Source organism: Undibacterium sp. GW821-FHT11H02, assembly GCF_058808015.1.
The window spans coordinates 1-57,671 of sequence record NZ_JBXARG010000011.1; the positions used below are offsets into that span (position 1 = coordinate 1).

Annotated in this window: 46 protein-coding genes (1 of these 46 running past the window's edge); 34 read left to right on the forward strand and 12 right to left on the reverse strand. The window is 46.0% G+C overall.

The genetic code is table 11. The features are described from left to right. Positions 1-2,937: beta strand repeat-containing protein (locus AC1RR2_RS12215; RefSeq protein ID WP_493222539.1), on the forward strand; the 2,937-nt coding region annotated here is incomplete at its 5' end. Positions 2,938-3,094: 157 nt separating this feature from the next. Here AC1RR2_RS12215 and AC1RR2_RS12220 read toward each other — a convergent pair. From AC1RR2_RS12220 to hemL, 4 genes are all read right to left on the reverse strand, one after another. Next, positions 3,095-5,023, reverse strand: coding sequence for a bifunctional diguanylate cyclase/phosphodiesterase (locus AC1RR2_RS12220; RefSeq protein WP_493222540.1), 1,929 nt, complete (start codon positions 5,021-5,023; stop codon positions 3,095-3,097). A 91-nt stretch (positions 5,024-5,114) separates the two neighbouring features. Continuing rightward, the gene (locus AC1RR2_RS12225; RefSeq protein ID WP_493222541.1) at positions 5,115-5,807 is read right to left on the reverse strand and encodes a transglutaminase-like cysteine peptidase; all 693 of its coding nucleotides are present in this window, start codon (positions 5,805-5,807) and stop codon (positions 5,115-5,117) included. 220 nt (positions 5,808-6,027) lie between these two features. Next, positions 6,028-7,893, reverse strand: a complete 1,866-nt coding sequence (locus AC1RR2_RS12230) for a TolC family outer membrane protein (protein ID WP_493222542.1) — start codon at positions 7,891-7,893, stop codon at positions 6,028-6,030. A gap of 151 nt (positions 7,894-8,044) precedes the next feature. Next, positions 8,045-9,331, reverse strand: coding sequence for a glutamate-1-semialdehyde 2,1-aminomutase (hemL, locus tag AC1RR2_RS12235; protein WP_493222543.1), 1,287 nt, complete (start codon positions 9,329-9,331; stop codon positions 8,045-8,047). Positions 9,332-9,630: 299 nt separating this feature from the next. Between hemL and AC1RR2_RS12240 the strand changes: the two genes are divergently transcribed. The 6 genes from AC1RR2_RS12240 (at position 9,631) to AC1RR2_RS12265 (ending at position 20,747) form a co-directional block, all read left to right on the forward strand. Then, complete coding sequence (locus tag AC1RR2_RS12240) at positions 9,631-9,801, forward strand: rubredoxin (RefSeq protein WP_493222544.1); 171 nt, start codon at positions 9,631-9,633, stop codon at positions 9,799-9,801. 186 nt (positions 9,802-9,987) lie between these two features. Then, entirely contained in the window at positions 9,988-10,389 is a 402-nt protein-coding gene (locus AC1RR2_RS12245) for a response regulator (RefSeq protein ID WP_493222545.1), read from the forward strand. Positions 10,390-10,453: 64 nt separating this feature from the next. After that, the gene (locus tag AC1RR2_RS12250) at positions 10,454-10,819 is read left to right on the forward strand and encodes a response regulator transcription factor (protein ID WP_493222546.1); all 366 of its coding nucleotides are present in this window, start codon (positions 10,454-10,456) and stop codon (positions 10,817-10,819) included. A gap of 12 nt (positions 10,820-10,831) precedes the next feature. Beyond that, positions 10,832-11,431, forward strand: coding sequence for a chemotaxis protein CheW (locus AC1RR2_RS12255; protein ID WP_493222547.1), 600 nt, complete (start codon positions 10,832-10,834; stop codon positions 11,429-11,431). A 282-nt stretch (positions 11,432-11,713) separates the two neighbouring features. Further along, the gene (locus tag AC1RR2_RS12260) at positions 11,714-13,858 is read left to right on the forward strand and encodes a methyl-accepting chemotaxis protein (protein ID WP_493222669.1); all 2,145 of its coding nucleotides are present in this window, start codon (positions 11,714-11,716) and stop codon (positions 13,856-13,858) included. 91 nt (positions 13,859-13,949) lie between these two features. Further along, complete coding sequence (locus tag AC1RR2_RS12265; protein ID WP_493222548.1) at positions 13,950-20,747, forward strand: hybrid sensor histidine kinase/response regulator; 6,798 nt, start codon at positions 13,950-13,952, stop codon at positions 20,745-20,747. A 61-nt stretch (positions 20,748-20,808) separates the two neighbouring features. Here the strand turns inward: AC1RR2_RS12265 and AC1RR2_RS12270 are convergent, their stop codons facing one another. Then, positions 20,809-22,284: a cryptochrome/photolyase family protein gene (locus AC1RR2_RS12270; protein ID WP_493222549.1), complete on the reverse strand. Its 1,476-nt coding sequence runs from the start codon at positions 22,282-22,284 to the stop codon at positions 20,809-20,811. A gap of 243 nt (positions 22,285-22,527) precedes the next feature. Between AC1RR2_RS12270 and AC1RR2_RS12275 the strand changes: the two genes are divergently transcribed. The 5 genes from AC1RR2_RS12275 (at position 22,528) to AC1RR2_RS12295 (ending at position 26,948) form a co-directional block, all read left to right on the forward strand. Continuing rightward, positions 22,528-23,142 (forward strand): YqgE/AlgH family protein, encoded by a 615-nt coding sequence (locus tag AC1RR2_RS12275; protein WP_493222670.1) that lies wholly within the window; start codon positions 22,528-22,530, stop codon positions 23,140-23,142. Further along, entirely contained in the window at positions 23,142-23,558 is a 417-nt protein-coding gene (gene ruvX, locus AC1RR2_RS12280; RefSeq protein WP_493222550.1) for a Holliday junction resolvase RuvX, read from the forward strand. The genes AC1RR2_RS12275 and ruvX overlap by 1 nt, the downstream gene beginning before the upstream one ends. A gap of 126 nt (positions 23,559-23,684) precedes the next feature. Further along, complete coding sequence (locus AC1RR2_RS12285; RefSeq protein WP_493222671.1) at positions 23,685-24,650, forward strand: aspartate carbamoyltransferase catalytic subunit; 966 nt, start codon at positions 23,685-23,687, stop codon at positions 24,648-24,650. A 196-nt stretch (positions 24,651-24,846) separates the two neighbouring features. Then, complete coding sequence (locus AC1RR2_RS12290) at positions 24,847-26,130, forward strand: dihydroorotase (RefSeq protein WP_493222551.1); 1,284 nt, start codon at positions 24,847-24,849, stop codon at positions 26,128-26,130. A gap of 80 nt (positions 26,131-26,210) precedes the next feature. Beyond that, positions 26,211-26,948 carry a lysophospholipid acyltransferase family protein gene (locus AC1RR2_RS12295; RefSeq protein WP_493222552.1) on the forward strand — a complete coding sequence of 246 codons (738 nt, stop codon included), beginning with the start codon at positions 26,211-26,213 and terminating at the stop codon, positions 26,946-26,948. 3 nt (positions 26,949-26,951) lie between these two features. Here AC1RR2_RS12295 and AC1RR2_RS12300 read toward each other — a convergent pair whose 3' ends face one another. The 5 genes from AC1RR2_RS12300 to AC1RR2_RS12320 form a co-directional block, all read right to left on the reverse strand. Then, the gene (locus AC1RR2_RS12300) at positions 26,952-27,779 is read right to left on the reverse strand and encodes a symmetrical bis(5'-nucleosyl)-tetraphosphatase (protein WP_493222553.1); all 828 of its coding nucleotides are present in this window, start codon (positions 27,777-27,779) and stop codon (positions 26,952-26,954) included. Between the two features lies 1 nt (position 27,780). Beyond that, positions 27,781-28,887 carry a ferrochelatase gene (gene hemH, locus AC1RR2_RS12305; protein WP_493222554.1) on the reverse strand — a complete coding sequence of 369 codons (1,107 nt, stop codon included), beginning with the start codon at positions 28,885-28,887 and terminating at the stop codon, positions 27,781-27,783. 54 nt (positions 28,888-28,941) lie between these two features. After that, a complete protein-coding gene (recN, locus tag AC1RR2_RS12310) occupies positions 28,942-30,588 on the reverse strand; it encodes a DNA repair protein RecN (RefSeq protein ID WP_493222555.1) in 1,647 nt (548 codons plus the stop codon). Between the two features lie 142 nt (positions 30,589-30,730). Next, the gene (locus AC1RR2_RS12315) at positions 30,731-31,624 is read right to left on the reverse strand and encodes an NAD kinase (RefSeq protein ID WP_493222556.1); all 894 of its coding nucleotides are present in this window, start codon (positions 31,622-31,624) and stop codon (positions 30,731-30,733) included. A 135-nt stretch (positions 31,625-31,759) separates the two neighbouring features. After that, positions 31,760-32,221, reverse strand: coding sequence for a GNAT family N-acetyltransferase (locus AC1RR2_RS12320; protein ID WP_493222557.1), 462 nt, complete (start codon positions 32,219-32,221; stop codon positions 31,760-31,762). A 154-nt stretch (positions 32,222-32,375) separates the two neighbouring features. Here AC1RR2_RS12320 and AC1RR2_RS12325 point away from each other — a divergent pair, with 154 nt between their 5' ends. The 4 genes from AC1RR2_RS12325 to AC1RR2_RS12340 all read left to right on the forward strand — a co-directional run bounded on the left by AC1RR2_RS12325 (position 32,376) and on the right by AC1RR2_RS12340 (position 36,059). Beyond that, positions 32,376-33,635, forward strand: a complete 1,260-nt coding sequence (locus tag AC1RR2_RS12325; protein WP_493222558.1) for an FAD-dependent oxidoreductase — start codon at positions 32,376-32,378, stop codon at positions 33,633-33,635. 80 nt (positions 33,636-33,715) lie between these two features. Then, a complete protein-coding gene (locus AC1RR2_RS12330) occupies positions 33,716-34,402 on the forward strand; it encodes an HAD family hydrolase (RefSeq protein WP_493222559.1) in 687 nt (228 codons plus the stop codon). Positions 34,403-34,522: 120 nt separating this feature from the next. Next, entirely contained in the window at positions 34,523-35,554 is a 1,032-nt protein-coding gene (gene hrcA, locus AC1RR2_RS12335) for a heat-inducible transcriptional repressor HrcA (protein WP_493222560.1), read from the forward strand. An 88-nt stretch (positions 35,555-35,642) separates the two neighbouring features. Beyond that, positions 35,643-36,059: a response regulator gene (locus AC1RR2_RS12340; RefSeq protein ID WP_493222561.1), complete on the forward strand. Its 417-nt coding sequence runs from the start codon at positions 35,643-35,645 to the stop codon at positions 36,057-36,059. 142 nt (positions 36,060-36,201) lie between these two features. On the opposite strand, the gene fur is transcribed toward AC1RR2_RS12340, so the two are convergent. After that, positions 36,202-36,630 (reverse strand): ferric iron uptake transcriptional regulator, encoded by a 429-nt coding sequence (gene fur, locus AC1RR2_RS12345; protein WP_493222562.1) that lies wholly within the window; start codon positions 36,628-36,630, stop codon positions 36,202-36,204. Between the two features lie 124 nt (positions 36,631-36,754). On the opposite strand from fur, the gene AC1RR2_RS12350 reads away from it, so the two are divergent. The 11 genes from AC1RR2_RS12350 to AC1RR2_RS12400 all read left to right on the forward strand — a co-directional run bounded on the left by AC1RR2_RS12350 (position 36,755) and on the right by AC1RR2_RS12400 (position 48,068). Further along, the gene (locus tag AC1RR2_RS12350; RefSeq protein ID WP_493222563.1) at positions 36,755-37,282 is read left to right on the forward strand and encodes an outer membrane protein assembly factor BamE; all 528 of its coding nucleotides are present in this window, start codon (positions 36,755-36,757) and stop codon (positions 37,280-37,282) included. Positions 37,283-37,294: 12 nt separating this feature from the next. Then, positions 37,295-38,101: a 4-hydroxy-tetrahydrodipicolinate reductase gene (gene dapB, locus AC1RR2_RS12355; RefSeq protein WP_493222564.1), complete on the forward strand. Its 807-nt coding sequence runs from the start codon at positions 37,295-37,297 to the stop codon at positions 38,099-38,101. Positions 38,102-38,117: 16 nt separating this feature from the next. Next, positions 38,118-38,777, forward strand: a complete 660-nt coding sequence (locus AC1RR2_RS12360) for a MotA/TolQ/ExbB proton channel family protein (protein ID WP_493222565.1) — start codon at positions 38,118-38,120, stop codon at positions 38,775-38,777. A 25-nt stretch (positions 38,778-38,802) separates the two neighbouring features. Beyond that, entirely contained in the window at positions 38,803-39,288 is a 486-nt protein-coding gene (locus tag AC1RR2_RS12365; protein WP_493222566.1) for an ExbD/TolR family protein, read from the forward strand. Between the two features lie 120 nt (positions 39,289-39,408). After that, complete coding sequence (gene leuS, locus AC1RR2_RS12370; RefSeq protein WP_493222567.1) at positions 39,409-42,036, forward strand: leucine--tRNA ligase; 2,628 nt, start codon at positions 39,409-39,411, stop codon at positions 42,034-42,036. 246 nt (positions 42,037-42,282) lie between these two features. Beyond that, entirely contained in the window at positions 42,283-42,801 is a 519-nt protein-coding gene (locus AC1RR2_RS12375) for an LPS-assembly lipoprotein LptE (protein ID WP_493222568.1), read from the forward strand. 13 nt (positions 42,802-42,814) lie between these two features. Further along, positions 42,815-43,834: a DNA polymerase III subunit delta gene (gene holA, locus AC1RR2_RS12380; protein ID WP_493222569.1), complete on the forward strand. Its 1,020-nt coding sequence runs from the start codon at positions 42,815-42,817 to the stop codon at positions 43,832-43,834. 177 nt (positions 43,835-44,011) lie between these two features. Further along, positions 44,012-45,298, forward strand: coding sequence for a glutamate-5-semialdehyde dehydrogenase (locus AC1RR2_RS12385; RefSeq protein ID WP_493222570.1), 1,287 nt, complete (start codon positions 44,012-44,014; stop codon positions 45,296-45,298). A 26-nt stretch (positions 45,299-45,324) separates the two neighbouring features. Beyond that, positions 45,325-45,747 carry a CopD family protein gene (locus AC1RR2_RS12390; protein WP_493222571.1) on the forward strand — a complete coding sequence of 141 codons (423 nt, stop codon included), beginning with the start codon at positions 45,325-45,327 and terminating at the stop codon, positions 45,745-45,747. Between the two features lie 280 nt (positions 45,748-46,027). Further along, positions 46,028-46,633 carry a 2-hydroxychromene-2-carboxylate isomerase gene (locus AC1RR2_RS12395; protein WP_493222572.1) on the forward strand — a complete coding sequence of 202 codons (606 nt, stop codon included), beginning with the start codon at positions 46,028-46,030 and terminating at the stop codon, positions 46,631-46,633. Positions 46,634-46,847: 214 nt separating this feature from the next. Then, positions 46,848-48,068: a THUMP domain-containing class I SAM-dependent RNA methyltransferase gene (locus tag AC1RR2_RS12400; protein WP_493222573.1), complete on the forward strand. Its 1,221-nt coding sequence runs from the start codon at positions 46,848-46,850 to the stop codon at positions 48,066-48,068. Between the two features lie 141 nt (positions 48,069-48,209). Here the strand turns inward: AC1RR2_RS12400 and AC1RR2_RS12405 are convergent, their stop codons facing one another. Then, complete coding sequence (locus AC1RR2_RS12405) at positions 48,210-48,803, reverse strand: hypothetical protein (RefSeq protein ID WP_493222574.1); 594 nt, start codon at positions 48,801-48,803, stop codon at positions 48,210-48,212. Positions 48,804-49,116: 313 nt separating this feature from the next. Here AC1RR2_RS12405 and AC1RR2_RS12410 point away from each other — a divergent pair, with 313 nt between their 5' ends. The 7 genes from AC1RR2_RS12410 to AC1RR2_RS12440 form a co-directional block, all read left to right on the forward strand. After that, entirely contained in the window at positions 49,117-50,589 is a 1,473-nt protein-coding gene (locus tag AC1RR2_RS12410) for an NAD-dependent succinate-semialdehyde dehydrogenase (protein WP_493222575.1), read from the forward strand. Between the two features lie 557 nt (positions 50,590-51,146). Next, complete coding sequence (locus tag AC1RR2_RS12415) at positions 51,147-52,364, forward strand: multidrug effflux MFS transporter (protein WP_493222576.1); 1,218 nt, start codon at positions 51,147-51,149, stop codon at positions 52,362-52,364. 584 nt (positions 52,365-52,948) lie between these two features. Continuing rightward, positions 52,949-53,959 (forward strand): porin, encoded by a 1,011-nt coding sequence (locus tag AC1RR2_RS12420; protein WP_493222577.1) that lies wholly within the window; start codon positions 52,949-52,951, stop codon positions 53,957-53,959. Positions 53,960-54,170: 211 nt separating this feature from the next. Further along, the gene (locus AC1RR2_RS12425; RefSeq protein ID WP_493222578.1) at positions 54,171-54,710 is read left to right on the forward strand and encodes a DUF3016 domain-containing protein; all 540 of its coding nucleotides are present in this window, start codon (positions 54,171-54,173) and stop codon (positions 54,708-54,710) included. 389 nt (positions 54,711-55,099) lie between these two features. Then, positions 55,100-55,861: a tRNA (guanosine(46)-N7)-methyltransferase TrmB gene (gene trmB / locus AC1RR2_RS12430; protein ID WP_493222579.1), complete on the forward strand. Its 762-nt coding sequence runs from the start codon at positions 55,100-55,102 to the stop codon at positions 55,859-55,861. Positions 55,862-55,965: 104 nt separating this feature from the next. After that, positions 55,966-57,162 carry an MGDG synthase family glycosyltransferase gene (locus AC1RR2_RS12435; RefSeq protein WP_493222580.1) on the forward strand — a complete coding sequence of 399 codons (1,197 nt, stop codon included), beginning with the start codon at positions 55,966-55,968 and terminating at the stop codon, positions 57,160-57,162. 56 nt (positions 57,163-57,218) lie between these two features. Further along, positions 57,219-57,671, forward strand: the 5' portion of a protein-coding gene (locus AC1RR2_RS12440; RefSeq protein ID WP_493222581.1) for a hypothetical protein. Its footprint extends 39 nt past the window's final position; only the first 453 of its 492 coding nucleotides appear in the window; the start codon lies at positions 57,219-57,221; its stop codon lies beyond the right edge, outside the window.

Genomic DNA, 57,671 nt, shown 5'->3' on the forward strand with positions numbered 1-57,671 from the left:
ACGGACAATGACAAACCGACCGTAACGACCGTAGAACCAGGCGCACCAGGTGTAGGTGATAACAATGTGGTCGAAGGCACTAACTTGGTCTACACCGTGACCTTGTCGGGCACGACGTCGAATACCTCAACCTATGCTTACACCTTAGGTGGTGGTACTGCGACCGCAGGCAGTGATTACAACACGACCCCAACGTTCAGCAATGGCGTGACTTTAGTCGGTGGCAATCTGATCGTTCCAGCGGGTGTAGCGAGCTTCACGGTGACGGTAGCAACGATTGACGATGTGGCCTTGGAGTCAGTGACACCAGAAACTTTACCATTGGTGATTGCAGGCGTGACCGGCGCTGGTGGCATTACGGACAATGACAAACCGACCGTAACAACCGTAGAACCAGGTGCACCGGGCGCAGGTGACGACAATGTGGTCGAAGGCACTAACTTGGTCTACACCGTGACCTTGTCGGGTATGACGTCAAACACTTCAACCTATGCTTACACCTTAGGTGGTGGTACCGCGACCGCTGGTAGTGATTACAACACAACGCCAACGTTTAGCAATGGCGTGACTTTAGTCGGTGGTAACTTGATCGTTCCAGCGGGTGTAGCGAGCTTCACGGTCACGGTAGCCACAATCGATGATGCAGTGGCTGACTCTGCTACGACGGAAACATTGCCAATGGTCATTGGTGGCGTGACAGGTAATGGTGGTATTGTTGATAATGAGCCAGTGCCAACTGCTGCTGTATCGAATGTTACGGTTGCTGAAAGTGGTGGGTTTGCTCAGTTTACGTTAAGTTTAAGTGGATTGAGTAGTGTTGCAACCAGCTTTAATTTGGCCCTAACTAATGGATCTGCGAGCGGTGCAGGCGTAGATTATGGCTCAGCTGGCGCAAGTAATTTGCAAGTGTCCACAAATGGAGGTACTACATGGGTAAATGCAAATACTGTTACCATTCCTGCAGGTACATTGAACGTCTTAGTGCGTACGCCAATTCTTACTGATTCTTTAGTTGAGTCAGCAGAGAATTTCACTTTGACTGCAACTAGAACAGCAGGCGTAACAAGCAATGTGACGGCAGTAGGTACAGCAACAATTACTGATAATGTCTTACCAACAGTTGCAGCTCAGAGTGGTAATGTATCAGAGGAAGGGTTGAGTTCAGGTATAACAGATACAGTAGGTAATCCAAGTGATACGACAAACTCCACTACGACTTCCGGCACAATGACTGCAACAGATCCTGATGGTACGGTGAGTGCGTGGAGTTTGACTTCCGCCCCTGCAGGCATAACATCGAACGGTGTGGCAGTGACTTGGAATTTGGTGGGACAAACTTACACAGGTACTGCAGGCGCGACTCAGGTAGCAACATTAACCATCAATAACACAGGCGCATATACATTTAATTTGTTGGCACCTATAGATCATGTTACTGCTGGTGGTGAAAATATCCGGGCATTGAGTTTTGGAGTTGGTGCTAGTGACGGATTTGGTGTTGGTACTGGTACCTTAACGATTAATATTGAAGATGACTCACCTGTGACTACGGTGTTCTCGCATCAGTTATTTGTTGGTGTAGATAACATCAGTGTGAACGATCTGGATGCAGGTTTCGTCAATGCGGTCAATACAAGTGGCGGCGCAGTAACGAATGTCAATGTAGATTCAACTGATACATTATCTGATCGCTTGCTGTGGGGTACAGGCGGTACGCAGTCTGGTTATGATTTGGTCGATACAGTGGGATTTACAAGCTCTACAGGAACTACTGTGACTTTAGGTCAGCTTTTTGAGGTTGGTAAATTTACGCATAATAATTTCCCAGTGTCAGGTGCGTCGCTAGATAAAACTGATTTGACTATTTCATTTGATGTAGTTATCAATGGCGTATCAACTAATGTTCCATTTACGGTCGTTTTGGATCACACCGAAACAACTAACACCAGTGATCCTGAAGCATCTAAAGATATTATTCAGTTACCGGCCACGAGTTCAACGATCAATATTGCTGGACAAAATTATGTGGTTAATCTGAATGGCTTTAAAGATGCAGACGGCAATCTGGTAACGCAAATCCGAACACTTGAAAGCGCAGCGAGCACTTTCGGTATTTTTGCCTCAGTGACCACAGTCGAACCTTTGCCGGTAGCGTCAGGCAGAGTGCTTGCACAAGGTGGTGCTGATGGATTGACAAGTGCGGTTTCTTGGAGTGGCACAAGTACTTACGGCACCTTTGTCGGCAATGCGGATGGTACTTACACATTCACAATGAACGAAGCGACCAGAAGTTCGTTAGCGACGGGCACTCAGTTGACGGCATCGTTTAACTATACTTTCACCGACCGTGACGGCGACACATCGACCAATGTGTTGAACATTGAGATTGGTGGATATAGAAATATTGAAGGTACAGCAACAGCGAATACATTAACTGGACAAAATAGCGTCGCAGATATTTTGTTTGGTTATGCTGGTAATGACACGTTAAGTGGAAACAGTGGCGATGACGTTCTGATCGGTGGCGCTGGTAATGATAGTTTAACTGGCGGTGCTGGCGCAGACACATTTAAGTGGTCATTGAATGAAAATGGAACCACTGCAACACCTGCCGTAGATAGAATCACTGATTTTGCAACCGCTAATTATTCTACAGGTGGTGATCGTCTTGATTTACGTGATCTGTTGGTCGGCGAATCCAGTGCAACGCTGGATAAGTTCCTGCATTTCAATTTCGATGGTACAAACACTACTTTGTACATCAGTACATCGGGAGCATTTACTGCAGGTAATCCTGTGGCATCCAATCCAACGAATGTCACAAACAACGATGTGCAACAGATTATCTTTAATGGCGTGAATTTGACCAGTAGCTTCACTACCGACCTGCAAGTGATCAATGATTTGATTGCGAAAGGAAAGTTGATTACTGATTAACCCAAATCAGTAGATATGAAAAAGGGACTATGTTTTTTGCATAGTCCCTTTTTATTTTAAGTTGAGTTTTTGAGTTTTATTTCTAATTCAATTCACATTGATAAATCCACGAGCTCATTCAAGAGGCAGATCGCGGCCTAGCAATTGTCATTGCGATTTATTGATTCACCAGTGGAAAAAGTCTGCCTACTTCTGGGCCGGTTGCACCATCTAAACCCAAGTGATTAATCATTTCCAATTCCGCAGCACTAGTCACACCTTCCGCGAAAATTGACAGTGCAAGTCTATGCACGATAACGCAAATACCTTTAATAAACGCTTGATTAGCTTCATTGAGTTCAATATTTCTAACAAAACCACCATCGAGTTTGACGTAGTTTAGTTTTAAATCATGAATCAAATTGATTTTGTCGAATTGCCGGCCGAAGTGTTCCAAGCCTAGTTTGCAACCTGTACTTGAAATGTCTTTATGGAAGGCGCGGAAACCATCAATATTTGCAAATGCACCGTTTTCAGGGATCTCTAACCAGAGTCGTTTACTTGCCTCAGGCTTAGCCAGCATCATGCTTCTAATTTGCGTTCTGAATGAGGCACTTTGTGTCGATTGTGCCGAAATATTGACTGCGATATCCTCTTTCGATGAAGATTTTTGTAACTCGTCCAATGCCAGTTTAATCGCAATTAAATCGAGTTTTTCTGTCAGACCCAAGCGTTCTGCTATAGGGAGAAAGCGGCCGGCAGGGAACCATTCACCTCCAAACATCAAGCGTAAGGCAGACTCTTTGTGTAATAGCGTGCCATCAGTTGAGGTAACGGGGAAATAGGCGAGTTTTACCCAATTTTGTTCGATAGCGCGTAAGATTAATTTAGACCATTCTTCGGCACTGCGAGGTGCTTGTTCTATGTTCAAAGGGGTGGATTTGCAAATATTACTGATGCCATTTGCCTCTGCGCTGGCAAGAGCGGCATCAATTTGTGCCAATAAACTTCCCGTACTAATTCCGTATTCGTAGCCGCCGAAACCAATGAAAACCGCGCAAGTTTCGGGCATTGCGGAAAAGATGTTACCAATTTCGGCTAATAATTTTTGTGCGATGGGCTCGGCGTCGCTCTCGCGAAAAAGCAGCGCGAAATCAGTACCATTTAAACGTGCAGCAAACCCATCAGGTAATTGGGTTTGATAGCTACGCAAAAGTTTTCCTAAATCTTTGAGTAGTGCTTCGGTCTTATTTCTGCCCAAAGTCTTGTTGGCTAGCGCTAAGCCTTGTCCAGATAGTTTGATCATGAGCAAGCTACCTGCTGGCGCATTCTCTTCCTCTATCGCGACTTGAAGTTGGGCTAAGAAATGAGCCCGGTTTGCAAGGCCGGTTGCCGCATCAGAGTTGGCTTGCTGGCGCAGTGTTTCTAAGCGCTCAGCCTCCGCAGCGAACATCGATTGCAATAAGCCGACGGTGGAGTTCATCGCGGTTGATAATTGCTTGAGTTCGGGAACATTAGATTCTGGTGTAATAATAAATCGACGTTCGGTGATCCCTTGTGCTTGCGCAATAACTGCGTTTAAAGGTTTTTTCAAACGACGCAGAACCAAGGCGCCCAAATAGCATGCCACCAGGCCTGATAAGGCTAAAGCGGCGAACATTTCCTGCGCGGATTTCCACAGGGTGTAGTAGGCGTCACCACTTTGACTAACCAACGCAATCGTTCCCAATTGTTTCCAGCCATTGCTAATTTGTGCTTGGCCAGGCGTTGATTGAATAGGGAATAATGCCATAAACCACTCAGGAACCCGCGACAGTTCTAAGCCGGCTTTTTTTTCTATCAGAACTTTTCCCGCCGGATCAAGCATTTTGATTGATGCATAGTGCCCATTGTCAAATAAGGAGCTGAGAATCAATTCCAATTCAATCGGATCAACATTTTTTTGGCTCAAGGACAAAGCCAGAACTGTCGCATTGTCTGAATTTTTCATCCTTAATTGCTCATTTAAATAAGCACGAGAACTCATCGTTGAAGCGAATAAACTGCCGGCGAGTGCAATTAAGGTACTCAAGATAATGGCGAACCATAGTTGGCGATACATCGACATAGTCTTTCCTTTGAAAATTTTTAATTCTTGCTACTGTGTTTGTCCTCGAGTACTTCACTCAATGAGCAGACAAATGCATATGCTTCGATCATCACTCAAATCCTTCTTTATGAGCTCGTTCCAATAAATCTTGCCAGCGCGAAAGGCGGCTCGTACCACCGGGACCTAAGCTTGCATTGCTAGCCGAGCCTGCAAAAATACCTAAGCCATTAAAACTGAAAATCGGACTTAAATCGGTGCGGCGCGAGGCTGGCCGAATATCCGTAATCAGATTATCTAGAATTAAAGGTTCGCCATCGGCTGAAGGATAAAATGCGAGCACCATATGCGCTTGTGTCACACTACTATTCGGGCCGCCTATGCGTGCTTTGACATAAACTAAACGCAACTGCGAATCCGGAATATTTAAACTGCGCAAGCTAAAGTATTTGGCAATAACATAATCTTCACAATCCGCTTTGCCTTTGGATAAACTTTCTAAAGGTGTCGCCCAATAATCAGACTGACCCCATAGGTCGATATCGTCTGTGTAACTCAACTTTCGATTAAAGAACTGATTAACTTTTTGTAGTTTGGCATCCAAGCTTGCATCACTTAACCCAGAGAGAAGATTATTCCATTCATTGAATGTTTGTTCATTATTCGACAATGCACGATAACTTTGTCTCAGCTTATCCCAATTTAATCCATAAGAAAAAGGGACTAATGCCAAAGCAGCGACAAATAAAATTATCGATAGTGTAAAACGTCGACCATGTCGTTGATGGTTAGCGGATGTGAACAATTAGAAATCTACCCAGTGTGCAAATAAGCTATGTGAGACTATTTTCAAAGCTTAGCAAAAATCTTGATCCACGTTATAAGCTTCGATATTGTTCTACCCATTCTACAAGAAAAAATACTCACCTAGAGAAACATAAAGTTCTGTCCGGTATCGTCGAAGTTTTTTGTAAAAAAAGCCCGTAAAAGTTACGGGCTTTTTTAATTCTAACAGCGAAGCATAATTACCATTGTTTTGCTTTTGGCCCAAAAACCAATTCATTCACGATTTGCCATTTGCCATTTATTTCTTCCCAGTAGATGGTTTTTTGCAAATTGTCTTGATAGATTACCGAACGATAATCTTGCTGGAAACTAGTTGTCGCATGTTTTGCATCTTGCATGCTGAATTTTATGTCAGACAAATCTAGAGTGATTTTCTCTGCACTAAATAAACGCGCACGTCTCGCCGATTTCCAAGATTCACGAGAAGTATAATTTTTCGAGTAATAACTAAAATAGGCTTCTGGGTTACGACTTACCCATGCCTCGCGCCAGCCCTTAAGTGAATTCAATATCGAGCTGCGCGCCAGGCTCTTACTGTCAACAGGGACTGCAGGGCTCTCGTTCGTGGTTACTTTCGCTGCTGGTGGAACAAGTGCAGTTTGTTTAATGGGTTGTTCTGTAAACGAGATACCTTCAAGTGCTCTTTTATCTAATGCAGCTTTATTAATTACGTAGATATCAGGTGACTCGATAGGGCAGTTTGCCGATGCTTCATCCGCTTTGGCATCTAACATCTTTAAGGTGTTGTCGCCATCATCTCTACGTGCTAGGCCGATTGCAGCATGCAATTTGCCCATGCCTGCGTGGGTTCGGGCATAAGACATGAACAGATCGATCTCGGCGTTTGTAAATGAGCGCTTTGCTTGAAACAACTCGTTCTCAGTATCGAGTAAATCTAATAGTGAGCGTTGACCAATATCGAACTGTTGACGATAGGCATCGCGGGCTTTTTCGATAGAGAGTTGATGTTGGTCAAGGAAATTTAGCTGCTCAGTCAACTTGCGTGTGTCATTGTAAGCAATCGCCAAAGTTTGTCGTATATCTCTGCAAGCTTTGTCTCTTAAGTCTTTCGCAATATTGACTTGATTGGCTGCTTCTTGAACCCGGGCTTTATCACTGCCACCATTGAACAAATTCCACGTCATTACAATTTCTGCGGAGTTGTTGTTGGTGCGACCCGTCAAGTAGTTAATATTATTAGCGCGTTCGCTGCGAGCTTTGAAGTCAAGACGAGGTTGATAGGCAGAACGTCGGGAATCTAAACCACTATTGACCGAGGCAATATTTTCTATGCTTGCTAACAAAGCTGGATGGGTGGTGAAGGCAGTATGTAAGGCTGAGGTAATCGAATTTGGCATGCCACTTGAAAATACATTGAGATTTTCAAGATCTTTACCCGGCATTACGCCTACCAGTCTTTGGAAGCGGGCGCTAACATCATGTAGATTTGAAATCTCTGTGACCAGATTGGATTCTGCCAAGGCAAGCCTTCCCGAGATCTGTTCCAAATCGACACGGCGGCTGACTCCTGCTTTTGTTTTTGCTTGAATTTGTTCAAAGACGGCACGGTGACGGACATAATTGTCTTCTGATAAAGCAACTAACTTGCGGAAACGAACTACATCAGAATAAGCACGCACGACTTCAAGTGCGACTGCTTCCGAAGTGTCCTGCAGCTCAAAGAAACGTACACGTTTCAAGTGATCGAGCTGTTTAACCTGATTACTGGTAAGAAAACCATCAAACAACATTTGATTGAGGCTTATGGCTGCAGAACTGCGTGATAAATCAGACTTACCTAAGCGCGTCTCGTGATTATCTTTACCTGTGTCAAGGCTTAAGTTGATACTTGGCAAATAAGCACCAAACGCAGCGTCGCGGCCTGAACTGGTTGATTGGAAGCTATGCCACTTTGCTTGTACTTCAGGATTGCTCAAGATCGCTTGTTGTGCGGATTCCTTGAGCGTTTGAGTTTGCGCCTGAGCCCATAAAGTTGTCGAAATTAAGCCAATGGAGAGACTGAGTTTTCTTAGGTTTAGTTGCATTTTTTTCTCGAAAGATCAAAGTAAGTGCGGCGAAAGATATCAGAAGCTTATCGGTACGTATATTGAAAAATGTAGGTCTTAATGTCTATTTTTCAAAAATTAACAGATTGTGAGATTCCAGGTAAATTGGTAATTATTATTTACACGCCAATTATTTACATGTTAATTCGCCAAATGCCAAACGCGCCGCGTCAATTGTCGTTTCTATCACCTTATCATCGTGAGTAGCAGAGACAAATCCAGCTTCGAAGGCGGAAGGAGCAAGATATATGCCATGATCTAACATCTTATGAAAAAAGACGCTGAACTGCTTTGCATCAGACTTCATAACTTGTTCGAAACTGGACGGGATTGTTTCATTGAAATACAGGCCAAACATGCCACCAATTGCATCTGCGCAGAAGTTCAGTTTTGACTCTTGCGCGACTAAATTTAAACCATCAACCAATTTTTGCGTTTGCGCTGCTAATTTTTTGTAAAAGTCCGGTGTTTGAATTAATTTCAATGTCGTTAAGCCAGCGGCGACCGCGACAGGGTTGCCTGATAAGGTACCAGCTTGATAAACGCCACCCAAAGGTGCCAGATGTGCCATGATATCGGCTCTTCCACCAAAGGCAGCAACAGGTAGTCCCCCCCCAATCACTTTGCCTAAAGCAGTTAAGTCAGGCTTGATGTTGTATAAAGACTGCGCGCCACCAAGTGCGACACGGAAGCCACACATCACCTCATCGAAAATCAAAATACTGCCATGCTGTGTGCAGAGGCGTCGCATGGTGTGAAGAAATTCTTCAGTGGCTTTGATCAAGTTCATATTACCCGCGACTGGTTCAACGATGATACAAGCAATCTGATCACCAAACTGCTGAAATGCTGATTCAAGTTGATCGCAATTGTTGTAGTCCAGCACTAAAGTATGCTTGGTGAAATCTTCAGGTACGCCGGCCGAAGTAGGGTTGCCAAAGGTCAGTAGGCCGCTGCCCGCTTTGACTAGAAGTGAATCTGCATGGCCGTGATAGCAGCCCTCAAATTTAATTATTTTGTCACGCTTGGTTGCGCCCCGCGCGAGACGCAGAGCGCTCATGGTCGCTTCGGTGCCGCTTGAAACCAATCGTACTTGTTCAATAGAAGGAACCAATTTGCATATTTCTTCTGCCATTAAAATCTCGGCTTCGGTCGGCGCACCGAAACTTAAGCCCAGACTCGCAGCTTGCTGAACAGCTTGAATAACCTGAGGGTGAGCGTGCCCCAGAATGGCAGGCCCCCAAGATCCTATATAGTCGATATATTTCTTATCGTCCGCGTCCCAAAAGTACGGGCCTTCGGCTTTCTTGATAAAGCGAGGCGTACCGCCTACTGAACGGAAAGCACGTACTGGCGAATTAACGCCGCCCGGCGTGGTTACTTGTGCTCTTTGAAATAATGTTTCATTTAATGACATAAAAGTGCGCTCAAAAAATTATTAATAGAATTGTCTAATTGCAAAATCGGTGTTGCGCGTCGTTCTTGTGATGTCTTGTTATGACGCTACACCAAAATAAGTTAAGTGAAAAAATGATGAAAATAAAAATGACACTGCCAAATTTGCGAGGAAATTTGTGGAATAAAAAGCGAAGATTGATTATTCTTGCGTGTCCTATCTCCTAACAAGCTGGTTGTAAGTTAATATATTCAACACATTGTGCGGGTGATAATACCTCAAGCCAAAGTTTAAGTCGTTATCTAAAAGGAATTGATTGCGTGGAATATAAGACATTGATGTGTTTAATATGTGGTTGGATTTACGATGAGGAGCAAGGACTCCCGCAAGATGGCATACCAGCCGGAACCAAATGGGAAGATGTGCCGCTCAATTGGACTTGCCCAGAATGCGGCGCACGTAAAGACGATTTTGATATGGTAGCAATATAGAATTAGTTGACTAAATTAAATTGAATTAAGGGCATCTACATTAACTTGCTTAATATGGGTTTTTTTTCTGTGCGACGGCCTGAATTGTTGTTTCATGGTGAAGAATGGCCGAAAAATTGCTTCAAGCTAGTTAATTTTTGTTAAAGTGCGATGTAGTAATAACTCTTTCCACTCCGAGAACGTCTCATGTCAAGCACAACAGGCAATGAAAATTTAAGAATTTTAGTGATAGACGACAGTAGTACTATTCGTCGATCTGCGGAAATATTCTTGGGGCAAGTTGGCTATAAAGTGGTTTTAGCAGAGGATGGCTTTGATGCGCTTGCTAAGATTAACGATACCCACCCCCACCTAATTTTTTGTGATATTTTGATGCCCAGGCTTGATGGCTATCAAACTTGTGCCTTGATAAAAAAGAGCGCCAAATTTCGTGATACGCCTGTCATCATGTTGTCTTCCAAAGATGGCCTTTTTGATCGTGCTCGTGGCGCTATGGTGGGCTCAGAGGAGTATTTAACAAAGCCCTTTACTAAAGATAGCTTGCTGAAAACGGTGCGTAAATATACATCTGAAGCACATTCGAGTTGATGTTTTCAGACTATGTTTTCAATGAATTTTAAATAAGTTTCAAAAATATTTTTCGAGGTTGAAAATGGCAATACAGAAAATCCTTATCGTCGATGACTCTCCGACTGAGCGTTATTTTTTAACAGATATACTTGTAAAAAACGGTTTCTCCGTATCGACCGCTGAAAACGGCGAAGATGCTCTCACTAAGATTAAGGCAGATAAGCCGCAACTCATTTTGATGGACGTGGTAATGCCAGGTCAGAACGGATTTCAAATTACTCGTGCGATCTCACGAGACCCTGAAATGCAAGATGTTCCTGTGATTATTTGCACAAGTAAAAATCAAGAGACTGATCGTATTTGGGGTTTACGCCAGGGAGCGCGTGATTATTTGGTAAAGCCAATTGACCCACAAGAGTTGTTAGCAAAAATCGCTGCACTCGGTTAAATACAACTAGCTATGACAGAGAACGCCATCGATAAAGTCGCATTTGCGGAACCCGAAGTAACGCTATCTAAATCAGTCAGACGACGCGCTCGTTTGCGTGATTTTCAAGCTCAATTGATGGAGCGCATGCAAGCTGCAAAGGCTGGCTCCCACGTTCGTGCCAATCAACTTGGCGTTTTAATTGGACGTACGCGTTATCTTATTGATTTGCGCGAGGCAGGTGAGATAGTTTCATCTGGAAACTTGACTAAAGTTCCGCTGACCAAGGCATGGTACCTTGGACTTTCAAATGTGCGTGGTAGCTTGACCAGCGTAATTGATTACTCCCTATTCGAAGGTGGTGAACCGACCAATCAAGACTCTTCTTGTCGGGTTTTGGCTTTCTCGAATAGCTTATCGTTTAATAGTGGCTTATTAGTCTCAAAGGTCTTGGGCTTACGCAATGCTGATGAGATGCAGTTGATTGATGATAGCGAAGAACTCGCTACACAAGAAAAGAAAGCCAGATCGTGGGTTTTGAATAGATTTATCGATGCAGATGGCCAAATCTGGTCGCAATTAAGCCTCTCACTTTTAGTGCAAGATCAGGAATTTTTGCACATAGGTTTGTAAAAAAAGAAATAACGTGCAGGTAATATAAAGAAAGCCTAGCTTTTCAATCGTTTAGGAGATTTTGTAATGGCATTAAATACCCAACCACATTCGACTGAGGATCAGGAAGTCCAAGATCTAGACTTCGCGAATCAAGCTTCAGAGACACCGATGCGTTCTATCGAAAGTGAAATTGTGCCGGTTGCAGAGATTGAAGAAGCGCAAAATGTTCGAAGCGTGACAGAAGACTTGGCAGAACCCATCGTTGCAACCCCAGAAGAAGTTCCATTTGAAGAAAGAACGATGGATAGGGTTGATGCCACAATTATTGGCAATGCAATCGAAGGTGGGCGTGATGTGCGATTGCCATTAATTGGTCATTTGCCGCTGCAGAAGCAGATTCGTTATTTATTGATCGCAATGTCGGTGTCCTTGGTATTGAGTGCGATCTTTGTTTGGTTGAATGCGAGTCAATCTGCATTGATTTCTACGCAAGCACAGATTGCCGGCGAGGTCTTGATGCACTCGCAACGTATCGGTAAGGCAGCGCCAAACGCGATTTACGGCAAACCTGCAGCGTTTTCGCAATTGGAAGAGAGTCAGAAAGCAATTAATTCAAACTTGAATGTATTGATTAATGGCGGCGACTATAAAGGCCGTACAATTTCTAAACCAGGCTCAGCAGCTGAACCAGTTTTGGCTGCCACCAAACGTGCTTGGTCTAATTCGAATAATGCCGCAACCGTCGTTTTGAAAACCAAGAAAGAGTTGGCTGGATTTAGAGATGACTTGGAGAACATGAACTTGTTGTCTCCAACACTGGCAAGTTTATCTGATGAAATTTCCACGCAAAAAGTACAAAGCGGTGCGTCTGCACAAGCGATTTTCGCGTCCGGCCAATTAGTTATGTTGACGCAACGTCTGGCTCGAAGCGCGAGTGAATTCATGACACCAGAAGGTATTAATCCAGAAAAAGCATTCTTGTTAGGAAAAGATGCAAACACCTTCTATGAGTTGGTTGAAGGCTTTTTGAATGGTAGTGAGATCAATAAACTGGCTGCGACTAAAGAGCCTGCGATCCGCGCCAAATTAACTGAGTTGCAAAAAACGTTTGCTGAATACAGAACGCACGTCAACAATATTTTGGCAAAAAATAACGATTTTATTGAAGCGAAAAAATCGGAACAGTTAATTTTTAACGAAAACGAAGATTTAAAACAAAAAATTTCAGTATTGGAAAAAATTTACACTGCACAGCAAGATTCTACCAATCTGTCATTCTGGTTTTTGATTGTGACTGCCTTATTAGCTCTGGTTTCAGCGACAGGTATTGCGATCGTGTTGTTGCAAGATAGCCGTAATCGTACTAAAGAGGCGAATCAACGCCGCGTTGAGGCCGATGCCCAGATGCAATTGGCGCAAAAGCAAGAGGAGCAAGCGAACGCCGTAAATGAACAAAATCAGGCTGCGATTTTGCGTTTGATGAATGAGTTGCAGGAAGTGGCGGACGGTGACTTAACGGTTCAAGCGACGGTTTCTGAAGATATTACTGGTGCGATTGCCGACTCTGTTAATTACACGGTGGAAGAGTTGCGTGGTCTGGTAGGTCGCGTTACGAATACTGCGGTGCAAGTTACCTCTGCATCATCTCAAGCGCAAAATATTGCGGATGAATTGTTGGAAGCCTCACATCAACAAGCGCGTGAGATTGTTGATGCCGGTAAAGCGATTACTACGATGGCAAACGATATTACCGAAGTTTCCCGCTCTGCAAATGAATCTGCCGAGGTTGCGCGTCAATCAGTTGCTGCGGCGGAGCAAGGTGCCTTAGCGGTGGAAAATACGATCAAGGGCATGAACGAGATTCGTGAGCAGATCCAGGAAACTTCTAAACGTATTAAACGTCTTGGTGAATCTTCACAAGAGATTGGTGAGATCACAGAGTTGATTTCCGATATTACCGAACAGACCAACGTCTTGGCGTTGAATGCGGCGATTCAGGCAGCATCCGCGGGTGAAGCGGGTCGAGGTTTCTCTGTGGTTGCGGAAGAGGTTCAGCGATTAGCGGAACGTTCAGCTGAAGCGACCAAGCAGATTGGTGCTCTGGTTCGCACGATTCAAACGGATACGCACGATGCGGTTGCCGCGATGGAAAAATCAACTCAGGGTGTGGTTGAAGGAGCAAAACTTTCCGATGCGGCGGGTACGGCTTTGTCAGAAATTCGTAGCGTTTCTAACCGTCTTGCGGAGTTGATTCAAGGTATTTCACTGTCAACCGAGCAACAGGCGACATCAGCAAATGGCGTTGCGCAAAATATTGAACATATTTTGACGATTACTGAAAAAACACAAAACGGTACGCAACAAACCTCACTCTCCATTAAAGACTTGTCTAAGTTAGCGGAAGAATTGAAGAACTCAGTGTCTCGATTCCGGGTTACTGCCTGATTTTAGACAGCAAGTTAGATTGATTTAACTTGATCATGTATGCAACGCGAGAAACTAGCTTTCTCGCTTATAGAGTTTGCGGGGTTTAAGAATGACATCAGGTTCTTCTAAATCATCAGATTTAGGACAAGAGCAATTTGATATTGCGCCCTTGTCCTGGGTGATGACGGAGTTGCGAGAAGCGCTCTCCAGTGCGGGTAAATTGTTGGTTGCGGCTATTGGTCAAGACGCTGATGCACAGGCAACGTCTTTATTACAGGCTAAAAGTTATTTACATCAAGCCCATGGCGCCCTCCAAATTGTTGAAATTGAGGGTGTCGCAATCGTTACTGAGACGGTTGAAGAACTAATAGAAAAAATCCAGGCCGGCAAACTTGAGAATTCTCAAGATGTGGCAAACAAAATCACGGAAGCCTTTTATGCGGTGCTACGTTATTTGGAGGATTTGTTAGCTGGCAATGCGCAGCAGCCGGTAAGACTGTATCCTGAGTATCGGGCCTTGTTGGAATTGAAAGGTGCTGAGCGCATTCATCCTGCGGATTTATTTTTTCCATCTCTTTCTGTACAAGAAAAAATTCCTGAATTGACTTTGTCAGCAAACCCAGCTGCGATAAATTACAGCGCGATACGTTTGCGGTTTGAAAAGCTGTTATTGACATTGTTGACTAGTAAAAATGCGGATGCTAAGCAAGACTCGTCTAAGCAGATGAGTGTGTTGATTCACGAAATTGAACAAGCTCAGACCACCTCACAAACCAAGGCATTTTGGTTGGTGATGCGAGCGTTTTCGGAGTCAACGGCTCAGGTTGAAGCCAAAGATGAGCGGCATATTAAACAAATTTGGGGCCGCATTAATTTGCAAATCCGACGCCTGGTTGAAGGAAATACCAGTGTGCCAGAGCGCTTGCTACGTGATGCCCTTTTTTTTATTGCCCAAGTTAAAGAGCCATCTGCTTTCGTGTCGCAGATTCGCAAAGCCTACCAGTTAGATAATCACGTACCACTTGATTACGATCAAAAACGCTATGGTTTGATTGCGCCGCATGTGCTTGCATCCGCCAAAGAATTACTGGGCAATATTAAAAATTTGTGGGGCAGAATCTCCAACGGGGACACCGGTTTATCCGATAAATTTTTTCAAAAAATGAAAGATTTGGCGGAGTTGGGGAACGGCTTGCAATCGCCTCCATTGGCTAAATTATTGCGTGAATTAAATGGCATGGCGAGTCATGCGGTACGTGCGCAAGATCAAGAGCGTATGGGGCTGGAACTCGCTACATGCTTATTGTTTTTAGAAAACGCATTTGAACAGATCACGCATTTGCCCGCTAATTTTGCAACACGGGCGGACGAGATTTCTGCACGATTATTGTCGGTCGTGGGGGGGGAATCTCCCGGAAGTCAAGCAAGTTGGATAGGTGAAATTTCACGCGAAGCTCAGCAACGCCAAACTATGACGGCATTAGTTGGCGAGATGCAGGTGAGTTTGAAACATGCTGAAAAAGCTTTGGATGAGCATTTCCGTGATGTATCGAATATGGCAATCTTAGCGCCAGTTGATGGAACGCTTGCACAAATCGGCGGTGCGCTCGCGATTCTCGATCAGGAGGAGGCATTAGCGGCGGTAGCGTATACTCGTGAACTCGTCAAACAGTGCATGAGCAGCGAAGGGCCTGCTGGAATTGATATTTCAGCCTTACATCAAAAGGTTGCGCAAAATGTTGGTGCATTGTCCTTTTTTATTGAGACTTTACAGAGCCAGCCGGAGTTTGCTAAAAAACGCTTTGTGTTCGATGCAGAAGAAGGAATTTTTCAGTCTAAGCTTTTGGAAAAAGCGCCTGAAAAGGAATTATTACCTTCGGTTCCCTTAGAAACGAATGCGGAGTCAACGCCTGTTGTAACAGCAGAGCAAGATTTGCTGCAGCAACAAAAAGAATCAGAACGTTTGCTCGCGTCCTTGGTGGATGCACCGCAAAACTCTGAATTACAGGCTCAGCTAAAAGACTCGCTCGACCACGAACGTTCTTACGCGGCTCTGTTAGATGACAGTGAGGCGAGCGCCCGTGCTAAAACAGCGATCGATTTATTGGCGCATACCGATTTTTCACATCCTGATGCAGCGTTGAATGAAATTGTTGCTGCCACGACCCAAACGGATACCTCACCTGAAATTCAATTGTCTCAGGAATTGCCTGAAACAGAGGCTGAGATTGATGCGGAGTTGTTGGAAATTTTCCTCATGGAAGCTGATGAAGTTTTAGCAGCAGTACGTGAAAATATTCCATTGTCGCGCCACGATAGTGCTAATCAGGAATATTTGATACGCCTGCGCCGCTCTTTCCATACCCTAAAAGGTAGTGGGCGTATGGTTGGGTTGAATGTGTTTGGCGAGGGTGCTTGGAACATAGAGCAGGTAATGAATCTATGGCTCTCAGATTCGCGCTCAGGTACAGATGCTTTGTATGCTTTGCTTGAGTATGCTGCAACTGAAATGTTTGATTGGGTAGAGGAACTGAAAACCACCGGTAATTCTAGTCGGAATTCTGAAGCGATTATTGCTGCAGCTTTAAGAGTAAAAGAAGGATTGCCATTTAGTGTTGAAACGCAAGTAGTTACTAAACTTGATTCCGCGGAAACTACTCCAAATCTTGTGCCTGAGTTGGACTCCGTCGAGCTTGCACCTACTCTATCTGTGCCCGATGCTGAAGAAATTGTCGCGCCGGAATTGATGCTTGCTGAAGATTTAATCGATGTTCCGGAATTGAGTTTGCCGGTTGATCAGGCTTTGGCCTTGAATGCTGAGTCGCAGGTTGATGCCGATAGTGCTGCAATAGCTGGCAATGTAAGTGAGAGTTCCGGTATATCTTCTCCTGCCTTCGCGTTCGACATTTCCGTTCCTGAGTCGATCGAAACTTCAGGTGAACGTCGAATTGATGAACCAGTTTTTGCTGAAATAGCCGCTGAAGAACAATTTACTGCAGAAGTTATTGGTAGTGCAGTTGATGAAAACGACGGTTTGCTCGTTGCTCCAAACACAGAAGAAACGATTGTTGGCGTAGTTAGCGCTGAAACTGAATTGCCGATGATGTCGGATGTCTTAAGCGACTTGATGATGGATGCAAGTGAACTGCTTGTGGAGCCGCTTGATCGCCAGGCAAATGACGTTGCCACAGATGATATACCTTTGCTTGCTATAGAAACAGAACAAGCACTGGAGTCGCAGCAGCAGACTGCGCAAATTATAGAATTTCCAGATTTTTCTATGCCGGTTTCGAAAGAAAACGATAATACGAAACGCATAGGTGAAATTGAAATCAGTCTGCCTCTGCACACTATTTATATGGCAGAGACCGATGAAATCGTTCGTTTCTTAGCACAAGATTTTGCTGAATGGCGCCATGAGCCTACTCGCCCGGTTTCCCGACTTGCGGTGCATGCAGCACATTCTTTAGCAGGCAGTTCTGCGACAGTTGGATTGTTCGCGGCGCAAGAAATCGCGCATAGCTTAGAAAATGTATTGCAGCGCTTAGAGCGTCATCCAGTGAGTTTAGAGACTTCTGAATTCGACACTTTGGATCATACGGTTGAGTGTGTGAAGTTCATGTTGCAAAAATTTGCTTTGTCTGAAATGGCGGATAGGGCACCAATTGAAAATCAAAAACTGGGCCAGTTGCTAGAGGCGGTTATTGCCCGTTCGAATGTGGGTGATGACGAGGAATTCATTACTTCGACCAATGAGCGTTTAGATCCTGTGATGTTGGATACTGCGCCAGTAGAAAGTGACGAATCTGGAAATGCCGAAGCCTTGATCGTAGCGTTGCCGGTTGAAAATGAACAGCTTGAAGTTGCTTTGCCAGAAGATGTCCCACCGGAAGTTTCCCAGGACATACAAAGTAGCCATGATTTTGTATCTAGTGTTGAAGCGACTTTGTCGGAAGTTGAAGATGTAATCGCTGCCGAGCAAGAATACCCTGTGTCGGATGTCGCGGCAGAGGATCTCGTTGTTCCAGTGTCTGCTGAGGTGATGCTCGAGCCAACCAATGTGTTCGATCCGGAAGAAATGCTTGAATCAAGTGCTGTTTTGGCGCAGCCTGTAGAAGTAGTGTCTGAAGTGACTGACACTTTAGAGATGACAGCGACTGAAGAGGTAGCATCAGAATTAGCAGATGCTCTGGAGTTGACGGCTTCTAATGCGTCTGAAGTGCCATTCTCTGAGACCTTAAGCAATCTCGACGCTAACAATAGTGTTGAGATTTCTAGGTTTGATACTACGGTCGCGGTCGCTGCTCCTGCGCCCGTTGCAGAAGCAGAAAATCTGACGAGTCTCGATCGTTCCTCATCGGATATTGAATTAAAAGTTCGCGATGAGATTGATCACGACCTGCTGCCTGTTTTCTTGGAAGAGGGTAATGATCTGTTGCCGATGATAGGTCAATTGCTGAGTTCTTGGCAGCAAAGCCCTGAGGATGACGCCATCCCGCAATCCATTTTGCGTCTGATGCACACTGTTAAAGGTAGTGCCCGTATGGCAGGTGCGATGCAGTTGGGGCAGCACACGCACGATATGGAAACCCGCATCGAAAATTTGATGCATACAGGTAGCACGATTCGTCAACCTTTGCTGGAAGACCTGATTGCTCGCCAGGATTATGCAATGCACTTATTTGAGCGCCTGCAAAATCCCGATCTGGCGGCTGAAACTCTGGAGCCAGCACCTGTTGCGGAGCTGACAGTCGCTCAGGAAATCAATCAATTCCAAGATGCAATGCAGTCAGGTTTTGTGCCAGAAATTGAGGTAGACAGTGATACCACTACGGATGTTGCCACTGATGAAGCTGTATTGTCTGACATATCAAACGCTACTGAATTAAAGCTTCCTGCTTCAGATTCACCTATTGAATCGAGCAAGCCGCTTGAGTCTTCAGATATCGCAGTTGCTAAGCCGATTAAGATTTCAACTGCGCCACGTCAGTTAGCACCGCAAACGGCTACGGCAGCGGCTTCTGCGCCTGTGCCTTTGGTTCGGGTACGCGCGGATATCTTAGATCGCTTGGTAAACCAGGCAGGTGAAGTTTCAATTGCCCGTTCTAAGTTAGAGAATGAAGTTGATACGTTGAAAGCTTCTTTGTCAGAGTTGACAGAAAACGTGAGCCGTTTGCGTGATCAGTTACGTGAAGTTGAAATTCAGGCGGAAACGCAAATTACCTCGCGCATGGCATTTTCCGGTGATCGTGAATTTGATCCTCTGGAGTTCGATCGCTTCACGCGCTTGCAAGAATTGACTCGTATGATGGCCGAGAGTGTCAGCGACGTTGCCACGGTGCAAACAACTTTAAGTCGCACTATTGAGGGTGCCACGACGGATTTGAATGTACAGGCACGTTTGACACGTGAATTGCAACAAGATCTGATGCGCGTACGTATGATTCCGTTCTCTAGCGTCTCCGAGCGTCTGTATCGCATTGCTCGTCAAACTGCAAAAGAAGTGGATAAACGGGTCAACCTTGATATTCGCGGTACGTCGGTGGAGATCGATCGTAGCGTTTTGGAGAAGATGGTTGCGCCATTCGAGCATATGTTGCGTAACGCAATTGTGCATGGCATAGAAGCGCGTCAAGATCGTGTTGGTCGTGGTAAGAATGAAGTCGGCGAATTATTGATTGAGATTCGCCAAGAGGGTAACGAAGTGGTTATCCATTTCACCGACGACGGACAAGGTTTGAACATTAACCGGATTCGTGAAAAAGCAAAAACGGTGGGTTTGTTGACCGACGAAACTTTTATCAGTGAGTCAGATGTTGTGAATTTGATTTTTGAACCAGGTTTCTCCACCGCCAGCGAAGTGACAGAGTTAGCAGGTCGCGGTGTGGGTATGGACGTGGTTCGCTCGGAAGCAGCTTCACTTGGTGGTCGTGTGTCCGTGACCTCGGTTGAAGGACAGGGCGCGCATTTTACGATCCATTTGCCTTTGACTTTGGCGGTGACGCAGGTTGTTATTTTGAATGCGGGTGGTAAAACTTTTGCCGTACCTTCGGTGTTAGTTGAGCAAGTGCAGCAGTTGAAATCTGCGGCACTGGCAAATGCCTATAACGATGGCTTTATCATGTGGCAAGGTAGTCGCGTCTCTCTGCATTATTTGCCGAGTATGTTAGGCGAACGCGATGCAACTCCTGATACGCAACAATACACGCCGATTTTGATTATGAAGAGCGATAACGAACGCGTTGCAATTCATGTGGATCAGATTATTGGTAACCGCGAGGTCGTTGTCAAAAACGTTGGCCCGCAATTAGCGCGTATGATCGGTATCGCTGGTGCGACCGTACTTGGTTCTGGCAATATTGTTTTGATTTTGAATCCTGTACCTTTAGCGCAGAAATTGGAACATGAACGAGCCAAGTTGCCTGAAACTGTGGTTGATAGTCAAGATATGGGGGCCGTCGCCGAGATGGTGGAACAAGCCTCAGTACCAACACAAGTTACACCAGTTCAAGGCTTACGCTCGCATCACATTGTCATGGTGGTGGATGACTCTTTAACTGTGCGTCGCGTTACGCAACGTTTGTTGGTACGTGAAGGTTATCAGGTCGTGTTGGCGAAAGACGGTATTGATGCTTTGGAACAATTGCAGTCGATTACCCCAGACGTGATGCTGGTGGATATTGAAATGCCACGTATGGATGGATTCGATTTGACGCGTAACGTTCGTAGTGATTCCAGAACTACGCATATTCCAATTATCATGATCACGTCGCGTACTGCGGATAAACATCGCAATTACGCGGCCGAGCTTGGTGTCAATGAGTACTTCGGTAAGCCTTATCGTGAAGATGACTTGTTAGCGGCGATCAGCGGTTTTGTGAGTCAGCAAACAGAAGTGATTTCATAGATTCACAGAGTCAGTTGTAAACAATACGCCTCGAAAGCTTGAGCTCATTCGAGGCGTTTTTTTATTCGATGGCGACTTTTTTGACGACGCTATATCGTTCTAAAGTCCTTTTCCTAGCAAGCGCATGTTCGATAATGGGTAAGGGATAGTCTTCACCCAAGTTTAAATTTGCCATTTTTAATTCCATAGCACTGAGCTTCCAAGGGGCGTGAATCTGGCGTGCATTTAAAGCGGAAAGCTGTGGTAAATAGCGGCGTATAAATTTACCTTCTGTATCGAATTTTTCGGATTGTGTGATGGGATTGAAGATGCGGAAATAAGGCTGTGCATCGCAGCCAGTCGACGCCGCCCACTGCCAACCGCCGTTATTGGCGGATAAGTCGAAGTCATTGAGATGTAAGGCAAAATACGCTTCGCCCCAACGCCAGTCTATGCCCAAGTCTTTCACTAAAAAACTAGCCACGACCATACGCAGGCGATTGTGCATGTAACCAGTTTGGTTCAATTGCAACATCGCGGCATCGACTAAAGGATATCCGGTTTTGCCATCGCACCAAGCTTGGAATAATTGCTTTGCGTGTGCTCCATTTTCCCACTGTATCGCATCGTATTCTGGTTTAAACGACTGACCAATCACACGCGGATGATGGTGCAAGATCATGAAATAAAAATCACGCCAGATGAGCTCGGATAGCCAAACACTTGCACCTTGCAAGCTGCTGGCTGTTCGTATGTTACGCATTGCCTGAGCAACCAGGTACCGTATTGACACAGTGCCAAAACGTAAATGCACGGATAGGTAAGAGGGGCCCTTTACCGCAGGGAAATCACGTGTATTACCGTATTGATCTATGCGCGATAGAAAATCTTCTAATAGTGCTGAGCCTGCCGCCATGCCGCCGCGTAGTTTTAGCTCTCCCTCGTTAAGTTCTTCGAAACCCATGTCCGCAAGACATGGTAGCGAGTTATCAATATGCTTTGCCAAATGGTGTGCATATTTTTCTATTGGATAGGCCTTAAAGTAAAAATCGGCGGCCCCCTCAGTTTCGCTGGCGAGTTTTTTTAGCCAGGCATTTTTGTAGGGAGTGAATACAGAGAATGGCTTTGCAGCCAGACTCAATACTTCATCAATCTCAAAAATAACTTGATCTTTAGTCGAAACGAAGTCGCAGTTGAAACTTCTTAAAGTAAGCTCGACTGCCTGATCGCGCTCTTGTGCAGCCGGCTCATAGTCGCGATTGACGAATACGGCATTGACTTCCAATTGTGCTGCCAGGCGAGGAATCTCTTGCCGTGGATCGCCATAGCGCACGATCAGACTGCCACCTAGTTTTTCTATTTCCTGACGTAATTCAACAATGCTTTGATGAATAAATTGAACCCGGCGATCACGTTTGGGGAGCTGCTGCAAAATCTTATGATCAAATACAAAGACGCAATAGCATGCAGATGATTGCTTTAAGGCTTGATATAGCGCTGCATGATCAAAACTACGTAAATCACGGCGAAACCAGACTAAGCTTTTGAAATAGGTCATTTTTTTGCGAAATAGTTAATGTGAAAATAGTGATTTACGGTTTCCGTACTCGCGGATGGATAGGATGGTATAGAACGGCATACCGAACTTGTGCGCGGAACCATAGCACAGATCAAAAAACTCGGCTAAAACTGATAAAATACTGGGATGAAGAAGCAAAAAACACTACATTCCCCAGTCGACGACTTTGAGGGAGAGGAAATCGAACTGGTTGGCTATGATTTTTCTGACACACTAGACTCTATGATCAAGCTCAAAGTCGGCACTATCAAAGACGAAGTCGCAGCGCAATCGCTGGATTTAAGTAATCATTTTCTGATTGCGATGCCGAACATGATGGATCCCATCTTTGGTGGCACTTTGATTTATGTCTGTGAGCATAATGCACGCGGTGCCATGGGCATGGTGATTAACCGCCCGACCGACATGACGATTGCTGATTTGTTTGAACGTATCGATTTGCAGTTAGAGATTATTCCTAATTCGCACCCTATGGGACAGCATCCCGTGCTGTTTGGCGGACCGGTTCAAAGTGATCGTGGTTTCATTTTACATGCCCCTGCGGGTGAGTATTCATCTTCCTTAAGAGTCACAGATGAAGTCAGTTTTACGACCTCGCGCGATATTTTAGAGTCCTTAGCAGCTGGTGAGGCGCCGCAACGCTTGCTACTCAGCATTGGTTATTCCGGCTGGGGGGCAGGGCAGTTAGAACAAGAAATTTTAGCGAATGGCTGGTTGACGGTTCCTGCTGATTTGAGTGTGATGTTTGATCTGCCCATTGAAGAGCGTTTTGATGCCGCGATGAAGTTACTGGGTTTTGATCCATTGATGCTGGCATCTGTCGCGGGACACGCTTAATGAGTCTCATACCGACTGGTGAAACTGCTCAACTAAGTGGCTGCATCTTGGCATTTGATTTTGGCCTAAAACGTATAGGCGTCGCGGTCGGCAATACTATGCTCAGACAGGCACAGGCCCTGAGCATTATCAGCGCCGCCAGCAACGATGCAAAATTTGAGGCGATTACCAAGTTAATCCAAGAGTGGCAACCCGTTTTATGTGTGGTTGGCTTGCCCATGCACTCCGATGGCGCGGCACATGAGATGACTGTGCGTTGTCAACGATTTGCTAATCAATTGCATGGACGTTACGGGGTGAAAATCGCATTAGTCGATGAGCGTTATACCTCGGCCATGTTTAAGGTGAAACAGGGCGAGCATATTGATGATCAAGCTGCGGCGCTGATCCTGCAGCAGTATTTTGATCAAACGTAGTCGCAGTTACCAAGGTAGGGAAATAAGCTGGCGCTTGAATCGCCCGGCTTTCAGAATTTTTGATATAGATATGGTGCCAGATCACGACGATGGGATTTGGATCATCCAACCAAAGAATGAGCAATGATGAAAAATCCACAGCTAAATAAACACGGCGAACTTCAACATTTGTTAGCGATTGATGGCTTACCAAAATCCATCATGAATCATATTCTCGATACAGCTTCTTCTTTCGTCAGTATTGGTGAGCGCGAATTAAAAAAAGTCCCTTTAATGCATGGTAAGAGTGTGTTTAATTTGTTCTTCGAAAATTCTACACGCACCCGGACTACCTTTGAGATTGCTGCCAAACGTCTGTCCGCCGATGTGATTAATTTAAATATCGCGGCATCCAGTGCCAGCAAAGGTGAATCTTTACTCGATACGATAGACAACTTAGCTGCCATGCATGCGGATATGTTCGTCGTACGCCATGCCACGTCGGGCGCGCCTTTCCTCATCGCGCAACATTTGAACGATACCAAGCAACATCATGTGCATGTGGTGAATGCCGGTGATGGTCGACATGAGCATCCAACTCAAGGCCTGTTGGATATGTACACGATACGCCACTACAAAAAAGATTTTAGTAATCTGACGGTCGCCATCGTCGGTGACGTTTTGCATAGCCGTGTAGCGCGTTCTGATATTCACGCATTGACTACTTTGGGCGCAGCTGAAGTACGTGTGATTGGTCCTCGAACTTTGTTGCCTGGCGGCTTGGAACAAATGGGCGTACGCGTCTTCACCGATATGAATGAAGGTCTGCGTGGTGTGGACGTGGTGATCATGTTGCGCCTGCAAAATGAACGTATGAGCGGTGCGCTGTTGCCATCGACGCAAGAATACTTCAAACAGTATGGCCTAACGCCAGAGCGTCTAGCATTGGCTAAGCCCGATGCGATTGTGATGCATCCCGGACCTATGAATCGCGGGGTTGAAATTGATTCCGCGGTTGCTGATGGCCCACAGGCTGTGATCCTTTCACAGGTTACTTTTGGGATTGCGGTGCGGATGGCAGTGATGAGCATAGTCTCCGGAACCAATGTGTAAGCAGCTTGATTGAAAGCATGTTAACGACAAAGGTGTAAAGGTCGCACAGAAACCTAAAAAAGACTCTGCGATCTCTGCGCCTCTGCGGTTCAATGTTTTGAAATGACTGTGATGCCTGCATCAATGTAAGCGATGCACATAAGCGATGCACATAAGCGATATCAATTAGATGAAAGTATTTTTTGAAAGAAGCAATATGAATCTTCATATTAGAAATGGCCGTGTGATTGATCCGGCAAATGGCTTGGACGAGCTTAAAGATATCTACATCAGCGAAGGTAAAATTGCCGCTATTGGCGCTCAGCCAGATGGTTTTGTAGTGCAAGACACGATAGATGCCAGTGGCTTAGTGGTAGCACCTGGTTTAGTTGATTTGAGCGCACGCCTACGCGAGCCAGGCTTTGAATATAAAGCGACTCTAGAATCCGAATTGCAGGCTGCTATGCGTGGTGGTGTGACTAGTTTGGTATGCCCACCGGACACGGATCCGGTACTGGATGAAGCAGGCTTAGTTGAAATGCTCAAACAAAGAGCCAAGATGCAACATAAAGCCAATGTTTACCCACTCGGCGCGTTAACGATAGGTCTCAAAGGGCAAAATTTAACCGAGATGGCGGCTTTAACCGAAGCGGGCTGCGTGGGCTTTTCGCAGGCAGAAGAAGCGATTGTCGATACCAATGTCTTGCAACGCGCCTTATCCTACGCGGCGACTTTTTCGTATACGGTATGGTTGCGTCCGCAAGATGCTTTCATTGGTAAAGGCGGCGTCGCGCACAGTGGTCCTTTAGCATCAAGGCTGGGTTTGTCGGGCGTGCCAGTGATGGCAGAAACGATAGCCATGCATACCTTGTTCGAATTAATGCGCGCTACAGGTGCTCGGGTGCATTTGTGTCGCATTTCTTCTGCTACTGGTTTGGAATTGATTCGTCAGGCCAAAAAAGAAGGTTTGGCCCTGACCTGCGACGTTGGTATTCATCATGTGCATTTAACCGACACGGATATCGGTTACTTTGATTCGAACGCACGACTAACGCCACCACTGCGAAGTCAGCGTGACAGAGATGCGATCTTAGTAGCATTGGCGGACGGTACCATCGATGCGATCTGCTCTGATCACACGCCTGTTGATGATGATGAAAAAGCCCTGCCGTTTGCAGAAGCTTCGCCCGGTGCTACTGGATTGGAATTGCTACTGTCACTGGTGGTGAAATGGGCTGACGACAGTCGTGGGACTGTCAGCCTGAGTCAGGCACTCGCAAAAATTACGCGTGATCCTGCCGCTTTGCTTGGTTTGCCCTGTGGTCAAATTGCCGTTGGCGCGGCGGCTGATCTTTGTGTATTTGATCCCAATGCACGTTGGACTGTACAAGCAGATGCCTTGGTCAGCCAAGGCAAACATACACCGTTTATTGGTTATGAATTACCAGGCATGGTAAAGGCTACACTTGTGCATGGACGTGTTGCCTACAAGGCGCCGTAGTCATTTTCCCGAAACGAGTGATGTCCCTGCATTACTCGTTTTACTTGCAACTTTTGAAAATTATTTTATACCGGTGATGCATGCCTAAATTGCGTTTGCTTCGTGTCTTCATGCATATCTTTGCGGGTGTACTTACCTGCGCTATTATTTTTCCTTTTATCGCTTCGACCAAACGTGAAGCACTAGTGCGCCGCTGGTCCTCTCAATTGCTCACTTTGTGTAAGGTGAGCGTACAGTTCAAAGATCAGAGTGGTGGTCAGATGGCTGACCATGCTTTAATTATTGCCAATCATGTTTCCTGGCTAGACATCTTTGTGATCAATTCCTGGAATGCCTGTCATTTTGTTGCAAAATCAGATATTCGTAGCTGGCCAATCGCCGGTTGGTTGAGCGCTCAAGCCGGTACGATTTTTCTGGCGCGTGGTAAGCAACGCGAAGTACGCCGTATCTATGAAGGTCTGGTACACCAGTTAAGAGACAATAAACGTATCGCATTTTTTCCTGAAGGAACGACCGGAGCACAGGGTGGGATTTTGCCATTTCACCCGAATCTTTTTGAAGCCGCGATTGAAGCCAAAGTCCCTGTACTGCCATTTGCGGTGCGTTACGTCGATGCGCAAGGCAAGCTTCATCCTGCCGCTGATTTCATCGGTGAGATGACATTTGCGGAGAGTATGAAATTGATTTTGCAAGCGAATGGCATTGTCGCTGAATTGATTCAGCTACCTAGTATTTCCACCGAGGGAGCGCATCGCAGAGAAGTCGCTCAAGTTGCACGTCAAGTGGTGGCGCGTGGTTTGGGTGTTGAAGCGGCTTAGTTTTTAAAACGGTGTGACATGCTGTGGACTTGCTACTTGCACCACTAAGCGATCTGACAAGCGAACCGCGGTCAATTGACCACCCCAGACACAGCCCGTATCCAGACTGATCAAGTCGTCGCGCAATACCAATCCCAGAGTTGACCAGTGCCCAAAAATAATCGTGCAGCTTTGCGTCTTGCGAGACGGGATGTCAAACCATGGCACCAAATGTTCCGGTGCTTCTCCCGCCGCTTCTTTCAGATCAAAATCCATGGCACCATCTGCGTGGCAAAAACGGATACGCGTCAGCCCATTAATAATGCAGCGGGTACGTTCAGCACCTGCTAAATCGTCGTGCCAATTGGCGGGTTGATTGCCGTACATGTTGCGTATCATTTCCAGCCAGTTATCGCTGCGCAATTGTGTCTCGATTTCTTGCGCCAGTTGTAAGGTTTGTGATTGATCCCAGTTCGCAAATACACCAGCATGTACCAAGAGATGGTGTCCATCTTTAGTCGCGATTGCCATAGGACGCTGGCGCAACCAATGCAATAGTTCTTCGCGATCGTCGGCTTGTAATATCGCCTCTAAAGTATCGCTGCGATGTGCAGTGCGTATGCCATTTGCCACAGCTAGCAGATGTAAATCGTGATTGCCCAACACGGATTCAGCACGCGCACCTAAGCTTTTTACTAGACGCAAAGTGTCAAGTGACTTCGGCCCGCGATTGACCAGATCTCCCGCAAATAATAAACGCGATTGCGGATCTATCGCGTCGATTTTTTCTAGCAGTTCAATCAGTTGGTCGTAACAACCTTGTACATCACCGATGACAAATGTGTTCGGCATACTATTGATCAGCGCCTAGACGTTTTGCCTCACTGCGACTGATTAAGGCAGCTTGTTTCTCTTGCTCCCGCATACTGGCGGTGAGCATAGTTGGCCAGCCTATTAAGTGTTGTTCACTGATTTCAGCTAAGGCGCGCAGTCCGTCGGGCGATTCATTTAAACACGGAATATAATTGAAAGTCTGGCCACCAGCAGTTAAGAAAGCTTGCCGCACTTCCATTGCAATTTCTTCCAAAGTTTCTAAACAGTCTGCCAAAAATCCCGGACACACAACATCAATACGTTTCACACCTTGTTTCGCCAGCGCTTGTACCGTTGGTTCAGTGTAGGGCTGTAACCATTCAGCGCGACCCAAACGCGATTGAAAGGTGACGATGTAATCTTCTTTGCTTAAGCCCAATTGTTCAGCTAGTAAGCGGGCGGTTTTATAGCATTCGCAGTGATAGGGATCGCCACGCAACAAAAATGCTTTTGGTAATCCATGAAAACTCATCACCAATTTTTCTGGTTTGCCGTGGGTTTCCCACGACTTTAAAATTGAATTTTTGAGCGCTTGTATGTAGGCCGGATGGTCGTGATAGTTTTTGATAAAGCGCAGTTCAGGAATGTTGCGTGTTTGTTGATAGTATTGAGTCACTGCATCAAAATTCGATGCGGTGGTAGTCGCAGAATATTGCGGATACGCCGGCAAGATCAAGATGCGTTCATAGCCATCGACTTTCAGTTGTGCCAAAACTTCGGGAATAGATGGAGAACCGTAACGCATGGCAAATGTCACATGGACTTCGTGACCACGTTCACCTAAATAGCCTTTGAGTAGCAAAGCTTGTTTGCGCGTATGAACCAATAATGGCGATCCATCGTTGGTCCAGATTGAGGCGTATTTTTCAGCGGATTTCTTGGAACGGAAGGGCAGGATGATCAAGTTTAAGATCAGCCACCAGATTGCACGCGGAATTTCTACGACACGCTGATCCCACAAAAATTGTTTTAGATAGCGCCTCACCGCACCTGGTGTCGGCGCATCGGGCGTACCCAAATTAATTAGAACTACGGCAGTCTTGTGTAACTTGCCATGCGAGTGATCAGGTTCTTTTAAGAAAGCCATTTTTTATTTTTCCTTACTTCTATTCGGTGAGCGCAATGTTAGTGCATTGCGGCTTTATAAAGCGAGCAGCTCTCTTGCGTGTTTGCGGGTGGTCGCTGTGATTTCTATGCCGCCTAACATGCGCGCAATTTCTTCCACGCGTTGTTTGTTATCGAGTGCAGCGATTTGTGAATAAGTCTTGCCGGCCTCTTGTGTTTTACTGACTTCAAAGTGTTGATTTCCCTGACTTGCCACTTGCGGTAAATGGGTGACGCATAAGACTTGGCGATCTTGTCCTAAACGTTTCAATAGTCGTCCCACAACTTCGGCAACACCACCGCCGATGCCGCTATCAACTTCGTCGAAGATCAAAGTTGGCGTCGCTGTTGCGCACGATGTGATCACCGAAATCGCTAAAGAAATTCGTGCTAATTCGCCACCCGATGCGACCTTGGCGAGGGGACGCACTTGAACACCGGCATGACCTGCTACCATAAATTCGATTTGCTCTAAACCCGTTGCGCTAGGCTCGCAGGCAGCTAGCTCGATCGTGAATCGTCCGCCCGACATGCTCAGATCTTGCATCGCTGTGGTGACTGCATTGCCTAAATCCTTAGCGACAATCTGGCGTTTTGCACTGAGTTTTTTTGCCAATGTTAAATAATTTTGTTGTGCTTGTTCTTCTTGCTTTTTGAGTGAATCAATATCGGAAGCGCCGGACAATTGTTGTAATTGCGTATTCAATTGTTGCAGTTCATCGATCAAATTATCAGGTTCAACATGGAAGCGCCGCGCGGTACTATGCAGACTCTCAACTCGTGCTTCTACTTCCCTTAAGCGAGCCGGGTCAAGTTCTATGCGTCCGAGATAATCGTTTAAAGCATAAGAACATTCTTGTAAATTAATCCGTGCGGAATCAAGTGATTCAATAACGGGTTTCAATTTACTATCAAATTCTTCCAACTTGCTGATTCTCTGTAGTAGTCCAGATAACTGCGACAGTAAAGGATGTTCAGATTCAGAGATCAGATCGGCTGCTTCTTGCGCCCCTTCTAACAGGCTGGCTGCATGAGCGAGGCGGCTATGCTCTTGATTGATGGACTCCCATTCACCTTTTTTAAGCTGCAATTTGTCGAGTTCACCGACTTGCCACTCCAGGCGCTGCCGTTCCTGCAAAATATTTTTTGCGTTTTGCTCAAATTCTTCACGTTGCTTTGCGAGATTGCGCCAATGCTTATACAAGCGCGCAACTTCAGCCGCATCGGCTTGTAAGCCACCTTGCATATCAAGTAGATTGCGTTGCGCATCGTTCTTCAATAAAGACTGGTGGGCATGTTGACCATGAATATCGACTAAAAGCTCACCGAGTTCACGTAGCTGTGTTGCGCTTGCGGTAATGCCGTTGATATAGGCTTTAGTGCGACCTGCGTTGTCGATGACTCGACGTATGATGAGTTGTCCATCTTCGCTGGCAAAATCTTTATCCCTGAGCCAAGCCGTGGTTTCTGCATTGCAGGAAAATTCCGCAGAGATATCGGCTTTTTGTGCAGCTTCTCGTACCATGCTGGCATCGCCGCGGCCCCCCAAAGCCAAGGCCAGCGCATCAATCAGTATCGATTTGCCAGCACCAGTTTCACCAGTAAAGACCGTGAAGCCAGCAGAGAATTCTAGTTCTATCGTATCGACGATAACAAAATCACGAATAGCAAGCGTGCGCAGCATAGGTTTCGATTTGAAAAAGTAAAATGGGTAAATACCGCATTGTGATAAAAATTAGCCGAAAGGCGAGCTTATTTTACCTTAGAGCAGACAGTATGAGCTTGGAAAGCACTGTATTTATGCACAGGACTTTGTGGGACAAAATTTAGTTAAGTGCACCTTCAACCGATGGGTACTCATTCCAATGTAGTTTTTCACGCAGGGTATGGTAATAGTTCCAACCTTCTGGGTGTAGAAAGGTGATGTGGTGGGTGGAGCGGCTGATGACGACTTGATCTTTGTGATTTAAGTTGGCGAATGACTGCATATCAAAATTCACGCTGGCATCGCGACCCGCCACAATTTCTACTCGTATCACGCTGGTTTCTGGCAGCACAATGGGACGATTTGATAAGGCATGTGGCGCAATCGGTACCATCGCGATGCCACCTAAGCTAGGATGTAGGAGTGGTCCGCCCGCAGACAAGGCATACGCGGTGGAGCCTGTTGGTGTAGAAACAATTAAGCCATCTGAACGCTGGTTGTACATAAAATGCTCATCAACTTCGACCCGTAATTCGATCATGCCTGAGCCTGCGCCGCGTGATAAGACGATGTCATTGAAAGCGACGCCGCTAAATATCTGTTCACCATCACGTACCACAATCGCTTCCAGCATGCAGCGTTGTTCTGCGACGTGCTTGCCATCTAAAATTTGGGCGACTGCGGGAATCATTTGATCGCGCGGAATATCAGTAATAAATCCAAGTCTGCCTTGGTTAATCCCAATTAAGGGGACGTCATAAGGCGCGAGCTGCCTGGCGATGCCGAGCATGGTGCCATCACCACCTAAAACAATCGCGACATCTGCATTTCGACCAATATCGGCGACTGACATTGCGGGAAATTCGTTTAGTGCTAAATTCTGTGCAGAATCTGTGTCAAACAGGACAGCGTGTCCCGCTTCGGCTAAAAAATGTGCTAATTCATTCAACGACTCACCCATGCCTAATGCATTGTATTTACCAATCAAGGCGACGGTTTTTGTGGTTGTTGTCATAGAGAAGCTGCCGGATTTTGAAGAAGGCTTTAGATTACACTATTCTTGCTGAACTGGATGTTTCCATAGCAGCAAAGCTCATGCTTTGTTGCAGAGATAGGAATTTTCATAGCTCGTTTGTGACATGAGAACTACTTACTTATCAACATTTCGTAGATCGAGAAAATAGAAAAATTCTGAATTTCTTTTGTAGCCCAGCGATTCATACAAAGTTTGTCCTCTGATATTGTCATGCCCAGTCTCTAAAAATAGCCCCTTTGCGTTTGTGTCGATAGCAAATTGGCGCGCGCGATTCATAAGGAGTCGGGCGACTCCGCTGCGTCTGGCCGCTTCACTGACAAATAAATCATTTAAAGTCCACTGACGCATGGCGGACACAGAAGAAAAACTTGGATAAAGCTGCACAAAGCCCAAGCCGCGCTCCATCTCGTCTATAGCAAAAAAAATGATGGACTCGTTTTTTTGTAGGCGTTCGGATAAAAAATTTTCTGCTAATTCGACATCGCTGGTTTGTTGGTAGAACACGCGGTAAGCGTCAAATAAGGGGGCAATCAAATGAAGGTCTTGTATCGTCGCTTGTTGAATATGTATAGTCATTGTCAGTCTTTCTTCGATCATTTTTTGCGTTTTAGGTCAGGCGCTCGCCATTATAAATCGGTATCAGTCCCGGGCAGAACCCGCACTGTGTTGAGCTTTGTATTAGTTTCATCTAAGTTCTACGTATAATTGAGTATCGATTCAACGAAATTTAATGCAATTTAATGCCTTTAGGCGCTATGTCAAAAATGATTTTTCTATGACCCATATCGTGATCGCTGGTGCAGGAATCGCCGGACTGGCTTCGGCAATTTTTTTGACTCGTCAGGGGAATCAAGTCGACGTGTATGAACAGGTCGCCGATCCTACACCGGTGGGGGCTGGTTTGTTGTTGCAGCCTAGTGGACAGGCGATGTTGCTGAGTTTGGGCTTGTTGGATGCCGTAAAAGAAAAGGCGGCAATAGTGCGCAGCCTTGAAGGCTATACCGGGACATGGAAGACGCTGGATTTACATTACCAATTTGTGCGACGAGACTGGTTTGGATTGGGCATTCATAGGGCCCATCTACATCAGATATTGTGGCAATGTGCGCAGGACTTGGGCGTGGCGATACATCTGGGAAATGGCATCAGCTCATTTACGCAAGACGCGCAGCGTGTGTACATCCAGCATCAACGTGGAAGTCTGCAGGCCGATGGACTTATCATCGCGAATGGTGCGCGTTCCTTATTGCGCGATCAACTCGATATAGTCCAAAGCCACAGGCCGTATCCCTGGGGTGCATATTGGGCAGTGTTGGATAAAGAAGATTGGCCTTTCCCACATATCCTGATGCAACGCTATCGTGGAGCTCACCTTATGTTGGGCGTATTGCCAACGGGGCTTAATCCCGCGACAAACAAGACCTGCTACTCTTTGTTTTGGAGTTTGCCTAAATCAGCGTTCGCCGAATATCGGTTGGCGGGTTTGCCTGGCCTGATCGAACGTATCCGTAAAGTGTGGCCGGAAGTGGCAGATTGGCTGGCTAGTGTTCCTGAGGCTGCGATTGCAATTGCTGAATACGCTGATGTCCGGCTGGCGTCTTATCATCAGGATCGTATTGTTGTTTTAGGCGATGCCGCGCATGCGATGAGTCCGCAATTGGGACAGGGCGCGAATATGGCCTTGATTGATGCGAGGATTTTGGCGCAATGTATAGAAAATGCGGATGTGACCCCAGCCATGGGGCAGAATTCGCTTATAGCAGCTTTTGCCAATTATTCGCGTAGGCGTAGTCAACATATTGCTTACTATCAAATGGTGAGTCGTATCATGACGCCTTTATATCAGTCTGACTATCCAGTTGGCTGGTTGCGAGATCTGGGAACGCTGGCTGGTCGCCATATACCTGCTATGTATAGACAATATTTATTAACTCTGTGCGGTGCTAAGCAAGGTATTTTTGACTTGCGCGCTGCGATTGCTGATTTATAGGTAGCCAGAGCGCCTTTGATTAAAGCCCGCGTATTTTTGAATTGCACTGAACTTATTTGATCTTAAAGCTAGTCCATACTATGAGCATCAAAGCCCTGATATTTGATCTTGATGACACTTTGTGGCCGGTCGTGCCCGTGATTCAGCACGCCGAATCGACTCTGCATGCGTGGATTGCAACACAACTGCCCTCGGTGGTTGAAACCTATACGATAGAAGCCTTGCGCGAGCGACGTCAGGCCCTAGTTGCTACAAATCCGCGTTTTAGCTACGACCTTTGGGCTTTGCGCCATACCTTGTTGCAGCAAGTATTTAGCGAGCACGATGCCCATCCTAGCCTCGCCGATGAGGCCATGCAAGTTTTTGCCCATGCGCGCAATAAGGTGGATTTTTTTGATGACGTGATGCCGGCCCTTGATGCACTCAAAGAACATTATGTCTTAGGTTCTATCTCAAATGGTTTTGCCGATATAGCTGCGATAGGCTTAAGCCAGCACTTTTCTGTTTCGTTGGCGGCACATCAATTTGGCTGCGCTAAGCCCGATCCCAAGATTTTTTGTGCCATGATAGAACACTTGAAACTAAGCCCTAACGAGCTCATGTATATTGGTGATGATTTGCGTTTGGATGTGCAGGGTGCTCAACGAGTGGGGATGGCTGCGGCTTGGGTTAACCGACGCGGACTTGCGCTTGCTGAGACAGGCTTAGATATAAAACCGGATTTAATTGTGAAAGATTTGCAAGAATTGTTGCTGAAACTGAGTTGACATGCCGACTTTGGCAACAAGTAGGATAATTAATAAGGCAATCTATAAGATCATAAATAAATTAAGCTTAGTTTACGTAACAATGGGGTGTTTCTGCTTAAGCTAGCCTAATATAAAAATATGCAACTCGATAATCGCGCTCAAACATTACTCAAAGCTCTGGTGGAAAGGTATATTGCCGATGGCCAGCCGGTAGGCTCACGTGAGCTTTCGAAAATTTCTGGCCTGGAGCTGTCGCCAGCGACCATACGGAATGTCATGTCAGATCTGGAGGAAATGGGCTTTGTCACCAGCCCACATACGTCATCGGGGCGGATTCCGACACCACGTGGATATCGGGTCTTTGTTGATCAGTTATTGACGGTGCAGGATATCGATGAATCGGTATTGGAAACGGCATTAGGTGCGCGTTTGCAATCATCAATCATGACGGGTTCACCACAAAAAATCATTGCTAACGCAGCGCAAGTTTTGTCTTCATTGTCGCAATTTGCGGGTGTAGTGATGACCGCGAAACAGGAATCCATCTTCAAGCAAGTTGAATTTTTGCGTTTGTCAGAAAAACGTATTTTGTTGGTCGTGGTGGCCCCAAATGACGAAGTGCATAATCGCCTCTTATTGACGGATGTGGATTACACACCATCGCAATTAATTCAGGCGGCGAATTACTTGAATCAGCATTTTGCCGGACAAAGTTTTGACCAGGCACGCTTGAGTATTAAGCATGAATTACGCGCATTGCAAGGTGATATGAATCGACTGATGCAGACCGCCTTAGAAGCTGGTAGTCAGGCTATGGCCGAGAATGCAGATGATATGATCATCTCAGGTGAACGCAATTTGCTCAATGTCAGTGATCTGTCATCGAATATGTCTTCCTTAAGGCGTTTGTTTGATTTATTTGAACAAAAGAGTGGTTTAATGCAGTTATTAGATGTGTCTAGTAATGCGTCTGGCGTGCGTATCTTTATTGGTGGTGAATCACAGCTAGTGCCAATGGAAGAAATGAGTATTGTGACTGCGCCTTATGAAGTGAATGGACGTATTGTGGGCACTCTGGGTGTAATTGGTCCGACCCGGATGGCCTACGAGCGCGTGATTCCCATTGTGGATATCACTGCAAAGTTATTGTCGAATGCACTTAATCATTAGCCTGCTAAACTGCTTATGTTCTGAATAAGAAGTGATGCAATAAGCGATTCGGCAAAAAATTAATTAAACCTCAATTAGCGTGTTCAAAATGGCAGACAATAAAGATATCTCAGTATTAATTGTGGACGACAACGATATGACACGCGAAACCTTGCGTGTGATTTTGCGTCACGATGGTTATAACGTGATCGGTGAAGCTTTGGACGGTGATAGCGCTTTAGAAATGGCGACCCGCTTACATCCCGATATTATTTTGCTCGATGTGGTCATGCCGAAAGTCAATGGGGTTGAGGCCTTAAGAAGCATACGCATGGTAATGCAGGATGTCTTTGTACTAATGGTGACAGGGAATAAAGACCAAGAAACAGTATCTGAAGTCGTAAAAAGCGGTATCAGTGGCTATATTATTAAACCCTTTAATGCCAAGAAAGTGTTGGATACGGTGCAAATGGTAGCGCTTAAAGTACGTGCTGCTCGTAGTGCCAAAATAGGCGGGGGAGTCTAATATTTAATAGTAAATTGCTATCCGGATAGTTGATGTCGAATAGATTTGCAAACAAAAAGCTAGCCTTGTATTTCATGCAAGGCTAGCTTTTTATTAAGAGCTGGAGTTTGTTCTTGGCTTATGCTTTAAACTTTATAGTAGATTACTTTTTATTCACGCAATTCACTTTGGTGCAATTTCCATACAGCGCCAGGGAATGCTCAGCAATTGAAAATCCGCGCTCTTCCGCCACTGCATGTTGACGTTTTTCAATCTGCTCATCAAAAAATTCTTCCACTCGTCCGCAATCTAAGCAGACCAAATGATCATGATGTGAGCCTTCGTTTAGTTCAAAAATCGCCTTCCCAGACTCAAAATGATTGCGATGTAATAAGCCAGCTTGTTCAAATTGGGTTAACACGCGATAGACCGTGGCTAGACCTACGTCCATATTTTCTGTTAACAGGATCTTGTAAACATCTTCGGCCGTTAAATGACGAACCGAGCTGTTTTGGAAAATTTCCAGGATTTTCAGACGTGGCAAAGTGGCTTTCAGTCCGCTGGCTTTCAGGTCGGGCGTGTTATTTGTCATGTTTTCAGTCAAAAGAAGGCTAAGTGCTTTATGATATAGGGTTTTAGAGCTAGGTAGAAATTTCTGTTATCTTATCTGAAGTTTTTCCGGTTCGACATTCTTGCTTGAAAATTTGAGGTAGTTTATGCCATTGAACGTATTTAAGAAATCCCAGAGCAAATTGGCTGTATTCGGTACAGCGGCCGTTTTGGTTTTGGTCACTGGCTGTGCCAGTCAGAAGACTGTGGTTGCAGAAGCGGATGCCAATGCGACCAAAGGCACACAAATCGTAAAACCATCGGGTTTTGATAAATTATTTGGTCTGATCTCTCCTTATCGCATTTCTGTACAGCAAGGTAACTTCGTTTCGCAAGAAATGGTATCTCAGTTGAAAGAAGGCATGACTCGTGAGCAAGTGCGCTTCTTATTGGGGACTGCACTGTTGACCGATATGTTCCATGAAGATCGCTGGGATTATCCTTTCCGTATGTTGAAACCGAATGGCGAAGTGATTTCCAGTCGTCTGGCGATTTTCTTTAAATCCAATACCGTTGAGCGTTTCGAAGGCGGCAACTTGCCTACCGAGAAAGAGTATTTGGCACACATCACCAATTCCGCTATCGCATCTCGCATCGAATCCATGCCTACGTCTGAAACACCTAAGAAAAAATAAGTCGAGTTAATTATGTCAGGAATGAAAATTGCTGTAGCCGGTGCTTCCGGCCGCATGGGTAAAATGTTGATTGAAACCATAGCCGCCGCAGATGATGCGAATTTGGCTGGTGCTTTGGATATTCCACAATCTGCTTTTTTAGGTACCGATGCGGGTTTGTCTTTGGGTAAGTTCACAGGCGTGTTAATCGAGTCTGAATTGGCGAAAGGCCTGGCAAATGCAGATTTCTTGATTGATTTCACACGTCCAGAAGGTACTTTAGAGCATCTGAAATATTGTGCTGACCACGGCATCAAAATGATTATCGGGACTACGGGTTTTGATGATGCGGGCAAAGCCGCAATCGTTGAAGCTGCCAAAAAAACCGCCATTGTTTTCGCACCTAACATGAGTGTCGGTGTGAATGTCACACTGAAGCTTTTAGAAATGGCGGCCAAGAGCTTCTCACACGGTTATGACATAGAAATTATCGAGGCGCATCATCGCCATAAAGTCGATGCCCCATCCGGTACCGCGCTCAAAATGGGTGAGGTGATTGCGGATACTTTAGGTCGTGATTTGAAAGAAGTGGGTGTATTCTCCCGCGAAGGCGTGACCGGCGAACGCGACCCATCGTCCATCGGTTTTGCCACGATTCGTGGCGGCGATATCGTCGGTGATCATACGGTGTTGTTCGCTGGTATTGGCGAGCGCGTAGAAATTACTCACAAGTCTTCTAGTCGCGTCACTTATGCCCATGGCAGTTTGCGTGCAGCACGTTTCCTCGCTGATAAGACTACCGGTTTGTACGACATGTATGACGTCTTAGGTTTGAACTAAGCGCAGAGACCGAACTATGCCTATCACTATCAGCCAATACTGGATACAACTTGATACGCTAGGGCGTGCGGTTGCATTGCTTTTGATTTTGATGTCTTTAGTCAGTTGGTTCACGATTTTTTCTAAATCTTGGTCGTTTTGGCGCATACGTCGTGGCACGTCGGCGCTACATTCATTTTGGCAAGCGCCGACTATGCAAGATGCTGTGAACTCTTTAAGCGTTTCTGATGTAGAGAACATCTACACGCCATTAGCGAAGCAGGGACTTGCTGCCTCCGATCCTCAAAGCCGCGCTAAGTCAATGATGGTAAACACGGATGTTGCTGATGTCATGACGCGTGTTTTGCGTGAAGAACTCACCAGCGTCACCGTACGTTTAGAGTCTGGTTTGACTTTGTTAGCGTCGATAGGTGCGACAGCGCCATTTGTTGGTTTATTGGGCACAGTTTGGGGTATTTATCATGCGCTGACTGCCGTCTCAGGCTCGTCGGCGATTCAAATTGATTTAGTGGCAGGCCCAGTGGGTGAGGCTTTGGTGATGACGGGACTTGGTTTGATGGTGGCGATTCCAGCTGTGCTGGCTTATAACGCTTTCAATCGTATTAATCGCATCACGTTTGCTGAGTTAGATGGTTTTGCTTTTGATTTGCATGCTTATTTCACTAAGTGTAACTAAGCTCAACTGAACATAAAAAGTCACTATGGGATTCGGTCAATTCAAAAGCCTAGGTGGTAATTCAGGAAAGCCGATGACGGCCATGTCGGATATCAATGTCACGCCTATGGTCGATGTGATGTTGGTGTTGTTAGTCATTTTTATTATTGCCGCACCTTTGCTGAATCATGCTGTGCGTCTCGATTTGCCATCGGCGCAAGCAGAGGCCGTGCCACAGAATATCGACACCGTGACACTTTCTTTTGATGCCCAAGGTGCTTTGTTTTGGGACGCTGAGTTGGTGCAATTAGACGATATTGAAAAGCGCCTGGCATTGATTGCCAAGCAAAAGCCGCAGCCAGAAATCTTGTTACGCGCCGATAAATCAACGCGCTTTGAATTAATCGCCCAAGTGATGGCGGCCGCGCAGAATAATGGCTTGAATAAAATAGGATTTGCTACCGAGGCAAAATCAGTGAGCTCGCAAACAAAATCATCTCCGCAGAATGCTTCAAATTCCGTGAAAAAGTAAGTAAAAGCCCGCTTTTTCTCCCCTCGCTCCCTCAAATAGTAGTGCTTTAGCCTTATAATCTAAGGTTCTAGTGAACATCGCATTTCCCCCAATTTAATTCATTTCTTCAATCGAATCGTCATGCAAGAAAAATATAGCCCAGCCGAAGTTGAACAAGCCGCCCAGACCCATTGGACAGAGACCAATGCGTTTAAAACGGTAGAAAACGATCCACGTTTCCCCAAAGGTAAGTACTACGCCTGTTCCATGTTGCCTTACCCATCTGGCAAACTACACATGGGTCATGTGCGTAACTACACCATCAACGACATGTTGGCGCGTCAATTACGCATGAAAGGTTATAACGTCTTAATGCCTATGGGCTGGGATGCCTTTGGTTTGCCTGCCGAGAATGCAGCGATTGCCTACAAAAAATCGCCCGCTGAATGGACTTACGCGAATATCGAAGACATGAAATCACAAATGCAACCTCTGGGCTTGGCATTTGACTGGTCGCGCGAAGTAGCAACTTGCGATCCAGATTACTACCGCTGGAATCAATGGCTGTTCTTGAAGATGCTGGAAAAAGGCGTCGCCTACAAAAAGACGCAAGTCGTGAATTGGGACCCGATTGATCAAACTGTGTTGGCGAACGAGCAGGTAATCGACGGTAAAGGCTGGCGTTCTGGTGCAGTAGTCGAAAAACGCGAAATTCCTGGCTACTACTTCGGTATCACGCAATACGCAGAAGAGCTCTTGTCTAGCATTGATCAACTCGATGGCTGGCCAGATCAAGTACGTACTATGCAACGTAACTGGATAGGTAAGAGCGAAGGGGTGCGTTTTGCTTTTAGTCACGAGATTAAAGATGAATCCGGTGCGCTGGTGCAAGACGGTAAGATGTATGTCTTCACGACTCGTCCTGACACGATTATGGGCGTGACATTCTGCGCAGTCGCCGCCGAACATCCACTCGCCACGGTTGCTGCAAAAAACAATGCAAAGTTAGCCGCCTTCATCGAAGAATGCAAAGCCGGTGGCACCACAGAAGCCGAAATGGCGACCAAAGAAAAAGAAGGTTTGCCAACGGGTTTATTCGTCACGCATCCGTTGACGGGCGAACAGGTTGAAGTCTGGGTTGGTAATTACGTGTTAATGACTTACGGCGATGGCGCTGTGATGGGCGTGCCAGCCCATGATGAGCGTGATTTTGCGTTTGCTAAAAAATACAATATCGCGATCAAACAAGTCGTTGCAGTCGAAGGTGAAACCTTCACCACGGACGCTTGGGCGGAATCGTATGGCGACAAACAAAAATGCGTTACGGTTAATTCTGGTAAATACGATGGTTTGACTTACAAAGCGGCGGTTGATGCAGTTGCTGCCGACCTCGTCGCCAAAGGCGTAGGCGAAAAGAAAACCACCTGGCGTTTGCGCGATTGGGGTATTTCTCGTCAACGTTATTGGGGCACACCTATCCCTATCATTCATTGCGATGATTGTGGTGACGTGCCTGTGCCATATGAAGATTTGCCAGTGGTTTTGCCAACCGAATGCATCCCTGACGGTTCTGGCAATCCATTAAAAACGCATGCAGCTTTCTTGAATGTGCCTTGTCCAAAATGTGGCAAGCCAGCACATCGTGAAACTGACACTATGGATACCTTCGTCGATTCCAGCTGGTACTTCATGCGCTATACCTGTCCAGATGCGACGACCATGGTCGATGAGCGCAATGACTACTGGATGGCGATGGATCAATACATCGGTGGTGTTGAACATGCGGTTTTGCACTTGCTGTATGCCCGTTTCTGGACCAAGGCTATGCGCGATATGGGCTTGGTGAAAATCGACGAGCCATTTAAGAATCTGTTCACGCAAGGTATGTTACTTAACGAGTCTTACTATCGTGAAGAAGCAAGTGGCAAGAAAGTTTGGTTCTATCCAAATGAAGTCGAAGTGCAGCACGATGAAAAAGGCCGCCCGATTTCTGCCAGCTTGAAGAGCGATGGTCAGCCTGTGCACATGGGTGGCATCGAGAAGATGTCTAAGTCCAAAAATAACGTGGTCGAACCAAAAGACATCATCAGCCAGTTTGGTGCCGATACGGCGCGCTTGTTCACGATGTTTGCCGGACCTCCAGATCAAAGTGCTGCGTGGAGCAGCAGTGGCGTAGAAGGTGCTTCGCGCTACCTGCGTCGCTTGTGGGCGACAGCTTTGAAGTTCTCTCCAACAATCGCAGCAGGTGTAACACCAGCAGCTAACTATGCAGCTGACGTCAAAGCTTTGCGTTTCGAAGTTCATAGCACCTTGAAACAAATTGATAGCGACTACGATCGTTTGCAATACAACACGGTAGTGTCTGGTGCCATGAAATTGCTGAACACGATAGAGTCATTCAAATCCGAAGCAGAAGGTTCTGCTGCGGCTGTGCGTGAAGCTTTCGGCATCTTGTTGCGCGGTTTGTATCCAGTTTGCCCACACATCACGCACGCCTTGTGGAATGAACTTGGCTATGCTGCAGATCTCGGCGGCATCATCGATGCGCCTTGGCCACAAGTCGATGCAGCAGCTTTGGTGCAAGATGAAATCGAATTGATGGTGCAAGTGAACGGCAAATTACGCGGCAGTATCAAGGTCGCAAAAGATGCAGACAAAGCGACGATAGAAGCGGCAGCAGTTGCGAATGAAAGTGCAGCACGTTTTATCGAAGCTGCGCCTAAGAAGATTATTGTTGTGCCTGGTAAATTGGTGAACATTGTTGTTTGAGTTTGAACAGCTTTGCCGCAGAGGCGCAGAGTACGCAGAGATATTGTAGGCCTAATCCCCTCTCCCGCAAGCGGGAGAGGGCTAGGGTGAGGGTGTTTGGTGAACTGCAAAATTATTCGAAAGCAAAAGACAGTGAAAATTTCGTCTTTTGTCTTAAATGATTTTATCCGAAGCTGATTCCCCCTCATTCCCGACCCTTCTCCCGCTTGCGGGAGAAGGGAGTTTCTAAAGTAGAGTGAAAGCCTCATGAGCAAAAATCGTTTCCTGAAAATTGTTAGCTACCTCGTTCTTATAACGAGTCTCAGCGCTTGTGGCTTCGCTCTGCGCGGCGCGGTGGCGTTTCCTTTCCAAAGTATTTACGTCGGTTTGCCAGAAAGTTCAGCTTTAGGTGGTGAGCTCAAACGTAATCTGCGTGCCAATGGCAAAACGGAAGTAACTGCACAAGCGACCAATGCAGAAGTGATTTTGGATGTGTTGGGTGAGACGCGCGACAAAGTGATTTTATCCTTGAACAGCCAGGGTCGTGTCCGTGAATTTAATTTGATCTACAACTTAAAATTCCGTTTGCGTGACAAAGCTGGGCGTGAAGTCTTAGAGCCAACCACGATCAGCCTGAAACGCAATCTCAGCTTTAAAGAAAACGAAGTCTTAGCGAAAGAAGCTGAGGAAGCCTTACTTTATCGCGATATGCAATCTGAACTCGTGCAGCAAATCATGCGCCGTCTTGCTGTCGTCAAAATAGACTCGCCAGCGAAATCAGAGTAAGGCTCATCAGACTATGCAATTACGTTACGACGCTATCGATGCTCATCTCGCCAAAGGTTTGGCGGCGATCTATGTCATCTCTAGCGACGAGCATTTGTTGGTGCAAGAAACCGCCGACAAGATACGTAAAATCACCAAGGCGCAGGGTTTTTTAGAGCGTGAAATACTCACAGTTGAACGTTACTTTAAATGGGGTGAACTACTGGCAGCGAATCAATCGCAATCTTTATTCGGCGATAAAAAACTGATCGACCTGCGCATCCCAACGGGCAAGCCAGGCAAAGATGGCGGCGCGGCTTTACAAGAATATGTACGTGATCTTTCGCCCGATAACATTACCTTAATTACCTTACCTAAACTCGATTGGGCAACGCAAAAAGTCGCTTGGGTCACGATGTTGCAACAAGCGGCGGTGTACATCGACATTCCGCTAATCGAGCGTGTCGCTTTGCCGAATTGGATAGGCCAAAGATTGTCCGCGCAAGGACAAAGCGCCGATCGTCAAAGTCTGGAATTTATTGCCGACCGCGTAGAAGGCAATTTACTCGCAGCGCACCAAGAAATACAAAAATTAGGACTGCTGCATCCACAAGGAAAACTCAGCTTCGAAGTCATCCATGACGCCGTTTTAAATGTCGCCCGTTACGATGTTTTCAAACTCAACGAAGCGATGTTAGTCGGCGATGTGGCGCGCTTAGTCAGAATGTTAGATGGACTCAAAGGTGAGGGTGAAGCCCTGCCTTTAGTCTTGTGGGCGATGGCAGAAGAACTACGCACACTACTCAAATTAAAATCCGGCGTCGCACAAGGACGTCCACTTGGGGCACTCTTAAAAGAGTACCGTATCTGGGGGCCAAGAGAAAAACTCATGGAGCCAGCACTACGTCGCGTCAGTTTGGCGACCCTACAAGCAGCACTACAAGACGCTGCGCAAATCGACAAAATGGTTAAGGGCTTGCGTGCACCAAAGTTTGCAGGCGATGCTTGGGACGCTTTGTTGCACTTGGGTTTGCGAGTCGCTAAGGCAAATTAACGCTTCGCCAAATCGCTTATTTGGGCGCATCGCGTTGTTGCTCATGCTCGCAATATCGACATATAAGGTGGAGTTGTAATGCATGCTGAGCGCCTAGCGCTGCATCCCAATTAAGCAATTTTGCGAAGCTTGACGACAGTGGGTCATTCAAATAAATAGAATTAAAGTGTTCTGAACATGAGCGTTGATAAAAACACCGGCGACATCGCCAACTACATCCAAATCCTAGGCCAACAAGCGCGTTTGGCATCCCGCGCGATGGCAAAGGCAGACACGGCCACTAAGAATCAAGCCTTGTTGGCGATAGCGACAACGATACGTCGTGAAGCACCAGCTCTGCGCACAGCGAATGAACTCGACTTAGCTGCGGCCAAAGCATCCGGTATGGACGCCGCGATGTTAGATCGTCTTGCATTGAGCGATAAGGCCATCGCCACGATGGCAGAAGGCTTAGAACAAATCGCACGCTTGTCCGACCCTATCGGTGAAATTTCGAATATGAAGTATCGCCCATCGGGCATACAAGTGGGGCAAATGCGGGTACCGCTAGGTGTGATCGGCATCATTTATGAAGCGCGACCCAATGTGACCGTGGATGCAGCAGGTCTGTGCATCAAGAGCGGCAATGCGACGATCCTGCGCGGCGGTTCTGAAGCGATTAATTGCAACCGTGCCTTGGCGAATTTAGTCAAAGAAGGTTTGCGCGCAGCAGGTTTGCCGGAACAAGCCGTGCAGGTGGTCGATACGACGGATCGTGCAGCCGTCGGCGCTTTGATCACGATGCCTGAATACGTCGATGTCATCGTGCCACGCGGTGGCAAAGGCCTGATAGAACGTTTGATACGTGAGGCAACCGTGCCTATGATTAAACATCTGGACGGTATCTGCCATGTTTACATTGATGATAAAGCTGATATTCAAAAAGCCGTTGATATAGGCTTTAATGCGAAATGCCATCGTTACGGCACTTGCAATACCATGGAAACTTTATTGGTGGCAGAAGGTATTGCGGCACAAGTCTTACCAAAACTAGCAGATTGCTATCTGAGCGAAAAAGTCGAATTACGTTGTGACACGCAAGCTGCACAAATCTTGCATGCGTATCCGCATCTGGCAACAGCGCAAGAAACAGATTGGTCTACTGAATACTTAGCGCCGATTCTCGCAGTGAAAATTGTTGCTGACATGGCGGCAGCTATAGAGCATATCAATCATTATTCATCCAAACACACAGAATCGATAATCACCGAAGATTACAGTCGTGCCATGGCATTTTTGCGCGAGGTTGATTCGGCGTCAGTCATGGTCAACGCCTCGACCCGCTTTGCCGATGGCTTTGAATACGGCCTCGGTGCGGAGATTGGCATTTCTAATGATAAACTGCATGCACGCGGACCAGTTGGGCTGGAAGGTTTAACTTCGCTCAAGTACGTAGTCTTCGGCCATGGTGAAGTTCGCAAGTAAAGCAAAATAATTAGAAAGTTATCCCTATGTTATACGTCAAAGCATTTCATATCGTTTTCATCGCCTCTTGGTTTGCAGGCTTGTTTTATCTGCCGCGCATATTCGTGAATCTGGCAATGGAAACCCAACAGTCCAGTGTAGAAAGATTACTACTCATGGCGCGAAAGTTGTATCGCTTTATGACGATACTGATGATCCCAGCTTTGATCTTGGGATTCTGGTTATGGCTAGGCTACGGTATAGGCAAAGGTCCAGGTAATGGCTGGATGCACGCAAAATTAGCGATAGTGATTTTGCTAATCGGCTATCACCACGCTTGCGGTAGCATATTGAAGAAATTTGAAAATGGGCAAAACAAGCGTAGCCATAAATGGTTCCGTGTGTTTAATGAAGTGCCAGTTTTAATGATGATTGTGGCGGTGATTTTGGTCGTAGTGAAGCCATTCTAAAATTCGTGGTTTGACGGTGGATGGGGCTACCCCATAGGCACTAACCAAAAGTCTAAAACCATTAACCACAGAGGCACAGAGGTTTAGAGAACAAACAGAGAAAAAATTTTCTTAGGGAATTGAGAGAAATTTAGCTATCTCTTGCCTTTCTTGATATCTCCGTGTCTCTGTGTTGAGGGGTTTTAGTTTTTCCTTTCGATTTTGGTTCGCGCCTATGTGGGGCTACCCGCGATTGATGGTAGGTGAGTGTATTAATTAACTAATCTGTGGAGTGTCTTGCATGAGCAAAGTTTGTGATTACTATTTCGCCCCACATTCACCTTGGTCTTACCTGGGCCATCAACGTTTCATCGATATCGCAGCAAAACATAAAATTAAAATAGCGATAAAACCCTGTGATCTCAGCCGTGTGTTTGCCGCTTCAGGTGGTTTGCCTTTAGCCAAGCGCGCACCACAAAGACAGGCATATCGTTTGATTGAGTTGCAACGCTGGAGTGATTTTTTGCAAGTGCCACTGCATGCGCAACCACAGTTTTTTCCAATAACACCTGATCCGGCAGCGCGTTTGATTATTGCGACCCAGATCGCACATGGCAACGAAGTTGCCTTAAATTTGTCGACCGCGATCATGCGTGCGATGTGGGCAGAGCAAAAGAATATCGCCGATGAAGCGACGTTAATTGGCTTAGCTTGTGATGCTGATTTAGATGGAAAACAATTAGTGAAATCAGCGGAAACTTCCGCAGTACAAAACGATTACGATCGCAATACCAATGACGCGATCGCCGCGAATGTCTTCGGTGCCCCTTGGTATGTGTACAAAGGCGAAGGCTTTTGGGGGCAGGATAGATTAGATTTTCTTGAGCGTGTGTTCGCAGAAAAATGAATGAATCTAAAACCACTCAACACAGAGGCACAGAGGAAAAGAGGCTCACAGAGAAAATCAAGTAAGTCGCAAGATTTACTCCAGCTTTTCTCCTTTACTCTGTGCCTCTGTGTTGAGAGGTTTTGTGAAGTAAGCAGTCAATATTAATTAGTAAGCCCTCTGGACACGCAGCGTGTTCAGAGTTTTTAAAACCATGACGGAAAAAAGGTCCCCCATGAAAACACGTTATTCCTATTTTTGCCCATGCCCACGCGGCTTGGAAACTGCTTTAGCAGAAGAACTCAACGAGATCGCCGATCTGAAATCACCGAAGACGATTCATGTGCACACCCAAGTGCCAGGCGGTGTGCATTTTTCGGGTGAAATTACTGATGCCTATCGCGTCAACTTGCATTCACGTATCGCTTCTCGTGTGCTGCTGCGCATGGCGCATGGCGGTTATACCAACGAGAACGATATCTACGATATGACGCTGGAACAACCGTGGGAAGATTGGTTTGGTTATCACCACACCATCCGCGTCGATGTCACCGCAGTCAAGTCACCGCTCAAGAGTTTAGAGTTCACCACGCTTAAGATCAAAGACGCGATCTGCGACCGTTTCCGCGATCAATTCACACAACGTCCATCGGTCGATACCAAACAACCAGACATGCGCATCGTTGGCTTTTTAGATGCACACAACTTCACGGTTTATCTCGATACCTCAGGCGAAGCATTATTCAAACGTGGCTGGCGTTTAGAAACTGGCGACGCACCTTTGCGCGAAAATCTCGCTGCAGGTTTGCTGCGCACGTCTGGCTGGAAACCCGGCGTACCTTTGTTCGATCCTATGTGCGGCTCAGGCACCATCCTGATCGAAGCAGCCCAAATGGTGGCAGGCATTCCACCTGGCATGCGTCGCGAATTTGCTTTCGAAAAATTCGGCAGCTTTGTCGAAGAAGAATGGCAAGACATTAAAAACAGCATACGCGCTAATCCATTGCCAACGGAACCAAGCATTTTCGGCAGCGACATTTCCGGCGACATGGTCAGCATGACGCGCAATAATTTGAACAAAGCCGGCATCAAATTCGAAGTGCCGCTAAAGCAAATTGAAGCACAAGAAATCAAAGCGCCGACTGAGCAACCAGGTATCTTATTGACCAATCCACCGTACGGCGAACGTATAGGCGTGCGCGGTGATCAAAGCTTCGAACCGGACGATTTAGCTCGCGAATTTTTCGCAGCCTTTAGCAGCACACTGAAGCAACGCTTTGCCGGCTGGAGCGTATTCTTGTTCACTGCGGATTTGGGTTTGCCAAAACTCTTGCGCTTAAAAGAATCACGCAAAACACCGTTCTTCAACGGCGCTTTGGAATGTCGTTTATTCCGCTTTGATATGGTGGCGGGATTTAATCGTAGAGAAGCGGCTAAGCCAAAGGACGCTGAGTAATTTTGATTTTCGTAGGTGCGAATAGCGTAGTGTATTCGCACGTATGGATTCCTTGAGATAGCTCATGTTAAAACGTGCTTCTCTACACTTCGATCAATATGAACAACGAACATGCGTGCGATTACGTTTCACTAATCGCACCTACGGCGCTTTTCTTTGCTGGTCACTTAAATTTGCTAGTGAGCTTTTTTTTGTTTTTTGCATTATTAGAATGAGTACCATGATTAGTACTAGTGTCCCCCAAGGGTAAAGATAGTTTACCACCCATGTTTTCTCAAACATTGGAAGATTATACCCAAGAACTATACAAGGACTTCCGATGACAATAACGCCAGCGATTGTTGAGCCTCGACCTTCTTTAGTTGTTGCAAACACTAGGACTAATAGCATAAGCCAAGGTAAGCTTTGAAAAAATATGCGTTCGAATTTATGTGATGAGAAACTTGGTTGAAAATTGAATTCGATTGGATTTTTTTCGGATTCACTCATTACTCGAACAAAATATTTCTTTCCCGGCGAATTTTCCTGTGTTGAACTTACCTTCTTTTCTAGTTCAATGATTGCTTCAATCACTTTCAATTCTTCGGTAATTCTCTTAAGTTTGAAATGACTTGTATAAGCTTCAAAAAAAATGAGACTACAAATTATGGAGATAGTGAGAAAAATAACAAATGTGAATCTTCCCCATGTGAAATTCTTAAAAAGACTTTCAAAGAAGCTAAATATAGTTTCCATTTTTGGAATCTCTCCTGACAAGCTAATTTGTGATTAATGGAACATAGCATGTTGATGAAAAATTGGCAACAACAACTCAATTCTTAATTCGTTGTTATTGAAGATTGGTATTGCTATTTTAAATCTGAAATTTATAAATAATTTATCTCATAATTTGTAAAGTGATTACTGTGTTCTTCCGAGCAACATACACACATTTGGCGTATCCTTACGTCTTTTCATACAGCATGATAGTTGTGCGCGTTTACTCAGCGCGATTACTTTTTTGCTCGCTATTTCATCGCCCTCGAATTCGTCTCATTGAATGAACGCCATGACCATCTACACGCGCCCACAACTCAAAGACAACACTCTAATCCACGAGCTAGCCTTCATCCAAAACAACTGGATAGAAACACCCACAAAATTCACCGTCCACAACCCAGCAACAGGAGTCTTGATTGCCGAAGTGGCGAACTTGGATATCTCGCATGCACAAGATGCGATTCACGCGGCGCAAACCGCCTTGCCAGCCTGGTCCGGCTTAACCGGCAAAGAGCGCGCTAACATTTTGCGTAAGTGGTTCGATTTGATCGTGGCGAATGCGGATGATTTAGCTGCGATTATGACGGCGGAGCAAGGTAAGCCTTTGGCGGAAGCGAAAGGCGAGGTTTTGTATGGCGCGAGTTTTGTTGAATGGTTTGCGGAAGAGGCGAAACGGGTTACAGGTGATGTGTTGGCGTCGACTTGGGCGGATAAACGGACGATGGTGTTGAAGCAGCCTATTGGTGTGTGTGCGGCGATTACGCCTTGGAATTTTCCTTTGGCGATGATCACGCGTAAGGTAGCGCCGGCTTTGGCGGCGGGTTGTCCGATAGTGATTAAGCCTGCGGAGCAAACGCCTTTGTCAGCTTTGGCCTTGGCGGATTTGGCATTGCGTGCTGGTATGCCTGCTGGTGTGTTGAATGTCGTGACAGGTGATGCTGAGCAATCGATTGCGATAGGTCGTGTGTTGTGTGGCAGCTCAGTGGTGCGGCATTTGTCCTTTACCGGTTCGACGCCAGTCGGTCGTATTTTGATGCAACAATGCGCGCCGACTTTGAAGAAACTCGCTTTGGAGTTGGGTGGTCATGCGCCGTTTATTGTGTTTGAAGATGCCGATGTCGATGCCGCGGTAGAAGGTGCTTTGCAATCGAAGTTTCGTAATGCTGGACAAACCTGTGTTTGCACCAATCGTTTCTATGTGCACGAGTCTTTGTATGAAGAATTTTTAGAAAAATTTGCACTGGCAAGTAAGAAAGTGAAAGTCGGTGACGGTACCGAACTTGGTGTTAAACAAGGTCCATTGATTGATCAGCAAGCTTTGGACAAAGTGCAAACACATGTGGCCGATGCACTGGAGCAGGGCGCTCGTCTGATGGCGGGTGGTAAGCCACATGAAAAAGCGGGATTATTTTTTGAACCAACCATCATTGCTGACGTCAATCATCAGATGCTGGTGATGCGTGAAGAGACTTTCGGTCCTGTGGCGGCAGTCATGCGCTTTAGTAGCGAAGAAGAAGTGATCGCGGCTGCCAATGATACGGATTTTGGTTTGGCGGCGTATTTCTATTCGCGCGATATTGCTAGGGTTTGGCGTGTCGCTGAAAAATTGGAATACGGTATGGTAGGTGTGAACACTGGTTTGATCGCCAATGAAGTGACGCCGTTTGGTGGTGTTAAGCAATCCGGCCTGGGGCGAGAAGGTTCTAAATACGGGATGGATGAGTATTTGGAAATGAAATATGTTTGTTTGGGCGGGATGTGATTTTTTTCAATTCCCTTCCCTTTTCAGTCAGGCATAAGGGGCACTGTTATCATGGTATGGATATAAAATTGTAGGGCGGGTGTAACCACATAGGCGCTAACCAAAATCAGAAAGTCAAAACCAAAACCTCTCAACACGGAGACACAGAGGCGCAGAGAAAGGCAGGAGAAGGCTAATATTATCCAATTTTCTTCAGCTAGACATTTCCTCTGTGCTTTCTCTGTGTCTCTGAGCCTCTGTGGTTAGTGGTTTTAGAGTTTGGTTAGCGCCTATGGGGTGAAACCTGGCCGCTAGAACATCGAGTGTCTATGCAGCGCGGGTTTCACCCGCCCTACGAGATAGCTTAACTTAATGGTTTTGGCGGTTCGAAACCCATCCCCATCCCAGCCTTCCCTTTGAAGGGGAAGGAGCTTCAGCAACAATCAAATAATGTTGATTTGAGGTTGGCAACTAATAGTTAGCAATTTTTAGTAATCATTCATTAGCAATCAGTAGCAGTTATTCGTAATTCTTCAGAATTTGTTTTGCGTAAAATGAAAAAGAACAGAGAGTAGGCGATGCATTCCAAAATTAAATTGAGTAACGCGGGGCTAGCAACTTTACTCGCTGCCTTGTCGATGCTGGGGCCTTTTTCTATAGACGCCTATTTGCCGGCTTTCTCTTCGATACAGACTAGCTTGCATGCGTCGTCGATTGAAGTGCAGCAAACTTTGACGGCGTATATGTTGTCATTTGCAGTGATGACCTTGTGGCATGGTGCTTTGTCGGATTCTTTTGGTCGTCGTAATGTGGTGCTGGTTGCCTTGGTGGTATTTGCCATAGCTTCATTTGGTTGTGCCTCTGCGCATAGCGTGCATTATTTGTGGGGCTTTCGCATTATGCAGGGTGTGGCTGCTGGCGCTGGGATGGTGATAGGCCGGGCAATTGTGCGTGACTTGTATTCGGGTGCGCCTGCGGAGCGATTGCTGTCTTTGGTGACGATGATCTTTTCAATTGCGCCGGCGATTGCGCCGATTATCGGTGGTTGGGTGGTATCGCATTCGGATTGGCGTACGATTTTCTTGCTGCTGTTTGGCTATACCGTCGTGTTATTTATTAGCTGTTATAAATTCTTGCCAGAGTCCTTGCCAGTCGAAAAGCGCCAACCCTTTAATGTGGAATTTTTGTGGCGTAGCTATGGCGATGTGTTTAAGTCGCCAGGTTTTCATTTTATGGCGGGTACGATCGCTTGTAATTTTGCTGGGATATTTTTGTTTATCTCTTCGGCGCCAGCGTTTGTCACGCAACATTTGAAACTCGATGCGCAAAGTTTTGGCTGGCAGTTTGTGCCTATGGTCGGTGGTATCTTTCTGGGTTCATTGGCTGCCAATCGTTTGGCTGGACGCTTGACCATTCCTAAACAAATCAGTATAGGATTTATGTGTTTGATGGGTGCTGCTACGGCAAATGTTTTGTTTCATTTCTTTTCAGCGCCGATGTTGCCGTGGTCAGTTATACCTTTGTTCTTCTATGCCTTTGGTATGTCTATCGTGTTCCCAGGGGCGACCTTGATGGTCTTGGAGTTGTTTCCGAATATCCGTGGCATTGTGGCTTCATGTCAGTCCGCTTCCGTGACTTTGCTCAGCGCCTTTGTTGCAGGTGTGATGGCACCCGCCTTGGATCATTCAGTGTTGTCGCTGGCTTTAGGTCAATTCGGTTTTGCAGTGATGGGATTGATACTTTGGTACAGTGGTCGGGCTTATCATCGCGCTCGTAGCAGAGCCGGGCACCAATAGGAATATGAGCAATGTGCTCGCATTAACTCTTCATCTCCTTAGGAATCGTTGATACAAGAAAATGCTGCGACGCGGTATTCTCTTTGTCAGCTGAATTTCTGGCGAATCTCGAATTGATGACATTGTTTTTGCATGTCATCAATTCTGTCACAAACAAGAATTGAAATGACGCCATGCTGGTCACGCGGCTGTTTTCAAATTTATTTCGCTCTTGTTTCATTCTGATCCCACGTGATTTAAAAAATATATGAGGTCATCAAGTTGTCATTTTTGATGGCTACACTGCGCACTGTCATTGGATCGCTGTGTTGGTTCAAGGCTTTAACCCAGATATTCCATTGGGCGCACCTGCGGTGCTATTTGTGCTCTGACGGCGCATTTTCGGTCATTTTTGCTGCTCTTCGTTGTCAATAGCTCGCTATTGACGCCTCATTCGCAACAAAACTGCCTCGAAAATGCATCCATCATCATCACAAATCCCAATGGAATATCTGGGTTCAAACAAAGACTTGTAGACCGTTTTTGCAGCAGGTTTTTATGCATTGCAGCAAAAAATAATTTTTTAATTTTCTGGAACGTAAACTATGAAAAAATCAATTCTTGCACTGGCACTGTTGGGTGCATTCTCTAGCGCTGCTATGGCGCAATCTTCTGTCACTATTTACGGCATTATTGATGCTGGTGTGGCGTACAAAGATGCAGGTGCAGGCAAGCTCACTTCCTTGGATAGCGGTTTGAATTCCACATCACGTTTGGGCTTCAAAGGTACTGAAGCTTTGAGCGGTGGTTTGAAAGCAAACTTCAATTTAGAAATGGGTTTGAAAGCAGATACAGGCGCGAATGATGCTGCGATCTTCGCACGTGGCGCATGGGTAGGCTTGTCAGGTGAAGATTTTGGTTCTGTGAACTTTGGTCGTCATAAATCCCTGACTTACATCTACGGCGCACAAATCGATCCATTCATGGACGGTTTGTTGGGTAAGACTGATTTGATGTTCAAGATCAACAACGTACGTGATAACTCTATCACTTACACATCCAATAGTTTCAGTGGCTTCTCCGTTGCTGCGCAATATGGTTTCGGCGAAAAAGCTGGCGATGCAACTGCCAATCGTGTGACTAGCGTTGCTGCTTCTTACATCAATGGCCCATTGAACGCAAACATCGTTTGGGATCAATTGAAAGATGCTAACGGCAATTTGGCTATCGGCGGCGAAAAATTATTAGCTGGCGCTTCTTACGATTTGGGCAAAGATTTCTACGGCGTGAAATTGAACGCGATGTACGAAGAAATCAAAGGCTCGACCAGCTTGACTAATCTGAAAGAAACCAAAGAACAGTTGTACATGGTTGGTGGTTCTATTAAAGATGGCGCTAACACATTTATCCTCAGCTACACTGATTCCAATGTAAAAACCAGCGTGAATGCAAATTCTAGCCGTATCGCTTTGGGTTACACATACGATTTGTCTAAGCGTACTAATTTGTACGCTTCTGTGGCAAACGTTAAAAACGAAAAGTCAGTCAAGACCTTGGCAGATTTGAACGGTGCAACAGCACGTTTGTTCAACGTAGGTATTCGTCATAAGTTCTAAGTCAGGCTCAAAAGCTTTACTTAAATTTTGACAAAAAACTGCCTGTGCATTTTTGCCAGGCAGTTTTTTTATGTAAAAAATTGTCGGAAGTTTGCAGAAACTTTGTTAGTAAACTGTAAAAGCACTTGTTCCTGCAATGACTTACACTACAATGCAGGCATTAGGTCAGCACGACCTGGTTTAATTTTGTTTTGTAATGTGAGGTGTCATCATGAAAAAACTTGTATTGACTTGCTTATCAACATGCTTGTTCTTGAGCGCATTTCCTAGCCTGGCTCAGGCTGGCGATGCTAAGTTAACATGGGGAAATCTGGATAATTTCAGTGATATTAGTCCAGGCTATGAACTTAAAGACGCTTTTCGTGAGCGCTTAATGAAAGAATTTGGTTTGGTGTTTTCAAACTATGCGAAGAAGCTGCCAGACGGTTATCAACTAGATGTCACAGTGACTGATGTTGATTTGGCGGGTGACGTTCGTCCGTCTATGTCCTCAGTCAATCACATTCGATTTATGACTTCAATTTATTGGCCACGCATGAAATTTCATTATGAACTGCGCAACGATAAGAATGAAGTCGTTAGTGTAGGTGACGAAGAGTTGCGCGATATGGATTATTTAGGCCGGGTGCGTATACCATCAGGTCATACCAGCTTTGAATATGAAGAAAAAATGATATTGGATTGGTTTAGAAAACAGACACACGCTGGTGTTTTTCCATCTAAAGACATGAAAGCTGTCGCAGCAAAGTAATTATCGATAGTTTTGGCAGTAAATAATTTTTAAAAGGCTGATCTTTAAGTAGGTTGGCCTTTTTTTTTTGCGCCCATAGTAATTTGTCAGGTTTGCCAATTGTCCCTTAAGCCACGTAAAATGGCGGTTTTTTGAAGTAAACGCGCTTTAATTTTTGCTCATTGTCTTGAAGCGGGATTTTCCATCAGGCGCGCCGAAGGCGCATTTTCGGTCATTTTTGTTGCTCTTCGTTGCCAATAGCTCGCTATTGGCGCCTCATTTGCACCAAAATTGCCTTGAAAAGTGCATCCCTCGTCATCTCAAATCCTGATGGAAAATCTCGGTTGAACAAGACTAGCGCGAATGCAGTCATTGCATATTTACTTTATCCATCTTCCTTCTACTCGATTATGTCCACAGATAAACCACAAACAGACGTGCAAGCGACTGACGCTACTGCCGTTAATGTTGAACACGAAGCCCGCAAAGCGCTTTTTTATGATCCAACAGAACATCGCATACGTAGCTTCGTAACCCGTGCAGGACGTTTGTCGGATGCGCAGGCAAAGGCGATCGCAACTTTGGGGCCTAAGTTCATGATCCCTTACCAAAAATCCTTGTTGGATGTCGATGCCGCATTCGGACGTCATGCGCCAACGGTGTTTGAAATTGGTTTTGGCATGGGGGAGACCAGCGCGACAATCTCAGGTTTGATGCCGGAGAAAAATTTTATTGGCGTGGAGGTGCATACGCCAGGTGTCGGTAGTTTGTTGAAATTGACCGATGCGGCCGGTTTGCAAAATCAGCGCATTATTCAACATGATGCCTATGAAGTGTTGACCCATATGATTGCACCAGCCTCTTTGGCGGGCGTACACGTGTTTTTCCCTGATCCCTGGCATAAGGCGCGCCACAATAAGCGTCGTTTGATACAAGGTCCTTTGGTCGCCTTATTGGCATCGCGTTTGCAAGTGGGTGGCTACCTGCATTGCGCTACGGATTGGGAAGAATATGCGGTGCAGATGTTAGAAGTGTTAAGTGCCGAACCGACTTTGAAAAATACCGCGGATGGCTATGCGCCACGTCCTGATTATCGTCCTGTAACCAAGTTTGAAAATCGTGGTTTGAAACTGGGGCACGGTGTTTGGGATTTGGTGTTCGAGAAGAAGTAAGTTGGCTTGCTCTATTGCTGATGAAGTCGCATATGCTTGGCATTGATCCTTCATCAGCATCTTGTCACAAGCCTGTAATCTAGCCTTTGTATTATCTGCCGCATATGGCAGATATTCTAGAAACCTCCGGTAAAAAAATCCTCATACTCAGTGTTTCCGCAGGTGCCGGGCATGCCCGTGCCGCCGAGGCGATACGCGCCCATGCAGCGCTGCATGATCCAGGCAGTACGGTAATTCATCTCGATGTGATGGATTATGCGACGGCCGGATTTCGCAAAATCTACACAGACTTCTATATCAAACTCGTCAACAAGGCTCCGACACTTTGGGGCTATCTGTATAACTTCACTAATGAAGCAAAGCGTGAAAGCAGCATAGAGCAATTGCGACGCTGTCTGGAACGTTGGAATGCAAAAGCGCTGCTGCGTGAAATAGAAAAATTTCAGGCAGATGCCATTATCTGCACGCATTTTTTACCCGCTGAAATGTTGTCGCGATTGATTGCCCGGCAAGAGCTGACTTGTCCGGTGTGGGTGCAAGTGACTGATTTTGATTTACATAGAATGTGGGTGCAAGAAGGCATGACAGGTTACTTCGCAGCGAATGAAGAGGTGGCATTTCGTATGCGCGCACAAGGTATCGCGGCTGAACGTATTCATGTGACCGGTATACCTATTATGCCTGCTTTTGCTAAACCTTTAGACCGACAAATCTGCGCCCGCGAGCTTGGACTAGATCCGAATCAATTGACCTTTATGGTGATGGGCGGTGGCGCTGGTTTGGGCAATATGGAAGTTCTTGCCCAGCATTTACTGAGTATGCAAGCCGATGATGAAAACGATACTGCGGCATTTCAATTAATCGTATTGACTGGTAAAAATACGCTAGCCTTACATGCCTTGCAGCGACTGGCAAAGAGCTACCCGCAGCGTTTGTTCCCATGCGGTTTTACCACGCAGGTAGAGTGCTTAATGGTGTGCGCTGATGTGATTATCACCAAGCCCGGCGGCTTGACGACTTCAGAATGTTTGGCATTGGGTTTGCCCATGATAGTCAATGCACCGATTCCCGGACAAGAAGAACGTAATGCTGATTACGTCATGGAGCAAGGAGCTGCACTCAAAGCAGTGGATAGCCTCGCTTTAGAATTCAGATTGCGTGAGCTGATAGCCCATCCAGAAAAGCTGCAAGCAATGCGAATACAAGCGCAAGGCTTGGGACGTCCTTATGCAGCGCAAGCCGTTTTTGCCTGTGTGATCGAAGATCTCGCCCAGCTAACAACTAGCCCAGTCATCGACTGAAGTGCGTCAACACCGTTAGCTAAAACTATCCAGTATCCGTAATAAGGAATGATCATATGCAAACAAGTTCGATGAATTGGAAGGCGCTATTTTTGACGGTAGTCTGGGTCAGCCTGATGGCGGTATTTTTCGCTCAGGTGGAAATACAAATTGAGGGCGGCGCTGGCTGGGCGACCAGCTTGCCGACGTGGCGCATCGAACAACACTGGCTGCTCGATATCTTTTGGGGCGGGCGTGCCATGACCGGCTATCACGCTTGGATGTTTCCATTCATCGCGATGATTTTTCATTTGCCGTTTTTCTTCTTACAAACCTGGAATTGGCGCTTACAAGCGCGGGCTTTGGCTTGCATTATGTTGTTCTGGATCGTCGAAGATTTTCTTTGGTTTATGTTAAATCCTGCATTTGGCTGGCCACGTTTTAATCCCGTAGACGTGTTTTGGCATAAGCAATGGTGGTGGGGCGCACCTAAGGATTATTGGACTTTTTCTCTGGTGGCTGTTGTTCTG

Excerpts from the sequence above, each read along its gene's own strand:
- hemL (WP_493222543.1), bottom strand. The coding sequence starts at position 9,331 with ATGTCATTAAATGAAACATTATTTCAAAGAGCACAAGTAACCACGCCG.
- AC1RR2_RS12245 (WP_493222545.1), top strand. The coding sequence starts at position 9,988 with ATGTCAAGCACAACAGGCAATGAAAATTTAAGAATTTTAGTGATAGAC.
- AC1RR2_RS12410 (WP_493222575.1), top strand. The coding sequence starts at position 49,117 with ATGACCATCTACACGCGCCCACAACTCAAAGACAACACTCTAATCCAC.
- fur (WP_493222562.1), bottom strand. The coding sequence starts at position 36,630 with ATGACAAATAACACGCCCGACCTGAAAGCCAGCGGACTGAAAGCCACT.
- AC1RR2_RS12400 (WP_493222573.1), top strand. The coding sequence starts at position 46,848 with ATGAAAACACGTTATTCCTATTTTTGCCCATGCCCACGCGGCTTGGAA.
- AC1RR2_RS12315 (WP_493222556.1), bottom strand. The coding sequence starts at position 31,624 with ATGACAACAACCACAAAAACCGTCGCCTTGATTGGTAAATACAATGCA.
- leuS (WP_493222567.1), top strand. The coding sequence starts at position 39,409 with ATGCAAGAAAAATATAGCCCAGCCGAAGTTGAACAAGCCGCCCAGACC.
- AC1RR2_RS12260 (WP_493222669.1), top strand. The coding sequence starts at position 11,714 with ATGGATAGGGTTGATGCCACAATTATTGGCAATGCAATCGAAGGTGGG.
- AC1RR2_RS12395 (WP_493222572.1), top strand. The coding sequence starts at position 46,028 with ATGAGCAAAGTTTGTGATTACTATTTCGCCCCACATTCACCTTGGTCT.
- AC1RR2_RS12265 (WP_493222548.1), top strand. The coding sequence starts at position 13,950 with ATGACATCAGGTTCTTCTAAATCATCAGATTTAGGACAAGAGCAATTT.
- trmB (WP_493222579.1), top strand. The coding sequence starts at position 55,100 with ATGTCCACAGATAAACCACAAACAGACGTGCAAGCGACTGACGCTACT.
- AC1RR2_RS12220 (WP_493222540.1), bottom strand. The coding sequence starts at position 5,023 with ATGTCGATGTATCGCCAACTATGGTTCGCCATTATCTTGAGTACCTTA.
- AC1RR2_RS12300 (WP_493222553.1), bottom strand. The coding sequence starts at position 27,779 with ATGCCGAACACATTTGTCATCGGTGATGTACAAGGTTGTTACGACCAA.
- AC1RR2_RS12340 (WP_493222561.1), top strand. The coding sequence starts at position 35,643 with ATGGCAGACAATAAAGATATCTCAGTATTAATTGTGGACGACAACGAT.
- holA (WP_493222569.1), top strand. The coding sequence starts at position 42,815 with ATGCAATTACGTTACGACGCTATCGATGCTCATCTCGCCAAAGGTTTG.
- AC1RR2_RS12390 (WP_493222571.1), top strand. The coding sequence starts at position 45,325 with ATGTTATACGTCAAAGCATTTCATATCGTTTTCATCGCCTCTTGGTTT.
- dapB (WP_493222564.1), top strand. The coding sequence starts at position 37,295 with ATGTCAGGAATGAAAATTGCTGTAGCCGGTGCTTCCGGCCGCATGGGT.
- hrcA (WP_493222560.1), top strand. The coding sequence starts at position 34,523 with ATGCAACTCGATAATCGCGCTCAAACATTACTCAAAGCTCTGGTGGAA.
- AC1RR2_RS12285 (WP_493222671.1), top strand. The coding sequence starts at position 23,685 with ATGAAAAATCCACAGCTAAATAAACACGGCGAACTTCAACATTTGTTA.
- AC1RR2_RS12325 (WP_493222558.1), top strand. The coding sequence starts at position 32,376 with ATGCAATTTAATGCCTTTAGGCGCTATGTCAAAAATGATTTTTCTATG.
- AC1RR2_RS12375 (WP_493222568.1), top strand. The coding sequence starts at position 42,283 with ATGAGCAAAAATCGTTTCCTGAAAATTGTTAGCTACCTCGTTCTTATA.
- AC1RR2_RS12420 (WP_493222577.1), top strand. The coding sequence starts at position 52,949 with ATGAAAAAATCAATTCTTGCACTGGCACTGTTGGGTGCATTCTCTAGC.
- AC1RR2_RS12275 (WP_493222670.1), top strand. The coding sequence starts at position 22,528 with ATGATCAAGCTCAAAGTCGGCACTATCAAAGACGAAGTCGCAGCGCAA.
- AC1RR2_RS12250 (WP_493222546.1), top strand. The coding sequence starts at position 10,454 with ATGGCAATACAGAAAATCCTTATCGTCGATGACTCTCCGACTGAGCGT.
- AC1RR2_RS12415 (WP_493222576.1), top strand. The coding sequence starts at position 51,147 with ATGCATTCCAAAATTAAATTGAGTAACGCGGGGCTAGCAACTTTACTC.
- AC1RR2_RS12365 (WP_493222566.1), top strand. The coding sequence starts at position 38,803 with ATGGGATTCGGTCAATTCAAAAGCCTAGGTGGTAATTCAGGAAAGCCG.
- AC1RR2_RS12360 (WP_493222565.1), top strand. The coding sequence starts at position 38,118 with ATGCCTATCACTATCAGCCAATACTGGATACAACTTGATACGCTAGGG.
- AC1RR2_RS12230 (WP_493222542.1), bottom strand. The coding sequence starts at position 7,893 with ATGCAACTAAACCTAAGAAAACTCAGTCTCTCCATTGGCTTAATTTCG.
- AC1RR2_RS12320 (WP_493222557.1), bottom strand. The coding sequence starts at position 32,221 with ATGACTATACATATTCAACAAGCGACGATACAAGACCTTCATTTGATT.
- AC1RR2_RS12295 (WP_493222552.1), top strand. The coding sequence starts at position 26,211 with ATGCCTAAATTGCGTTTGCTTCGTGTCTTCATGCATATCTTTGCGGGT.
- AC1RR2_RS12255 (WP_493222547.1), top strand. The coding sequence starts at position 10,832 with ATGACAGAGAACGCCATCGATAAAGTCGCATTTGCGGAACCCGAAGTA.
- AC1RR2_RS12290 (WP_493222551.1), top strand. The coding sequence starts at position 24,847 with ATGAATCTTCATATTAGAAATGGCCGTGTGATTGATCCGGCAAATGGC.
- AC1RR2_RS12330 (WP_493222559.1), top strand. The coding sequence starts at position 33,716 with ATGAGCATCAAAGCCCTGATATTTGATCTTGATGACACTTTGTGGCCG.
- hemH (WP_493222554.1), bottom strand. The coding sequence starts at position 28,887 with ATGGCTTTCTTAAAAGAACCTGATCACTCGCATGGCAAGTTACACAAG.
- AC1RR2_RS12435 (WP_493222580.1), top strand. The coding sequence starts at position 55,966 with ATGGCAGATATTCTAGAAACCTCCGGTAAAAAAATCCTCATACTCAGT.
- ruvX (WP_493222550.1), top strand. The coding sequence starts at position 23,142 with ATGAGTCTCATACCGACTGGTGAAACTGCTCAACTAAGTGGCTGCATC.
- AC1RR2_RS12425 (WP_493222578.1), top strand. The coding sequence starts at position 54,171 with ATGAAAAAACTTGTATTGACTTGCTTATCAACATGCTTGTTCTTGAGC.
- recN (WP_493222555.1), bottom strand. The coding sequence starts at position 30,588 with ATGCTGCGCACGCTTGCTATTCGTGATTTTGTTATCGTCGATACGATA.
- AC1RR2_RS12270 (WP_493222549.1), bottom strand. The coding sequence starts at position 22,284 with ATGACCTATTTCAAAAGCTTAGTCTGGTTTCGCCGTGATTTACGTAGT.
- AC1RR2_RS12350 (WP_493222563.1), top strand. The coding sequence starts at position 36,755 with ATGCCATTGAACGTATTTAAGAAATCCCAGAGCAAATTGGCTGTATTC.
- AC1RR2_RS12405 (WP_493222574.1), bottom strand. The coding sequence starts at position 48,803 with ATGGAAACTATATTTAGCTTCTTTGAAAGTCTTTTTAAGAATTTCACA.
- AC1RR2_RS12385 (WP_493222570.1), top strand. The coding sequence starts at position 44,012 with ATGAGCGTTGATAAAAACACCGGCGACATCGCCAACTACATCCAAATC.